Here is a 56,012-nt window from a genome sequence, read left to right as displayed (position 1 = left end):
CACCTGATGGCCGACCTGGGGGTGCGGTCCGCGGACATCGGACTGCCCGGCGCCGGCCCGCGCGCGGTGGCGCAGGTCCGGGCGCTCGCAAAGGAAATCGTCGAGCAGAGGCTCCCGATCGACATGAACTGCGCCGCCCGCACCGTCATCGCCGACGTGGAACCGATCGTCCGGGTGTCGGAAGAAGTCGGTGTGCCCATCGAGGCCGCCACCTTCATCGGGAGCTCGAGCATCCGGCAGTATACCGAGGACTGGACGCTCGACAAGATGCTGCGGGTCTCGGAGGAGGCGGTGACCTACGCCGTCACCAACGGCCTGCCCGTCATGTACGTCACTGAGGACACCACGCGGGCCAGGCCGGAAACGCTGAAGGCGCTCTATGGCGCCGCCATCGCGTGCGGCGCCCGTCGCATCTGCCTGGCCGACACGGTCGGATTCGCGACACCCGCCGGCGTCCGCGCGCTGGTCAAGTTCGTGCAGGACGAGATCGTGACCCCCTCAGGCGAAGATGTCCTGATTGACTGGCACGGGCATCGCGACCGCGGCCTCGGCATCGCCAATTGCCTCGCGGCAATCGAGGCCGGCGTCGACCGGGTGCACGGGACCGCGCTCGGCATCGGGGAGCGGGTGGGCAATGCGGAGATGGACCTCCTGATCGTGAACCTCTACCTCCTCGGGCTCCATACCGGCGACCTCTCCAAGCTCAGCGAGTACTGTCAGCTCGCCTCCGAATCGACCGGCATCCCCGTGCCGGCGCAGTATCCGGTGGTCGGCACCGACGCCTTCCGCACCGCCACGGGGGTGCACGCGGCCGCCATCCTCAAGGCGCGCAAGAAGGGCGATGAGTGGCTCGCGGACCGGGTGTATTCCTCCGTGCCGGCCGGCATCTTCGGCTTCCGGCAGCGGATCGAGATTTCGCCGGTGTCGGGGCTCTCCAACGTGAAGTGCTGGCTGGAAGAACACGGCTACGATCCGGAGGACACGCTGCTCTCCGAGGCGCTCTTCAACGCAGCCAAGAAGGCGGACCGCGTGCTGGACACGCCGGAATGCGAACGGCTCATTGCGGCAGCCCGTGGACAGAGCGTGGCCGATGCCGTCAGCCACTGACGCCCTCGCCCGTTCCTATCTCGACCTCCGGTGGAACTTCGATCCGGCGGCCGGAACGGCGGCCGGTGACGCCGCCTCGGATGCCCGGCTCGGCACCTTCGACGATGTCAGCGTCCGGCGGCAGCTCGCCGCCTACCGCGCGATGGCGGGAGCGGTCGAGGAACTGGAAATCGCCGGGCTGCAGGATGAGATCGACCGAACGGCGCTCCTCGACGATATTCGTGTTTCCACCTTTCGGTTCCAGCACGAACGTCCCCACGTGCACGACCCCGCCTTCTGGCTCTCCCACCTCTTCGGTGCCTACTACGGCCTGATTGAACGCGCCGCCGACGAGACGGAGCGGCGGGCGGAAGCGGCCCTCGCCAGGCTGCAGGCCACGCCGGAGTTTCTGGCCAGTGCCGGCGCCACTCTGCGGAGCCAGCCGCCCGTCATGCTGGGCACCGGCCTGACCATGCTGGAGGGTGGCGCCGAGCTGCCGGGGTTGCTGGCCGCCGAATTCGGGCGCCGTGTTCCCTCGATGCTCGACACGCTCGCGGCGGCCGCCTACGAAGCGGCGGCGGCGCTGGCCCACTTCAAGACCACGCTCCGCACCGAACTTCAGACCAATCCCGCGGAACTCGCCTTTGCCGTGGGAGAGGACGAATTCAACCGTCGCCTCCACCACGAACACGCGCTGCGCGCCACGGCACCCGAACTGTGGCGCTACGGCCTCCGGCTGGTGGAGGAGACCGGCGCCGAGATGCAGGCGGCGGCATTGGCTCTCAGCCCGGAGGCCCCGTGGGCGGAAACCGTGCGGCGCCTGCGTGCGGAGGGGCTGGGCGCGTCGGTGCTCGAGGCCTACGCGGACGAGGTCGGACGGGCGCGGGGCTTCGTGGCCGAGTCGGGGATCGTCGCGCTGCCTTCCGCGGAACTCCGGGTCGAGGCGACCCCCGCCTATCTGCAGCACTTCCTGCCTGCCGTCTGGTGCGAGCCGCCGAGCCCCGGTGAGCGGGCGCGGGGTGGCCGTCTGCTCATCACCGATGCGAATGGCGGCGCGGTTCACTCGCGGCATGAGACATGGGCCTGGGCCGCGGCGGAAGCGTGGCCTGGCCACTTCCTCCAGCGGGAAACGGCCGCCGCGCAGCCGTCGCTCGTCCGGCAGTATCTCTGGACTCCGCTCACCGTGCGGGGCTGGGCGCTCTATTCGGAGGAACTGCTGGCGGCTGCCGGGTTTGCCGGTGGCCCCGAGGAGCGGCTGATGGGAATTGCGCGCCGGCTCCGCGCCGCGGTGCGGGTCATTCTCGACGTCGGGTTGCATACCCGGGGCATGACCCCGACCGAGGGGGTGTCGTACGCGGTGGAGCATCTGGCGGTCGACCGCGAGGAGGCGATGGAGATGGTGCGGCGGGCCAGTGCCCGGCCGACATACGCCCTGGCCGACGCCGTGGGGCGGCGGGAGATCCACCGGCTGCGCGACACCTGGCGCGAGCGGGTCGGGCCGGACGTCCCCATCCGCGTGTTCCACGACGCCATGCTCTCGTACGGAGGGCTGCCGGTTTCACTGATTCGGTGGGGTATGGGACTCGACGACTGACCCGAGCGAGGAGCGCGCGTGAGAATCACCGTCCTGACGTACGTCGAGGCCAGCGAACGCTCCACCGAGTACGACGTGGTGGTCAACCAGGTGGCGCGGGCACTTCGGCGGCAGGGGCACCAGGTGGCCATCCTCGGAGTCCACGCCGACGTCAAGCGGGTGATTGCCGGACTCCAGCGCCGCCGCCCCGACCTCGTCTTCAACATGGTGGAGATGTTCGCCGAAAATATCTTCGGTGATATTGCCATGGAGGGATTGCTCGACCTCCTCGGCCTCGAGTACACCGGCTGCGGCCCCGGCGAGTCCTACCTGACGCAGGACAAGGCCCTCTCCAAGAAACTGCTCGCCTTTCACGGCATCCTGTATCCCCGGTTCGCCGTCTTTGCCCGTGATGCCGACTTCGAGACCGGCGGCAACCTCCGCATGCCGCTCTTCGTCAAGCCGCTCCGCACCGACGCCTCCATCGGCATTCATCGCAATTCCCTCGTGACCGACATGAAGACGCTGATGCGCCGCGTGGCCACCATCCACGAGGACCTCAACGATTCCGCCCTCGCCGAGGAGTACATCGAGGGACGGGAGTTTTACGTCGGTGTGCTGGGGAATCACGACCCGATCGCGCTCCCCCCGATTGAACTGGACTTCTCGGGGCTTCCCGACGGGGTGCCGCATGTGCTCGACAGCAAGGCGAAGTGGGACGAGAACAGCGCGGCGTACAAGGGGACCAAGTCGGTCCTCGCCGACCTGCCCGACGAACTCCGCGCCAAGCTCCAGAAGGTGTCGGTCGACGCCTACCGGGCGCTCCGGGTCCGCGACTACGGCCGCGTGGACCTTCGGCTCACCGATACCGGCGACATCTATGTGCTGGAAGTGAACGCGAGCTGCTACCTGGCGCGCGACAGCGAGTTTGCGATGGCGGCGACGGCGGCTGGCATCCCCTATCCCGCGCTGATTCAGCGCATCGTGGACCTGGCCACTGACCGATACCGGCGCGGCGCGGGACTCCGGACCCGGATCGAGCCATTGAAGGTGCCGCAGCCGAACGGGAAGAAGAGCGGAGATACGGCAAAAAAGCAGCCGTCTGAAGAGACCAAGAAGGGCGAGGAAACCGCGAAGAAGACCGCCGAGGGCTAGCGGAGGTAGCCGCCGGAGTGGACGTAATTCATGGCGAGCGACGTGACGAGGGTGGTCAGCGCCACGGTGATGGCGGGTTCCTGCGATTCATGGTAGGACAGGTTCAGGCTCTGCGCTCTCGCGGCCAGGTGATCGACCAGGACGCGGGTGCGGTCGGGAAAATGCCCGGTCCACCGAAAGACGTTGTCCAGGAGATCGGGTTCCAGGCGACGAAGCAGCTGTGAGGCCGCCCTCGGCTGGAGCATGGCCCCGCGGTCGGGAAAGATGCTCTTCAGCATCATGTCCAGGTTGAGGCCGAGGCGCGATTCACGGGGCAGCAGGTCGCGATAGAACTTGGCGAGGGAGTACTCGATTTCACCGACATCCTCGTCCAGTTCATCGTCGACCACGACCGGTTCGCGGTCGAGAAGCGAGGCGAGCGTACGCTGGCAGTACTCGAGCTTGGCCAGCGCCACGGGCCGTCCCGCGTACTCGGCACGCCAGTCCGATCCCGGCGTGATGAAGACGGCAAACGTCTCTGCCCAGTCCTCGTCCGGGTGCTTCTGCGCGTACCAGCCCGGCAAGTGCCTGACGTGCTTCTTGCTGAAGGGAATCGGGCGGTAGTCGTCCTCGTACGGTTCGCTCATCGAACCGAACAGCTTCTCCCACTCCGGCCGGTCATAGAGGCGGTAGGCGTAGTTCACCACGTGACCCATTTCGTGACGCAGGTAGCGGAGGATCTCCTCCCGGTCCTGTCCCTCGACATGGCCGGCCCGTTCGGCATGCATCTCCTCAAGCTCTTCGTGGGCCAGGTAGAACGGGATGGCGATGGCCACCGTCTCGAACGGCACCCCCCACTCCGTGGAGAGGTAGAAGCGGGGCGAGACCCGTCGCAGCCCAAGGACCTCAAGCTCCCTGCGGAACTCGTCCACCACCGGCTCCAGCCTGGTCCCCTCGATCGTGAGGCCCAGATCGCGAATCGGCATCGACCAGAGGGTCGATTCGCGGAAGGTGGTCGGGGGTGAGTGCGGGGCGGTCATGAGAAAAAGGTAGTCGCCTCCGGCCGGATGGGGAGGAGGATGAAACCGAATTACGTACGTTTTTCCGTACAGTAAAGAGATAAAGCGCTATATGGCAAAGACTTACAGCAGCGCTGAGGACGGCCAGTCACCGGCCCCGCTGCCCCCCGGCCCCGCTGCCCTCCCCGCGACGGTCAAGGGCCTCTCCCTCGTCTCGCTCTTCAACGACTTCGCGAGCGAGATGGTCTACCCCCTCCTGCCCGCCTTCATCACCTCGCTCGGTGGTGGGCCGGCCCTCCTCGGGGCGCTGGATGGCGCTTCGGATCTCACCTCGGCCCTCCTCAAATGGCTCAGCGGACGCTGGGCGGACAGGCCCGGGTGGCGGAAGCCCCTGATCCTGGTTGGATACGGCACGGCCCTGTTCATCCGGCCGTTCATTGCCCTGGCCGGGGCGGCCAGCACCGTGCTCGGGTTCCGGGTCGTCGACCGCGTGGGGAAGGGGCTCCGGACGCCGGCCCGCGATGCGATGATCGCGGACGCCACCCCCGCGCCACTCCTCGGCCGTGCCTTTGGATTTCACCGTGGCGCCGATCATTTCGGCGCGGTGCTCGGGTCGGTTGCCGCCTGGTTCCTGCTCAGCAGAGGGGTCGCGGTGCGGGACGTGATTGCCTGGACCTGGCTGCCCGGTTTGGTCGTGATGCTGATTCTCTTTCGGGTGTTGCGACGCGCCCCGTCCGTCAAGCCGCGTGATCCGGTCGCGCCGGCACAAGTCGACGCCACGGGCCGGGTCTTCTGGGGACCGATGCTGATGCTGGCTGCGCTCACCCTCTTTCGAATGCCGGAGGCGCTGCTCCTCCTCCGCCTCCAGGGGCTCGGCGTTCCGGTGGCGACCGTCCCCCTGGTCTGGGCTGGACTCCATGTGGTGCGCAGCGGTGCCGCCTATCCCGGCGGATGGCTGAGCGACACGCTGGGTACGCGCGGGACGGTGGCCGTTGGTGGATTGCTGTTTGCGGGGGTGATGTATCTGCTGGGCGGGGCGCTCACCGAGTCGGCAGGCGTGGCGACCTTCCTGGCGCTCGGACTGGCGGGCGGACTGCTGGAACCGGCGGAGCGCTCACTCGTGGCGCGACTGGCGCCGGTGCGAACGGGGCGCGGCTTCGGGGCCTACCACGGTGTGACCGGGCTGGCCGCGCTGCCGGCCGGGCTGCTGTTCGGGTTGGTCTACCAGAACGCCGGAGCGGGGGTCGCGCTCCGGGCATCGGCGGCGCTGATGGCCGTCACGGCGCTGGCGTGGCTGATGATTCGCTCCCCCTGGACCCTTCCACCACCCCTCCCGACACGATGAACGCCATCACGTCGCTGCTGCCGGCGGCGATGGGGACCACGTGGTCGCGCGGAAAGAGCAGGACCTGTCCGGCAAAGTTGTAGGACTGGGGCAGGTACACTGCGACCAGGTCAGTCAGGCCCAGGGAGTCGAGCGACTCCCGGGTGAGAAAGCCGAGGGCGTGGGCACTGCCGCCTGGGATGAGCTGCACCACCACCGGGCGGTCGAAGCGCTTCTTCTCCCCGACAAACGCCCCGAGGACTTCCTTCAGCGAGTTGTAGAGGAAGCGCACGAGCGGGACCCGCTCCATCGCGTGCTCCACGAGCCCGAACAGCGAACTCCACAGGTAGGTGGTGGCCAGCCATCCGACCAGGGTGATGAGTGCGATGGTCGCGATGAACCCCGCACCATGCCAGGGAAGCCCGAGCCAGCCGTCCACCGCCCGGAAGATGCGCCAGCAGACGTAGAGTGTCAGGGCAATCGGCGTGGAGAGCAGGAGCCCGTTCACGAAGTATCGGACCATGCGGTTCATCAGCAGCACCTCGTCGGGGAATCGCCGTAGCGCGCGGTGACGTACTCGGCATAGTACTCTCGTTCGCTGGGCACCGCCTCGTCGGGATGGTGACGGCGTCGGTGCTCAACGTAGAGGGTGTAGTCCGGCATGCCGGCCATACGTCGCACCCCCCGCAGCGCCCGCCGGAGCCATCCGCCGACGTCAACTCGCATAGCTGGTTGCCACATACGGCGCCTCCCGGGTGGTGGCGGGCGTCGTCCCCCGCAGGATGCCCAGCCAGACCCGCGCCGACGAAATCACCACGAGCAGCACGACCGCCATGAACAGCGCTGCCATCGCGACGTTCAGCCGGTCGTTGAAAATCAGGCGCGCGCCCGGGGCCGCATCTATCCCTCCGCTCGCGACTTGGGCGCTCGTGGCCGCCGCGTGGGCCAGGAAGCCGAGCCGCGGGTCGGCGGCGAAGATCTTCTGCCATCCCGCCGTCAGCGTGACCACCAGGAGCCAAGCCAGCGGCAGGAGGGTGACCCAGGCGTACCGGGCCTTGCCTGAACGCATGAGCACGGTAGTCCCGACCGCGAGCGCGATGGCCGCGAGGAGCTGGTTGCTGATCCCGAAGAGCGGCCAGAGGGTGTTGATCCCGCCGAGTGGGTCGTGGACGCCCTGCAGGAGGAACCACCCCCACCCCGCCACGACCGCCAGGGACGCGAGGACGGTGCTCGGATACCACGACGTCCGTCCCATCGGTTCCCAGAGATGACCCGCCAGTTCCTGGAACATGAACCGACCGACGCGGGTGCCGGTATCCACCGTGGTCAGGATGAACAGCGCCTCGAACATTATGGCGAAGTGGTACCAGAGTGCGGTCAGGTGGGCACCGAACACTCCGGCAAAGATCTGCGCCATGCCGACGGCCAGCGAGGGGGCCCCGCCGGTGCGCGCCAGCAGCGTGGACTCGCCGACCGAGGCGGCCAGTGTTTGCATCTGCCCCGGGGTGACGACGAATCCCCAGCTCCGAATCGTCTCGGCTGCGGCGTCGAGTGACCCGCCGAGCGTGGCAAGCGGAGCGTTGATGGCGAAGTAGACGCCGGGGTCCAGCACCGCCGCGGCGCAGAGCGCCATGACCGCGACGAACGACTCCATCAGCATCCCGCCGTAGCCGATGAGCGGCGCGTCGCCTTCACGGCGCAGCATCTTCGGCGTGGTGCCGCTCGCCACCAGCGCGTGAAATCCGCTGATGGCGCCACAGGCGATGGTGATGAAGGCGAACGGAAAGAGCTTCCCGGCGAAAATCGGCCCGGTGCCGTCGATGAACTGCGTCACCGCGGGGAGCTTGATGGGCGGAAGGACCACCAGAATGCCGACCGCGAGGAGGGTGATGGTGCCGACCTTCATGAAGGTGGAGAGATAGTCCCGCGGGCAGAGCAGCATCCAGACCGGCAGTACGCTCGCCACGAATCCGTAGCCGATGATCAGCCACGCGATCGTCCCCGCGTCCATCGTGAAATAGGGAGCGAGGACGGCGCTCTCGGCCACCAGCCGGCCGCCGACCAGCGACGCCATCAGCAGGACGATGCCGACGCTGGTGGCCTCGAGCGTCCGTCCAGGCCGCCACACCTTCATCCAGAACCCCATCAGGAGCGCGATCGGCACCGTGCAGGCGATGGTGAAGAGTCCCCACGGGCTGTCGCGCAGGGCGTTGACCACCACCAGGGCGAGCACCGCCAGCAGGATGATCATGATGGCCAGGATGGCGACCATCGCGGCCACGCCGGTCACCGGCCCGATTTCCTCCTTGGCCATCTGCCCGAGCGACTTCCCGTCGCGGCGCATCGAGGCGAAGAGGATGACGAAATCCTGCACGGCGCCCCCCAGCACGACGCCGAACACGATCCAGAGCATGCCGGGGAGGTAGCCGAACTGGGCGGCCAGCACCGGCCCGACCAGCGGGCCTGCCCCCGCGATGGCCGCGAAGTGATGCCCAAAGAGCACGCCGCGCGTGGTCGGCACGAAGTCCCGGCCGTTGCTCAGCCGTTCGGCGGGGGTGGCCCGGGTCGGGTCGATGTCGAGCACCCGGGTGGCCAGGAAGCGGGCGTAGAACCGGTAGGCGACGAGGTAAGTGCCGACCGCCGCGAGGACCAGCCAGGCGGCGTTGATGGTTTCCCCCCGGTGCAGGGCGAGGACCCCCCACGACACCGCGCCGACCACGGACACGAGAATCCAGCCGGTGGTTTGCATTCAGATAAGATGCGTCCAACTCGAGGTTGCCGGAAGCACCCTGCGAGGCCACTCGATTCCCGCTTGGGTGGGAATGACGGCGCCCACGTGAGTGCCACCCTGCCTCCCTGCCCCGCCGCCCCGCCTTCTTGCCCTCTTCCCGGCCGCGCCGTACCTTCGACGGTCTATGCCGACTCCTCCATCCGAGTACAAAGGCAGCCACTGGCAGGCGGCCAGCGGACGCCGCAGCAGCGGCGCCGTCATGGAACAGCCTGCGCCCCAGCGGATCGCCGACACGGGGTTCCGGGGCAAGGTCGCCGTTGTCACCGGGGGCGCCACCGGCCTCGGCCGGGCCATCGCCCTCGAGTTCGGGCGGCAGGGGTGTCACGTTGCCTTTTGCTTCGTGGACCTCCCCGGCCGGGACGTTACCGAGCAGGCGCTGCTGACGGAGACGTCACTCCGGGCCATGGGGGTGGAGGTCTACGCCGCCAAGTGCGATGTGCGCGACGCCAAGGCGGTCGACCGGTTCATGGGCGAGGTCCGCAGTGAACTCGGCGGACTGCACATCCTCGTCAACAACGCCGGCATCGCCATGGACGGCGCGCTCTGGCGCATGACGGACAAGGCGTGGAAGGACGTGCTGGAGACCAACATCACGGGCACCTTCCAGTGCATCCGTGCCGTTTCGCACGGGTTCCGGGAACAGCGGTATGGAAAGATCGTGAACGTGAGCGCCCACCAGGCCGAGCGCCCCGGGTTTGGCGTAGCGAATTACGCCGCGAGCAAGGCGGGGGTCATCGGCCTGACGCGGGCCGCCGCGGTGGAGCTCGGTCCCTCGAATGTGAATGTCAACGCCGTCGCCCCGGGCTTCATCCGGACCGAGCGCATGGGGATGCTGCCCGACGACGTGATCGACCGGGCCCGGAAGCACTCGGTGCTGGGTCGGGTCGCGGAGCCGGCCGACGTCGCCAAGGTGATCGCCTTCCTCTGCTCTGATGATGCCCGCCACGTGACCGGCCAGGTGCTGGTCGTGGACGGGGGCCTTTCGCTCGAATAGGCCGCCCTCGCCCCACCCCTCCCATCCCATTAGATTTCCACGGCTTATGGCCCTTCGACCGGAGGAACGGCGAAGAGCGTATCCCGTTGTTCAACAGTGACTTACCAGAGGGTGTCCGCCCCCCGATGTTGGGCAGGATGCCCGGACAAGGGAGTCCACGTGTACCGCATATCCCGCTTGCTGGTGCTTGTCGGCCTGGCCGCCTGTGCCGGTGGCAGCCAGGCCTCGGTCGGTCCCGACCCCGTCGAGGCGCAGGACGCCGCGCCGCCCAAGTCCAAAAGCCAGGTGAAGATGCCTCCCGCGATCCCGATGAACACCCTCGGCATCGCGGGGCAGGTCGTCGGCGTCTTTCCCATTACCCTCGTCGTGGCGCGCGATTCCCTCGCCGGGAAGCCGCCGTTCGCCAACCGCGCGAGCAGCATCGCGTGGGCGGACTCGATCATGGGCGAGATGCTGATGATGCGGGCGCCCGACGTGAAGTGGAAACTCCCCGACCAGATGCGGGCGCTCGCCCGGAGCGCGCCCGGCATTGCCGCTGACCCCGATTACCTCGGCCAGGCGGCCCTGCGCGACCCGCAGATCACCAAGGTGCCCAACCCGCTGATTTCCAACCTGCGCAACCTCATGGCCATCGCCGGGGGCCGCTACGCCTTCGTCCCGGCGTCGCTCTCCTTTCAGCACGACAGCAGCGGGGCGGTCGAGGCGCGCGGCAATTTCGTGGGCATCGACACCCGGATGGGCGACGTCGTGTTCCGGAGCTACATCGTCGCCGCCGGGGCCACGCCGGCCGCGGCGATGGACTCTGTGATGACCATCCTCTTTCCCGCGATCACCGTCGAACCATGAGCCATCCTGTCACGTTGATTCCGGGTGACGGCATCGGCCCCGAGATTACCGCCGCTACCCGCAAGGTGCTCGAGGCGACCGGTGTGCAGTTCGACTGGGACGAGCAGATTGCCGGCATGGCGGCGGTGGACCGGTCCGGCGACCCGCTCCCCGACGGGACGGTCGAGAGCATCCGCCGTACCACGCTCGCCCTGAAGGGACCCCTCACAACGCCCGTCGGGACCGGTTTCCGCTCCGTGAATGTGGCGCTGCGGAAGGAGTTCGAGCTCTACGCCAATGTGCGGCCGACCAAGAGCCTCGCCGGGGCGGGGAAGTTTCCGAATGTGGACCTGGTGCTGGTGCGCGAGAACGTGGAGGGGCTCTACGTCGGGGTGGAGCACTTCGTCCCGGTGGGCGGCGATCCGCGGGCGGTCGCGGAGTCGGTGGCCATCGTGACGCGCGGGGGGTGCGAGCGGATCATCCGCTACGCCTTCGAATATGCGCTCCGCAAGGGTCGCAAGAAGGTGACCGTCGTCCACAAGGCCAACATCCTGAAGATGGTGAGCGGCCTCTTCCTCGAAGTCGGCCGGAAGGTGGCGGCGGAGTACGAGGGACGGATTGCATTCAACGATCTCATCATCGACAACGCCGCCATGCAGATGGTGCTCCGTCCCGAGCAGTTCGACGTGATGGTCACCACCAATATGTTCGGCGACATCCTGAGCGACCTGGCAGCCGGACTGATCGGCGGGCTGGGCCTGGCGCCGGGCGGGAATATCGGCGCCCGCGCCGCCGTCTTTGAGGCGGTGCACGGCAGTGCCCCCGACATCGCGGGCAAGAACATCGCCAACCCCTCCGCGCTCATTCTCGCCGGCGCGATGATGCTCGACCATCTCGGCGAGGTCGAGGCAGGGGACAGGGTCCGGGCTGCGGTGGCCCAGGTCATCGAGCACGACACGGTGCGCACCCGCGATCTCGGCGGGACCGCCACGACCACGGAGTTCGGCGATGCGGTTGTCCGGCGGATCGCCTGAGGTTCCCTGCCTCACCTGCGGCAAGCGGGTGTTCGGCCTCAAGTGGGGCACCGACTGCCCCGACTGCCACGCCGTCCGGCAGGGTCGGGCCAACCGCCTCGCCGGCCGCGTGGCCCTCGCGGGCACGGCGCTCATGGGGCTCTATGTCTGGTTCCGGGTGCCGGCCGAGCCGGTGCTGGGCCGCATCTATGGCGCCATCGCGGTCGCCGCCACCTACATCCTCCTGCGCCGCATCGTGAGTCGCATTGCCATGGAGTACCTCCCCCGATGACCACTATCCGCAGCATCTCGGCGGCGACGGCACTGCTCGTCGCCACGGCGCTCCCGCTCTCAGCCCAGACCGGCCTGACCATCTACAACTCCGGCCGAGTGATGGTACGGCGCACCCTGCCGATCGCCATTCCGAAGGGGGCGTCGGAACAGCGGGTGACCCTCGGAACCCTCGACCCGTCCACGATGTTCCCGCTCGATCCGGCGGTGAGCCTGCTCGGTGCCACCTACGATGGCGGCACCGACGGGGCGAGCATCCTGCGGCGCGCCGTCGGCCGGGAGATCCTCTTTATGCGGGGAACCGGGACGGGGGACACCGTCCGTACCACGCTCCTGGCAGTGGACCCGGATCGGTATCGCTACGCGGACGGCACCATCGGATTCCAGATGCCTGGCGTGCCGCGGTTTCCGGCCGACGTCGTGATCGTGGAGCCGACGCTGAAGCTCTCCCTCACCAGTGCGAAGGCGCTTCCGTCGCTCGGACTGGCGTACTTCACGAGTGGCGCCGGCTGGCAGGCGAGCTACCAGGTGATTCTGGGCGGCAAGGATGCGCGCGTGGCGGGCAATGCGGTCATCGAGTCGAGCACGATCAACGTGGCTGATGCGGAATTGCAGCTGATGGCGGGCGACGTCGGCTCGGCGCCGCAGGCCAGGCGCGCTCCTGCAATGGCGGCCATGTCCTACGAAGGTGCCGCAGCCAAGGACGAACAGGTCGGCGAAGCCCACCTCTACACCGTTCCGGGACGCGTCACGATTCGCCCGGGTGAGACCTCGCTCGTGGCGTTGTTCGATCCGACCACCGCACCGGTCGTGAAGCGGCTTGTCGTCCAGTCCGGTCTCCCGTACTGGGGCGGCCTCCCGCAGTACGGCGACGAGCAGCAGGTGCCGGTCGCGGTGACGTACGTGGTAACCCGGGCGCTCAAGACCCCGTTCGGCGACACGCCGGTGCCGGGTGGCGTTGCGCGGATCTACCAGAAGGACAACGGCGGGCGGCTGCAACTCATCGGGGAGTCCTCCCTCGGCCACACCGCTGCCGGTCAGCCGCTGGAACTCGACGCCGGTACCGCCTTCGACTTCACCGCCAAGCGCACCCAGACCACCTACGCGATCACCCGAGACAAGAACGGCAAGTCCACCGCCACGGCCGACTACCGCGTCACCGTGGCGAACGCGACCGATTCGTCGGCCACGGTCGACGTGTACGAGGAGCGCGGCGGCGACTGGGCCGTGGTGACGAGCTCGGTGCCGGCCGACCGGGTGTCGAGTACGCGGGTGCGGTTCAAGGTCGCGGTTCCCGCCAAGGGCGAAACGACCATCACCTACCAGATCCGGGCCTCCTGGTGACCAACGTCACCCTTGTCCACCTTTCCGACCTGCACTTTGGTCGGCCGGTTGAGCTGGCGCAGATCCGTGCGGTGGAAAAGCTGGTGCCGCAGCTCGCGCCGGATGCCGTCCTTGTTTCCGGCGACATCAGCCAGCGGGGGCGGCACGGGGAGTACCAGCGCGGGCTCGCCTTCCTGGAAGCGATGCAGAAGACGGCGCCGACGCTCCTGGTGCCTGGCAACCACGACGTCGAGTGGTGGAAGAGCCCTTTTGGGATCTTCGGGCGGCGGGTGCTGTACGAGAAGTATCGGACGTACCTCGGCGAAGAGCTGACGCCGGTACTCCGGCTGCCGGGGCTCGTCGTGGCCGGCGCCCTGTCGGCGCACGGACTGGCCGCCGGTTCCCTGACCTGGAACCAGCGGGACCTGACAGTGAAGGGTCACATACCGAAGTCGGAGACCGATCGGCTCACCGAGCTCTTCGCCGCCGAACCGGCGGACGCGGCCAAGGTCGTGGTGATGCACCACAACGTCCTGCGGGGCGAGATCAGCCAGCGGATGGGCCTGGCGCACTGGGCCAGCGCCCAGCGGCGACTCGACGCCACTGGAGCCGACGTGGTGCTCTGCGGGCACGACCACCAGGAGGGGGCAGGGCAGCTGCCGAGGGGCACCGTCATCAGCACGGCGAGCACGCTCAGCGATCGGACCCGCGGCAAGCGTCCCTCGGTGTTCAATGTCCTGCGCATCGATCCGGATGCCGTGCAGGTGGAACACTGGCGCTGGGATCGCGAAGGGGACGAATTCCGCGCGTCGGACCGTCACACGTTTGCTCGGGCAGGGGAGCGCCATGGGGTTGTGGGGGCAGGCCGCGTCGCCTGAGACCGCCGAGGCGGTACTCCGCCGTCGGCTGGATGCGCTGGGGATGCCGCCGTTCCGGGGATTCGCGACGCACACCAACCGGACGGTGCTGCTCAGCGTGACGGCGCAGGGGGTGCTCCGGGTGCACCGCGGTTACGCCTGGGCGCCAGACCGCGTCCTGTCCGCCATCGTGAAGTACGTGCGGCCGGGCACGCGCCGCGCCACCCGCCGCAGCGCCGAGCGCGAGTTCCTGACCTTCCCGGTCGAGGTCCACGCCCCGCCGGCCCGGCCAAGCAGGCGAGGAGTGGAGCGCCCCCGGGCCGGCGACGACGCCGTCCTGGCGCGGCTGGCGGCCATGCACCGGCGGCTGAATGACGAGCACTTCGGCGGGGAACTGCCGGTCATCCATTTCCGGCTCTCGAGCCGCATGCGCACCCGGCTCGGCGAACTGGCGGTGGATGCCAGGAGCGGCAAGTCGCTGGAAATTGCGGTGAGCCGGGCGCACCTGAAGCATGGATGGGCGGAGGTGGAACAGACCGTGTTGCATGAGATGGTGCATCAGTGGCAGGCGGAGTCGGCCCTGCCAGTCGATCATGGAACAGTTTTCCGCCGGAAGGCGCGCGCGGTGGGCATCGAACCCAGCGCGCGGCGATCCCTGGGCCACGGGGGCCCGCGGCGCACGATAGACTGACATTCAACAGGATTCCCAGAGGCACGTACCAATGGCGAACGCATTTGCGGGAGTGGATTTCTACGACGTCGACAGCCTGCTTTCCGAGGAGGAGCGCGCGGTGCGGGACACCGTGCGCGCCTGGGTCGAGGAGCACCTGATGCCGGTCATCGGGGACGCCTACGTCGAGGGCGAGTTTCCGAAGCAGCTGATTCCCGGCATGGCGGAGCTGGGCGTCCTCGGCGCCAACCTCCCCGAGGAGTATGGCTGCGCCGGGCTCAACAACGTGTCGTACGGCCTCATCATGCAGGAGCTGGAGCGGGGAGACAGCGGGATTCGTTCCTTTGCCTCGGTGCAGGGGGCGCTGGTGATGTACCCCATCTTCACCTTCGGCTCCGAGGAGCAGAAGAAGTATTGGCTGCCCCGGCTCGCCTCCGGCGAAGACATCGGCTGTTTCGGCCTGACCGAGCCCGACTACGGTTCCAATCCCGGCGGGATGATCACCACCGCCAGGGAGACGAAGGACGGGTGGCTGCTGAACGGCGCCAAGATGTGGATCACCAACGGCTCCCAGGCCACGGTCTCGATCATCTGGGCCAAGACGGGCGGGATCGATGACGTGAAGTCGATCCGCGGCTTCATCGTGCCGGCCAGCACCAAGGGCTACACCGCCAAGGACCAGAAGGGGAAGCTCTCCCTCCGCGCGAGCGACACCAGCGAAATCGTGCTGCAGGACTGCCTCGTCCCCAAGGACGCCATCCTGCCCAAGTCGGGCGGGATCAAGAGCCCGCTCATGTGCCTCACGCAGGCGCGCTACGGCATCGCGTGGGGCGGCATCGGCGCGGCGATGGCCTGTTACGACGAGGCGCTGAGCTACTCCAAGGAACGCATCATGTTCGGGAAGCCGATCGGGCAGACGCAGTTGCAGCAGTCCCGCCTGGCGGAGATGCTCACCGAGATTACCAAGGCGCAGCTGCTCACGCTGCAGCTCGGCCGCCTCAAGGACCGCGGCACCATGACGCCGGACCAGGTCTCGCTCGCCAAGCGCAACAACATCAACATGGCCTGTGAGGCGGCGCGCGAGGCGCGTCGCCTGCTCGGCGCCAACGGCATCCTGGTGGAGTACCACTCGATGCGGCACATGGCCAACCTCGAGTCGGTCTATACCTACGAGGGGACGCACGACATGCACACCCTCATCCTCGGACAGGCCGTCACCGGCCTGCCAGCGTTCTAGCAACGAATTCGCACGCAGGGAGTTGACGTGAAAATCGCCGTGTGCATCAAGCGGGTGCCGGACATGGACCTGCGCTTCGCCATCGGGGCCGATGGCAAGGCGCTGGATCCCGCCGGCCTCAAGTTCGACATCGCCGACTTCGACGGGTACGCCGTGGAGGCGGGGCTGCGACTGGTGGAGAGTCAGGGTGCGGGCGAGGTGGTGGTGGTCTCGGTTGGCCCCGCCGCCGTGCAGGAGACCCTCCGCAAGGCGCTGGGCATGGGCGCCCACCGCGCCATCCAGCTCGACGCCGCGGAAGTGCCCTTCGACGGGATGGCGATTGCCGCCGCCCTGGCCGCCGAGCTCAAGGAGGGCGGCTACGACCTGATCCTCTTTGGCCGGATGGCCACCGACAGTGCCAACCAGACCGTCGGGCCGATGACGGCTCACCTCATGGGCCTGCCGTGCGTCACCGCCATCTCGAAGCTCGACGTCGCGGATGGGCGCGGCACCGCCGAGCGCCAGCTCGAAGGCGCCAGCGAGACGGTGGAGTTTCCGCTGCCGGCCATCATCACCATCGACGAAGGGCTCGGCCGGCCTCGGCTTCCCTCGCTCAAGGGGATCATGGCCGCCAAGAAGAAGCCGCTCGAGGTCAAGCCGGCGCAGTTGGGTGCGGCCAACCTGACCGTGGACGTCATCGCCCTGCCACCGGACCGCCCGCCCGGTCGGATCATCGGCGAGGGCGCGGACGCGGTGCCGGAACTCATCCGGCTTCTCCAGACCGAAGCGAAGGTGCTCTGATGGCCAACATGTTTGCATTCGCCGAGTCGCGGGGCGGCGCGCTTCGCAAGGTTGCACTCGAAACCGTCAGCGCCGCGCGGCAGGCGGCGGACGCCACCGGCGGCGGCGAGGTGCACGCCCTGCTGATTGGCGCGCCGGGGATCGGCGCCAAGGCCGAGGCCCTGGGCCGTGCCGGCGCGGATGTCGTGGTGGTCGTGGAGCACGCCGACCTCGCGCGGTACAGCCCCGAGGTGTTCGCGGCCACGGCGGCCGCGCAGGTGAAGAGCGGTGGGTACCGCGGCGCCTTCTTCGCCGCCTCCGCCGAGGGGCGCGACCTCGCCCCGCGGGTCGCCGCCACGCTTGGCGTCAGCATGGCATCGGACCTGACCAGCTTTGCCTTCGAGGGCGATGTGCTGATTGGCCAGCACCCGACGCATATCGGCAAGATCGTCACCACGGTGCGATTGGCCGGTACGCCGGCCGTCGTCACCTTGCGGCCCGGAGCGGTGCTCGCAACCGACGCCGACCGGACCGCGCGTGTGCAGCAGGCCGAGCCGGCGCTCGATCCGGCGTCGGCGCGGGTGGTGGTCACGAAGGTGGGTGGGAGCGGTGACGCGCAGCTGGACCTGGCCGACGCGCCGGTGGTCGTGGCCGGCGGCCGGGGGCTGCGCGAGGCCGCCAACTTCGCGTTGATGGAGGAGCTGGCCGCCGCGTTCGGCAACGCCGCCGTCGGTGCCACACGGGCCGTCACCGACGACGGATGGCGGGATCCCTCCACCCAGATCGGTCAGACCGGGCGCATCGTGAGCCCGGACCTGTATGTCGCGGTGGGCATTTCCGGCGCCATCCAGCATCTGGCCGGCATGCGAACCTCCAAGACGATCGTGGCGATCAACAAGGACAAGGACGCCCCGATCTTCAAGCTGGCCGACTACGGCATCGTGGGCGACTTGTTTGAAGTGGTGCCCAAGCTCACCGAGGAAGTGAAGAAGGCGCGAGCGGGCAGCTAGCGAGGTGCGAAAGGACACACGGACGGGCCGCCTGAAATCTCCAGCGCGGCCCGTTTGTGTGACCGGTCAGTGCCAGCCACCCGGAATGAGGCGGGGGACCCGGGCCGCGTACTCCTGATACCCCTGGACGCGGGTGCGCAGCCAGGCTTCTTCCACACGCGCCTTCTGCTCGAAGTACGCAAGGGCGACGACGAGCACCGTCGCACCGGCCCACCCGCCGGCGCGAATCGTGGCGTAGCCGGCGAGCGCCAGGGAGACGCTGAGATAGATGGGGTGGCGCACGAGCCGGTAGATCCCGCGGGTCACCAGTCGCGCGCCGGGAAGGGGCTCGGTGGCCGGGGTGAGGTTCGGGCCGAGGGTCAGCGCCCCGAAGGCCATCCCGAGGACTGCGGCGGCGGTCATGAGGCCGCCCAGCAGGCGCCAGGCGGTGCCGGGAGCCGGCAGCCCGAGCAGACCCGCGGCCCAGGGCACTCCGAAGATCACCAGGATCCCGAGGAGCGCCTGACCCCACACCCACGGGTCGCGCGCCGCCGTCCGTCGAGCCATGGTACGCCTCCCCGTCAGGATGATGTGGTCGCCCCGCAGGTTATATTCTCTCTGCCATTGCCGTCGACCGCAATCCAAGGAGCTTCCGCCGTGTCCTCCATCCTGCCCAGTCGCCATCAGCAAGCGCTGCCGTTCGGGAAGCTCCTTCTCGATGAAGCGCCGGGTGCGGAAGCCATCGAGATGGATGTGCTGTTTGTCGGCGCCGGGCCCGCCGGGCTGGCCGGCGCCATCGAACTCGCCCGCCTGGCCAAGGCCGATCAGGAGGCCGGAGGCGGGCTCGGCGAGTTGAACATCGGTGTCCTGGAAAAGGCCGCGGGCCTCGGCGAGCACAACCTCTCGGGTGCCGTCGTGAATCCCCGGGCATTCCGGGAGCTCTTCCCCGACCTGACCGATGCCGACTTTCCCTTCCGCCAGCGGGTGGACGCGGAGGCGGTCTATTTCCTCACCGAAGGCGCGTCCCGCCGCATTCCGACGCCGCCGACCATGCACAACACCGGCAACTATTCCGCCTCCATTTCTGAAATGGTGCGCTGGCTCGGTCAGAAGGCGGAGGAACTGGGCGTCAACGTCTTTACCGGGTTCCCGGTGGACGCGCTGCTCGTCAAGGAGAAGGCGGTCTGCGGCGTCCGCACCACGCCGAGCGGTCTCAACCGGGATGGCACGCCGGGGAGCGACTACGCGGAGCCGACGGACCTGACGGCGCGGGTGACGGTGCTCTCCGAGGGCACGCGCGGCGCCCTCTCGCAGGCGTGGTGCACCTGGCAGGGCGTGACCTCGCCCAATCCGCAGATCTTCGCCCTCGGGGTGAAGGAAGTGTGGAAGGTGGCGCGGCCGCTCGATCGGGTCATCCACACCATGGGGTGGCCGCTCCCCAGCGATGTGTTCGGCGGCAGCTGGTGCTATCCCCAGGGCCCCGACCAGGTGTCGATCGGCCTCGTGGCGGGGCTTGACTACGGCAACGCGAAGCTTGATGTCCACACCCTGCTGCAGCGCATGAAACTCCATCCCCTTTTCCGCGAAATTCTTGACGGCGGCGAGCTGGTCGAATGGGGTGCCAAGACGATTCCCGAGGGTGGCTTCCACGCCCTGCCGAGTCGGCGCACCGGCGATGGGCTGGTGATTGTCGGCGATGCCGCGGGATACGTCGACGTGCCCTCGCTCAAGGGCGTGCACTACGCCATGCAGTCGGGGATCTATGCGGCCCGCGCCATCTTTGCCGCGTTGAAGCAGGGCGATACCTCAGCGGCGGCGCTTGCCGAGTCCGACCGGATGGTCGACGCGAGCTATATCCGCGACGATCTCTACAAGACGCGCAACATGCGTCTTGCCTTCAAGGATGGATTCCTGATGGGGGCGGCAAAGGCGGGATTGATGACACTGACCCGGGGACGGTTTCCCGGAGGCAGGATCTCCATGCACGCCGACGCCGATGCGCCGAGAGCCGACGGGGGCGAGACGACGCTGGTGCCGGATGGGGTGCTGACATTCAGCAAGCTTGATGCGGTCTTCAAGTCCGGCAACGCGACCCGCGATACCATTCCCAGCCACCTGCTGGTCGGGCCGGACATCAGTGCCGAGGTGGCGGACTTCTATGTCCATCTCTGTCCGGCGGGGGTGTACGAACGCGACGGCGACGAGCTGCGCGTGAACCCGCCCAACTGCATCGATTGCAAGGCAACGGACATCCTCGGTCCGCGCTGGACGCCGCGCGAAGGCGGCAGCGGCCCCCGCTACCGGGTGATGTAGCTGATGTCGAACCGCAAGCGGGATTTCATGGGGCTGGCGGCGAACGATTTCGCCCAGGAGACAGCCCGTGACCGGCTCTGGGCCGCGCCCGATCCGATGCTCATCGATGCCGGGGCCCACGGCGAGCTCCTAGTGGCGAAGGTGCGCATTGCGCTGGTGTCGCTGGTCCTGCTCATCCCGATCTACAACGTCATCGCCACGCCCTATCTCATCGAGGCGTGGGTCGGCCTGGTGGCAACGCTGGCGGCGCTGGTCTTCGCGGTGGTGATCTGGGGAGTGGTGCGCCGGGGGTTTTATCGGCCATGGCTGGGCTTCATGACCAGCGCGGTGGATGTCACCTTCGTCACCGCCACCCTGGTGGCCTTCCTGGCCATGGGCACCCCGCACGTGGCGGTGAACAGCCGCATCATGTACAGCGTCTACTTCTTCTCGATCGGCGCCTCCAGCCTCCGGTATGACACGCGCATCTGCATCGTGACCGGTGCGTTGGCGGTGGTGCAGTACGCGGCGGTCGTTGTGGCGGCGGGGCTGCTCTGGGACCTGAACGACCTCCGGTACGCCCCGTTCACCTACGGGATGGTGAGCTGGGGCGACCAGATCGGCCGCCTCATTCTCCTCGCCACGTCTGGTGTCCTCGCCACGGCCATCGTGGACCGCTCCCGCCAGCTCCGCCACCTCTCGGCGCTCGATCGCCTGACCGGCCTCCTGAATCGCGGGTACTTCGAGACCCGCTACCAGGCGGAAGTGGCACGCGCCCGCCGGCATGGCCACCCGCTGGCGGTGGCCCTGCTCGACCTGGATCGTTACAAGAACTTCAACGATCGCTACGGCCACGCGAGCGGCGACGTGGCACTCCGGGTCCTCGCCGACACGCTGTTGAAGGGGCTGCGCGCCACGGATATCGTGGCGCGGTACGGCGGGGATGAGTTCGTGGTCCTGCTGCCCGAGACCAGCCCGGGGGCGGCGTTCGAGAAGATGGAACAGCTGCGGTTGGCGGTGGCCCGGGCCGAGTTCGCGATTCCGCGCCACGACCTGACCGCGCAGATCACCCTGAGCGCGGGCATCGCATCCTTGCCGGACGACGGCACCGACCCGGTCGAGCTGCTCGAGGTGGCGGACCAGCGGTTGTTTGCTGCCAAGGACGGCGGCCGCAACCGGGTAGTCGGTCCGCAGGACTAGGCGACCGCCGCCTCCTCGTCCCGGGCAATCCGCTGGCCCTCGCCGACGTCCACCTTTGCCAGCAGGGCGCCGCCCACCAGGAAGAACACCACCACCGAGAGCAGGGCCGCCCGGCTTGAGCCGGTCGCCAGGATCGCCACCGAGAACATGGCCGGCCCGAGTATCCCTGCAAACTTCTCGAACACGGCAAAGAACCCGAAGAACTCTCCCGAGAGATGGCGCGGCACCATGCTCGCGAAGAGCGAGCGACTGAGCGCCTGGACCCCTCCCTGCACCATCCCCACCAGCACAGCCAGCAGGATGAAGTCCCGGTCACTGCGCATGAAATACCCCAGCACGCTGATCCCCAGGTACGTGGCCAGGCCGACGAAGATGGCCGGGCGGGTGCCGACCCGCTTTGCCAGCGCGCCGAACAGGTACGCGAAGGGGACACCGACGAACTGCACGAGGGCGATGGCCGCGATCATGGTGGTGCGGGTAATGCCGATCTCTGCCCCGTAGATGGCGGCCATCCGGATGATGGTGCCGACGCCGTCGTTGTAGATCAGGAACGCCAGCAGCAGCAGGAAGGCCTGCCGATAGCCCCGCAGCTTTCGAAACGTGGCTCCGAGGCGCCGGAAGGACGCGCGTATCGCGCCCAGTCGGGCCTCCTCGGCGTCCAGGGCGCGACCGGGCGGCTCGGGCACGTGCCGGAACAGAGGAATGCTGAAGCCTGCCCACCAGAGCGCCGTGAGGACAAAGGTCAGGCGCGTGGGCAGCGTCGCCTGGCTGGGGGTAAGCCCGTCGCCGGCGGGGAGGCCAAAGGCCGCCGGGGCCATCACAATGGCCAGGCAGGCCAGGAGAAAGAGCCCGCCCCCCAGGTAGCCGAGGGCGTATCCCGCGGTCGAGACCCGGTCCATCTCCTCGGGCGCGGCCACGTGCGGGAGGAGGGAGTCGTAGAACACGAAGCTCCCGTTGACGCCGATGTTGGCCAAGATGAACAACCCCGCCGCGAACAGCCACTCCCCGCGCTGAATGAAGAACATGGCCGCCACGGCGCTTGCGCCGAAGACCAGGAACGCCGCGAGCAGTTTCTTCTTCGTGGCCGAGTGGTCGGCGATGGCTCCCAGAATTGGTGACAGCACCGCGATGATGGTCAGGCCGATTGTCGTGGCAATGCTGAACCTGGAGGTCGCCTCCGACGGGGGCATCCCGCTGGCGGCGACCGCGGTGAAGAAGATCGGGAAGATGGCGGTGACGATGACGACGTACATCGCCGAGTTGGCCCAGTCGTAGAGCATCCACGCCCGGACTTCGCGGCGATCCAGGGAGAGCCCGCTGGCCAGCCGTCCGATCCAGCTGCTCATGGTGTCTTCCTCGGCCTGGAGAAGCCGCTGGCGACCGCGGCGTTGATTCGCCGTGGGGTCAGGCGGGTGAGCCAGGCGAGGACTCTTGGCACCGACCCGGACATGCTGTGGCTGGCGTTCCTTTTGTAGGCGCGGAGCCCGGCGCGCGCCACCGCCACGGGTGACCGCATCGAAAAGATGGCCGGGGGCTTTCGCATCCCCGCCGCGTCAAAGAAGCGCGAGTCGACCGGCCCGGGGCAGAGGCAGGCGCATCGGACCCCCGTGCCACGCAATTCGAAGTTGAGTGCCTCGCTCCATGCGAGCACGTACGCCTTGGTCGCCGCGTAGACTGCGAGCCCGGGCATCCCCTGGAAGGCGGCAATGCTGGCAATGTTCAGCACGCCTCCCCGTCGCCGCTCCACCATCCCCGGCAGCAGCCGCAGGGCGAGCTCCGTGGCGGCGTGCACGTTCAGGTCGATCACCTTCAGCTGGGCTTCCACTGGCGTCCGGACGGCGCGCCCCACGACGCCCGCCCCGGCGTTGTTGATCAGGTGGTCCACCGTGACGCCATCGACGTCGAGTCGTTGCAGCAGCGCCGAGATCCCTCCGGGTGCCGCCAAGTCCAGCCCAATGGTCACCACGGGAGCGCCGTGCTGTCGTGCCCTGGTGGCCACGGCCTCAAGTCGCACCTGGTCGCGGCCCGCGAGGACGAGCCGTGCGCCGGTCGGGGCCAGTTCGTTGGCAAAGGCCGCGCCGATGCCGCTCGAGGCGCCGGTGATCAGGACGGTGGTGTCTTCGAAGAGCATGGCGGTCATCCCCGCTCCGCGGCGGCGATCCGGGTCTTACGCATCGAGATGACGACAGAAACGACAAGAATCGCCAGGATAACGCCGAGCGAAAGCCCAATCGGCACGGGAAGGACTCCGTTGATGAGCATCTTGACCCCGACGAACACGAGGATGGCGGCGACGCCCGGCTTGAGGTACTCAAACCGGTCCATCATGCCGGCCAGCACGAAGTACAGGGCGCGCAGTCCGAGCACCGCGAAGACGTTGGAGCTGTATACGATGAAGGGATCACGGGTCACGGCAAAGATGGCGGGGATGCTGTCGATGGCGAAGACGAGATCCGACCACTCCACCATGAGCAGCACCAGCAGCAGTGGCGTGGCCATCCAGCCGGCGCGGGTGCGGGTCAGGAACTGCTGGCCGTCATAGTCGTCGGTCATCGGGATGATGCGTCGGGCCATCCGGACCAGCGGATTGCGCCCCGGCTCGATCCGGGCCTCCGAGCCCCGAAACATCCGCACACCGGTCAGGACCAGGATGCCGCCGAAGACGTAGATGATCCAGTGAAACTCGACCAGGAGGAGCGCGCCGAGGCCGATCATCATGCCGCGCAGCACCAGGGCACCGAGGATGCCCCACTTGAGGATCCGCGGTTGCAGCTCGGCGGGCACGGCGAAGTACTGAAAGATCAGGAGAAAGACGAAGAGATTGTCGACACTCAGCGAGAGCTCGATCACGTACCCGGCATAGTATTCCAGTGCCGGCTTGGTGCCTTCCTGGAGCCAGAGGAAGGCGCCGAAGAGCAACGCGATCGTGATCAGTCCGCCGCTCCAGCCGATCGCCTCCTTGAAGGTGAGGACGTGGGAGCGCCGGTTGAGGACGCCGAGATCGAGGATCAGCAGCGCGGCAATCAGGGCGGTGAAGCTGAACCACACCTCCGGAGTGTGGACGCCCATTCAGAAGCCCGGTTCGGCCCGGTGCACCGGATCCTGCAGGACCAGCGCCGGGACGAGTTCACCGACCTTGGTCTCATGGCGTCCCTCGGCCACCACCAGCAGCGCGTTGGCACGCACCATCGAGGTGAGAATACCGGAGCCCTGCGGGCCAGTCAGCTTCGCTTCCGGCCCCGTGGGAGTTTCGGTGACGACCGCCCGCAGGAAGTGCTGCAGTGTCGGGCGCAAAGTGATCGCCTCGGCCATCCGTACCGGGATGGTGCGCCGGAAGGGCAGGCCATGCCCTGCCATCGCACGGATAGCGGGACGGACGAAGAGTTCGAAGGTCACCATCGCGCTCACCGGATTGCCCGGGAGCCCGATCCACGGGATGCCGAGCACCCGCCCGAAGCCGACCGGGGCCCCCGGCCGCATCCGGAGCTTCCAGAAATCAATAGCACCACCCAGCCCAGCCACCGCATCGCGAAGGTGGTCGTGCTCGCCGACGCTGATACCGGCGGTGGTGACCAGGAGGTCGCATTCAGGCGCCCGGGCCAGGTGCGTCCGCACGCTTTCCAGTGTGTCGCGCGCAATTCCGAGTGGCAGGGGCACCCCGCCGGCCAGTCGGATGAGGGCATGGAGGGAGTGACTGTTGGAGCTCGCGATCTTCCGGCCGCTCAGGATCTCGTCCGGTTGATCGACATCCACGATCTCGTCGCCACCACCGAGAATGCCGACGATCGGGCGCCGGAAGACCAGCGGATGCGCCACTGCCATCGACGCCAGCACGCCCAACTCCGCCGCTCCGAGCTCGGCGCCGGCGTCGAGGACCGTGGCACCCTTGCGGATGTCCTCGCCGGCGCGCCTGATGTTGACACCGACATCGCGGTCGCTCCGGATGGCCACCCGTTCACGGCCGAGGTCGGTGTCTTCCTGGCGGATGACGCTGTCGGCGCCGGCCGGCAGCGGGGCGCCGGTGAAGATCCGGGCGCACTCGCCCGGTGCGAGGGTGTGGGTGGGGAATCGACCGGCCGGGATCTGCTCCACGACGCGCAGGTGGACCGGTTGCGCTTCCGTGGCGCCGCGGACATCCGCGCCGCGGGCCGCGTAGCCATCCATGGCTGAATTGGTCCACGCGGGCAGGTCGAGCGGGCTAACGAGGTCGTGCGCGAGCACCGCGCCGAGCGCGTCGTCGAGCGGGAGGCGCAGCGTCGGTTGCCGGGGAACCGCCGCCACGATGCGGAGAGCGGCCTCCCGCGCGGCGAGCGCGGTCACGGCCCGATGATCCGGGCCCCGTCCCATCCGATGTTGGCCAGGAATTGGAGCCACATCGTGTCGCGGAAGCGGAGCACCCGGCAATCGGCCTCAAGGTCCTCATCGGTCACGATGGCCAGCCACTGCTCGGCCGCGGCCGACGTCGCGTCGAAAATCGGCTGCTTGGCGGCCACGCCACGGAAGACCTCAATTTTCGGCAGGGGGTACGCCGTGAAGCCCTCCACGAGCACGATGTCGGCGCCGTCGAGGTAGCGCCGTGCAAGGGCGATGGGGTCCTGGTCGTCGGGAGCGCGCTCGAAGAGCACCCGAAGGTCGGGCGAGGCGACCAGCACCCGTTCGGCCCGTCCTTCGTGGAAATGCCGGTAACTGTCTGTACCCGGGGTATCCACCGTCGCCGGGTGACTGGCGTGCTTGATGGTCATGACCCGCTTGCCGCGCCGGACATACTCGGCCGACAGCGCCACGGCCAGGGTGGTCTTGCCGGAGTTCTTGCGGCCTACGATTGAGAGGATGCGAGTCGCCGCCACAGCGCGTCCGCCTGGGTGAGGTCGTCCTGGGAATTCACGTTGAAAAAGAGGGTGGAGGGGTCGCCGAATCCGGCGACCGTCTCTGCAGGGAGGATACAGGTTCTGACGGCGGAGTGGAAGGCGATGGCCCGGAGGTCGCCCGCCGCAATGGCCGATTGGATGGGGGCTTCGCAGGCAGGGCCGTACCCGGCACACATCGGTTCGACGCCGCGGCGCCCCCCGCTGGCTGGGAGCACGGCGTCCGCGTCCTCCAGCTCCGCGGCCAGCCGCCGCAGGAGGGAAGCTGGCACGAAGGGCATGTCCCAGGCAACGCAGACAACCGGCGCGGGGTCTGCGCTGACGGCGGTGAGGATTCCCCCCAGGGCGCCCGCACCCGGGTGGACGTCGGGAACGACGTCCAGCCCGGGGCGCCACGCCGAGGCGTCGGGGTCGTTCGCGATCAGGAGGGGGAGGGTGCCGAGCGCCTCACGAAAGCGCTCGACGAGCAGATCGAGGATGCGGACGCCGCCCACCCGCTCTAGCCCTTTCGGGCGGCCCCCAAACCGGGTGGCTCCGCCGCCCGCGAGAATCGCGCCCCGCACTTGGCGGCGGCCGGGGTCAGTACCGACGGCCGCGCTTCTTTTCAAGCATGATGTCCGCGGCGAGCACTACACTCCAGAGATTCTTCCACTGGTTCACGATCACCGGATCGGCGATGCCGGGGTTGGTCGGTCCTGCCACCGTGGCGATCTGCACCAGGTTGTCGCGCACCTCGGCGCGCAGTTGCCAGCCCTTGCCGAGGGCGGTCGTGAGGCCGGCGCCGAACACGAAACCCAGGGTGACGCGGGTGTTGGAAGGATCGTCGTACACGACGAATTGCAGGCTCTCGGATCCACCAGTGGCCGAGTCGCTGACCACGATCGTCCCCTCGGTCGCGACCGGGCTGAGGTTGCTGAAGAGGAGGCCGACCTGGCCTCGAACGTATGGGGAAATGGGCTGGTCGGCGCCGGCGCGCAGGACCGGCCCGAGACTCACCAGCACCGCGGAACTGGACTTTGACGAACCGTTGATGCTGTTGCAGAGTTCCTGGGTCCGCGGATTGGGTGTGGCGGTAACGACGCTGCACCCGTCCGTCGTGCCGGTCCCCGTGAAAAAGACCTCACCGACGAACCCAAGCGCCGGCTTGGGGAAGTACATGCCTGAGAAGAGGACCCCGATTCCGCCGGAGATATTGCGGTCGAGATCGATCAGGTCGAATCCGGTCCCTGGCACCAGGATCGGCTGGTCCTGGACGGACCAGAGGTCGGTGCCGCCCGTCCAGGTCAGGCCCATGGTGAAGACGAGGCGAGCCTCGTCCTCGGTCTTCTGGGCATCTGCTGGTTGGGCAATGGCAAAGGTCCCAAACACAAACAGAATGAGCGATGCGCGCATCACGCCCCCAGCGAATGGTGGTCAACGGCCAGGCAGCGGTCCATCACGACGGTGATGCCGGCTTCCCGCAGTTTCCGGGCGGTCGGTTCGTCCTCGACCCCGAGTTGCATCCAGACCAGCCGGGGTCGCACCTCGAGGATCTCGTCGAGGAGCGCGGGGACGAATTCCGACCGGCGGAAGATATTGACGATATCGATCGGGCCGGTCGTGGCCGCCGACCGGAGGTCGCGATGTACCGGTTCACCCAAGGTGACGCCGCCGGCGGGGTGGATTGGCACAATCTCGTAGCCCTGCCCCTGCATGTACGCCGACACGCTATGGCTTGCCCGGTGTGGCTTTCGGCTCAAGCCGACCACGGCGATGCGCCGGGACGCCCCCAGGATCGCCCGCAGTTCCTCGTCGCTGGGCGCTGTCACGGCGCGTCACTCCCCGGTCGATGCAACTGCGGCGTGCCGCTCACGGCACGCCCCACGAGCACCATCCCCGAGCGGCGCGCCACCTCGACCGCCAGCGTGGACGGCACCGACGGGGTGGCGACCCAGGCGAGTTCGGCGCGGGCCGCCTTGAACGCCAGTTCCGCCGAGATACGGCCGGTGACGAGGAGGCCCAGCCCGGCCACGGATTGCCTCGCCAGCAGCGCCGCCCCCAGCACCTTGTCCACGGCGTTGTGCCGCCCGATGTCTTCCGCATGATGAAAAAGGACCAAACCATCGGTCAGGGCGGCCGCGTGCACCCCGCCGGTGTCTTCGTACCGCGCTCCACGCGCAAACAGCTCCTTGAACCGTTCCCGCATCACGGCGGCCTCGGGCGGGTCGCCTCTGGGCGGCTGCGTCGGCACGGAGGTGGGATCGGCAAGGAAGGTGGATACGGCGCCGCACCCGGACGCCAGCACCGGGCGGCGTCGCTCGGCGGCCACCGCCGCCAGCCGCTCCTCGGAAATGTCTGCCCAGAACCCGAGGTCCGTGGCGCACGGTCGGAGGTGCACCTGGTCGACCGCCGTGATGTAGCCCTCGCCGTGGAGCCACCCGAGGACCAGCTCCTCGAGCAGTTCCGGCGTGCACATCCACGTGACGGTCGGGACCCGGTTGATCTCGAGCCAGACGGGGACCTCCTCGACGGCGACGGGCACGGGTCCCCGACCTCGCCGGCGTGTCGGGGGTGTCGCGTCAGTCAAGGCCGGTGCAGTCCGCATGCAGCGTGTCGTCCTCTGCCACGCGCACTCGCGCCAGCGTGAGGCCTGGCGGGAGCCGCGTGGCGATGCGGGCAAAGAGCCAGCGGGCCAGCGCCTCGCAGGTGGGGAGGGTCACTCCCGGGGCGAAATCGGGCAGGTCCCTGTCAATATGGGTGTCGTGCAGCGGTTTGACGACCTCCTCCTGGAGCAGGAGGTCGAGGACGGGGAGGTCGACGATCGATCCCGACTCCGGATCGAAGGGTCCGGTGACGGTGACGGCGCAGCGATAGTGATGGTCGTGACCGGGTGGGTCGGCCAGCGCCCCGAAGGCGGCGTGGTTCTGCGCGGGGGTCCAGTCAGGTCGCCAGTAGCGGTGCCAGGCGTGAAAGCCGACCGCGCGTGTGAGCGAAACCGCCATCGGGGGCCCCCCTGGGTCAGAACGAGTAGCCGAAGCCGACCTGGTACCAGACGTTCGAGAGGTAGTTGTTGACCGCGTACGATTGGATGAGGCCGGTGATGTCGTCGTAGTACGGGGGAGGATAGGCCAGGCGCCAGAAGGCCCCGCGAATCTCGGCGCGGATGAACGACCGCGGGTTCACGAAGAACCGGGTGCCGGCAAAGGGAGCCCAATAGAACCGCCCGCCGAAGTCAAAGGCTTCCGGGCTCTCGGTAGAGCTGGTCCGCCAGGCGTAGCCGAGGCCGCCACCGATGTACGGTGCGAGCCCGTGCCAGGTCTTTCCCCCCGTGAGCGTGTATTGGACGTCCGTCTCGAACATCCACACCGGGGAGGGGAGGCTTCCGCTGATGGCAAGATTGCCGTCGAGATTTCGATAGACGCGGGCGCCGGTCAGGTCGGCGTACTGGACCGCGAAGGAGAGTTCCAGCGGCCCGCTGACGCTGAGGCCAAACCGTCCGCCGTAGGCGGGGCCATCGTGGGGGCCGAGACCGAGCTTGCCGCCGCTGCCGCCGATGTACCCGAAGAGTGCCGTCAGGGATGTCCGCTTCGTGATGTCCCGGTACGGCGACCGGCTGGGCGGGTACCCGACCTGTGCGTGAACCGGCTGGACCGCCACGAGCAGGGCGAAGATGGCAAGAACGTAGCGCATGCGGTCAGGGCTCCCGGAGGTCGCGGCCCGTCATCTCGGGCGGCGGCGTGATGCCGAGCAGGCGCAGCACTGTCGGACCGACGTCGCGGAGCGCTCCGCCACTGCGGAGTGTGCCCGCGCCGGCACGGACTGCCACCAACGGCACAGGGTTCGTCGTGTGGGCGGTATGTGGGCCGCCGGTCTCAGGGTCCACCATCATTTCACAATTTCCATGGTCCGCCGTCACCAGCACGGTGGCGCCCGTTGCTTCCGCCGCATGGAGCACCCGGCCCAGGCATCGGTCGACCGTCTCCACCGCCTCCACCACTGCCGGCATGACGCCGGTGTGTCCAACCATGTCGGCATTGGCGTAGTTGCACAGCACGAAATCGTGCTCCGGCGCGCGGATGGCACCGCACAGCACGTCCGTGATGCCCTCGGCGCTCATTGCCGGCGCGAGATCGTACGTCGCCACCTTCTGCGACGGCACCAGGATCCGTTCCTCCCCGCGGTACGGCGTTTCGACTCCACCGTTGAAGAAATAGGTCACGTGCGGATACTTCTCCGTCTCCGCCGTCCGCAACTGGGTCCGGCCGGCGTCGGCCAACACCTCCGCCACGATTCGCGCCATCGAGAAGGGCGGAAACGCCGGTGGGAAGGCAAAGGTCTGGTCGTATTGCGTCATGGTGACCAGGCCGGACAGCGCCGGACGCACGCCGGTATCGAAGCCGTCGAACCCGTCGACCGCCAGGGCCCGGCAGATCTGCCGCATCCGGTCGCTGCGGTAGTTGAAACAGAAGATTCCGTCGCCGTCCCGAATCGGGGCCACCGCGGCACCGTCGCGCTCCAGGACAATGGGCTTCACGAACTCGTCGGTTTCGTCGCGCCCGTACGCGTCGCGGACGGCCTGCACCGGGTCGGTCGCCGGTCGCCCGACGCCGCGAACCATGGCCTCGTAGGCAAGTTGGGTACGATCCCAGCGCCGGTCCCGGTCCATGGCGAAGTATCGCCCGGTGAGCGAGGCGATGATCGCCCGCGACCCGGCAATCCGCTCGAGGTCCGACTTGAGGCGCTGTACCACGTCGGCGGCGGACTTCGGTGGGGAGTCGCGCCCATCGAGGAAGCCATGCACCGCAATCCGGGGAACGTCCAGCCGGACGCCCAGTTCGACTGCGGCCAGGAGGTGGGTGTCGATGGCGTGCACCCCGCCGGCACCGAGCAGTCCGAGCAGGTGGAGGGTCCCGCCGTGCTCCCGCAGCCGCTGGCAGAGGTCGACGAGCGGCTGGAGCCGGAAGAACTCCCCGGATTGGATGCTGGCGGAGATCCGGACCAGGTCCTGCGGGACGACCCGTCCCGCGCCGAGATTCAGGTGGCCCACCTCGCTGTTGCCCATCTGCCCTGCCGGGAGGCCCACGGCGAGGCCGCTGGCATCGAGGAGGGTGCGCGGTTCGCCTTCCCAGAGGCGGTGCCAGACGGGGGTCCGGGCGAGCTCAATGGCGTTCCCCTCGCGCTCCGGACGGTAGCCCCACCCGTCCAGCACGATGAGAATCACCTGACGCGCCGGGACGCTGGCGTTTGACATGCCTCTCCGCTGTTTCTACAATGCTGGACAGTGACTTACACCGCGCCGCAATCTAGTCCCGCCCTTCGCCGCCTACCAGTCTGGGCGGCGTTCACGACGCTCTGCCTCGCCGTTGTTCCGACATTGCTTCCCGCCCAGTCACGGGTGACCCAGGCCACCTCCTTCCGGAAGGACCCGGCCGGTACCGTGCTGGCCACCCTCCAGGCGGGGGAATCCGTCAAGACCGGCAAGGCGCAGGGTGACTGGACTGCCGTGACGCTCGAGGGGTGGGTGTTCACCAAGTCCACCAGCGCTACCTCACGTGACGGCTTTGATATCGTGATCACACCGGCGAACGGTGAGAACCTCCGGGCCGCTCCCAATGGAAAGATCCTTGCCCGTCTCGAGGAGGGGGCCCTCCTCAACAAGGTCGGCACCAGGGGGGGATGGACCCAGGTGACCCGGGCGGGCTGGGTGAGCACCAAGGCGCTGAGTGGCACCGCCGTCCCGGCGCAGACGCGCACCACCGCGGCGTCGCCGGACACTGCGGCACCCTCCGCCCCACCCACGGGCGATGCGGCAGACCGGGTCGCGGCGTTGCGACCGACACCCCTCATGCTCACACCCGACGGGCCAGCCGTGGCATCCCTCGATTCGGGGGCATCAGGACAGGTGATCGGCAAGAGCGGGGAGTGGGTCCAGATCCAGCTCCAGGGGTGGGTCCGGGAGACGGATCTCTCCGAGCCGGCCAGCGCGGCGATCCCCGGAGTGACGGTCGCCCAGATCCGTGCCAATCCCTCTCGATACGTCGGCCAGCTGCTGGAGTGGCGGGTCCAGTTCATCAGCATCCAGACCGCCGACGAACTGCGGCCCGAAATCCCGAACGGTGCCCGGTATCTCCTGACCCGGGGACCATTGCCTGAGCCGGGGTTTGTGTACGTCATTGTGACGGCCGCCCAGCTCCCCACCTTTCAGGCCGCCGCGCCGCTCCAGGAGTTCACCATTCGCGGGCGCCTCCGCGCCGCGCAGACACGGTACCTGCCTACGCCCGTGCTGGAACTGGTCCAGGTCGTCGATGCCCAGGGAGGGACGCCGTGAACGATGCGCTGAAGCAGCGGATCCTGCGAAAGCTGGAGAGCCTGAGCGACGAGCGGGGGTACCAGATCCTCGACTACGTCGAGTTTCTTGAGAGCAAGTTCGCGGAACGGGCCGCCCCGACCGGCATTTTTGCGAAGATCACCGAGACGGTCGAAGACACCATGCGCGCGGGCAAGCTCCCGATCCAGGCGATCAGCGGGACCATGGGTGTCATGGACAGCGCGGCCAAGGTGATGAAGGGGTTTGCCGCCGCCGGCAAGACCGTGGTCGATGAGGCGATGCGGGCCTCGGAAGGCCAGCCGCCCCTCGAGGGACCGGCCAAGCCGGCTGCCGCAAAGGCGCCGGCCGCCAAGCCCCCTGCGGCCAAGGCACCGGCCGCCAAGCCCCCCGCGGCCAAGGCGCCGCCCGCGACTCCCAAGTCCGACAACTGATCTCGACCCCGCCCCACCTCCTTCCACTGGATGACACCCATGGCGACTGACGCGGCCGCGCCCGCCAGCGAGGAATTCGTTCGGGGCATCGGCCCCATCCAGGCACTCTCCCTCGTTGTCGGCACAATGATCGGGTCCGGCATCTTCATCGTCTCGGCCGACATCGGCCGGTTGATGGGTGCGTGGGGGCCTGCGGGGTTGATGCTGGTCTGGGTCGTGACGGGTGTCATGACGATGGCCGGCGCCCTGAGCTATGTGGAACTGGCCGCCATGATGCCCAAGGCGGGCGGGCAGTATGTCTTTCTTCGCGAAGGACTCAATCCCCTCGCCGGTTTCCTGTACGGGTGGACGCTCTTCACCGTCATCCAGGCAGGGACCATCGCGGCCGTCGCCGTGGCGTTCGCGAAGTTCCTCGCGGTCCTCCTGCCCGGCATCAGCGATGTCGTGACCCTGTCCCTCGGGAGTATCCGCCTCCCCGGCGCGGCGGACGCGATCGCCATCGGCGTCTCCCCGCAACGGCTCGTCGCGATCGCCAGCATTCTCGGCCTGACGTGGATCAACTATCGCGGCGTGTCGCTCGGCGCCCGATTCCAGACGACACTGACCTTCGCGAAGGTCGGCGCGCTGGCGGGGCTCATCCTGCTCGGCCTGCTGGTGTACCGCCAGCCGGAGACGGTCGCGCTCAACTTCGGCGATTTCTGGGGCTCCGCCCCGTGGACCCTCGCGCTGGTGCCGCTGGTCGGCGCGGCGATGGTCGGCTCGCTGTTCAGCAGTGACGCCTGGAACAACGTGACGTTCGCGGCGGCCGAGGTGCGGAATCCGACGCGCAATCTCCCGCTGGCGCTCGCGGCGGGCACCGCACTCGTGACCCTCTTCTACCTCCTCGCCAACCTCGCCTACCTCAGCGTGCTGCCCCTCATCGGCGATCCGAACGGGGCGACCGCCGTCGCGCGCGGCATCCAGTACGCCTCCGCCGATCGCGTGGGTACGGCCGCGGTCGAGGTGATGCTCGGCTCCGCCGGCGGTGCGGTGATGGCCATTGCCATCATCATCTCCACTTTGGGTTGCAACGCCGGGCTCATCCTCGCGGGGCCGCGCGTCTATTACGCCATGGCGCGGGACCGGCTCTTCTTCGAGCGGGCAGGGCACCTCCACTCGGGCTACCACACACCCGGCTGGGGGCTCTGGATCCAGGCCCTGTGGGCCTCGCTGCTTTGCCTGAGCGGCACCTACAACCAGCTGCTCGACTACGTCATCTTTGCGGCCCTCGTCTTCTACCTGTTGACGACGGTGGCGCTCTTCCGCCTCCGGCGGTTGCAGCCCGACCTGCCCCGGCCGGTCAAGGCGGTGGGGTACCCGGTGGTGCCGGCGCTGTATATCGTCGGCATCGCCGTGCTGCTCGTGGTGCTGCTTGTCGAAAAGCCGCTCTTCACCTGGCCCGGGCTCCTCATCGTGGCCCTCGGGATTCCGGTCTATTTCGTGTGGCGGCGGTCGCGGGCCTGACGGGAACCCGTCTGTGGACTCGCCTTGATTTCGCGGGGGCCGCCCCGTATCCTTCGAGATGGTACCCCCCACGATTCAATCCGGCCCCCCGGGCGCGTCGCGCCAACGGTGGGCCGCGACGCATATGGAGTTCCCGACCTGATGGCTACCATTCGCCCCTCCGTCGGACTGACCTTCGACGACGTGCTACTCGTCCCGCGGCATTCGACCGTCCACCCGCGCGACGTCCGGACCACCTCCCGCTTCACCCGTTCAATCCCCCTCAATGTCCCCCTCGTTTCCGCCGCCATGGATACCGTTACGGAGTCCGAGATGGCCATTGCCATGGCACGGGCCGGCGGCATCGGGGTGCTGCACAAGAACATGTCCATCGAGCGGCAGGCCGCCGAGGTGGACCGGGTCAAGCGCAGTGAGAGCGGGATGATCCTCAACCCGATCACCCTGGGGCCCGACCGGCCACTGCGCGAGGCGTCGGCCCTGATGAGCCGGTTCCGGATCTCCGGGGTGCCGATCGTGGACGCCGCGGGCCGCCTGATCGGCATCGTGACCAACCGGGATCTCCAGTTCGAGCGCAACCTCGATCAGCCGATCCACGAGGCGATGACGAAGGAGAACCTCGTCACGGCGCCCGTCGGCACCACGCTCGAAGCGGCGGAGCGCATCCTGGCCAGGCACCGGATCGAGAAGCTTCCGGTGGTGGACGCCGAGGGCGTGCTCCGCGGGCTCATCACCGTCAAGGACATCTTCAAGCGGGCCCAGCACCCCGACGCCAACAAGGATCAGCATGGCCGACTTCGGGTCGCCGCGGCGGTGGGTGGGACGCCCGATGCGAAGATCCGGGCCAAGGCGCTGGTCGACGCCGGCGCCGACGTGCTGGTCATCGACTCGGCACACGGCCACAGCGAAGGGGTGCTCCAGACCCTGGCCATCCTCCGCGAGGCCTTCCCCGACGTCCAGCTGGTGGCGGGCAACGTCGCCACCGAGGCCGGTGCCCGTGAAATCGTGCGGCGGGGTGCCGACGCGGTGAAGGTCGGGGTGGGGCCGGGAAGCATCTGCACCACCCGCGTCGTCACCGGCGTTGGGATGCCGCAGGTCACGGCCATCATGGACGCGGTGCGCGGGGCGGGGGAGATTCCCGTCATCGCCGACGGCGGCATCAAGTATTCGGGCGACGTGGTCAAGGCGCTGGCATCGGGGGCGGCGTGCTGCATGATGGGGGCGATGCTCGCGGGCACCGAAGAGAGCCCAGGCGAGTCGGTGCTTGCCGAAGGGCGGCGGTTCAAGGTCATCCGCGGAATGGGCAGCCTCGCCGCCATGCAGGATGGATCGGCCGACCGGTACTTTCAGCAGGGCGAAATGGCGCCGTCGAAGATGGTGCCCGAAGGCATCGAGGGCCGCGTCCCCTATCGGGGGCCGGTGGGAGATGTCATCTTTCAGATGGCTGGCGGCCTGCGGAGCGGCATGGGCTACTGCGGGGTGCCGGACATCGCCGCACTGCAGCGCGACGTGGAAATGGTTCAAATCACCAGCGCCGGACTTCGTGAGTCCCACCCCCATGACGTGAAGATCACCCGCGAGGCGCCGAACTACAGCGCCTGATCACCAGCACGTTACCTGCATGCCGGGGCGCCCCGCGCCCTGGCCGTTCCTTCCCTCTTTTCGGAGCACTCGTGAGCGACTCCGCACCAGCCCGCGAAGCCTGGGGTTCCCGCATCGGCCTGATCCTGGCCATGGCGGGCAACGCCGTCGGTCTTGGCAACTTCCTGCGGTTCCCGAAGCAGGCCGTCGAGAACGGCGGCGGCACCTTCATGATCCCCTATTTCATTGCCTTCCTGCTGGTCGGGATCCCGTTGATGTGGATTGAGTGGGGCGTCGGTCGTCACGGCGGGCAGCGCGGCCACGGCTCGGTGCCGGGGATGTTCCAGACCCTCTGGAAGAACCCCATCGCCAAGTACCTGGGCGTGCTGGGCCTCTTCATGCCGATGGTGGTGCTGATCTACTACTGCTACATCGAGTCGTGGACCCTCGCCTGGACCTGGGCGTCGCTGCGAGGCGCCACACAGGGCCTCGACCAGGCCGGGATGCAGGCCTTTTTCAAGTCGTATGTGGACCTGGACAACGGGACCGTCCACGGGTTTTGGACGCCCTTCGCCTTCTTCTTCGCCACCATTGCCGTCAATTTCTACGTGGTGAGCAAGGGGATCTCGGCGGGCATCGAGCGGCTGGCCAAGATCGGCATGCCGATCCTCTTCGTCTTCGCCGCCATCCTCGTCGTCCGCGTGCTCACGCTCGGGGCCCACGACGTCATGATCGACGGAGTCCTCACGCAGTCGAGCCCGCTCGACGGCCTGAACTTCATGTACACACCAAACTGGAGCCTGCTGGCCAGCCCGAAGGTGTGGCTGGCGGCGACCGGGCAGATCTTCTTCACGCTCTCGGTCGGCATGGGCTCCCTGCAGGCGTACGCCAGCTACCTGACCAAGAAGGACGACATCGCGCTCTCGGGCATCGCCACCGCCGCCACCAACGAGACGGCGGAAGTGGTGCTGGGCGGCTCGCTCGCCATTCCGGCGATCGTCGCCTTCTTCGGCGTGGCGGGAGCCACCGCGATCGCCAAGGGTGGCAGCTTTGACCTCGGCTTCATCGCCATGCCGCTGGTGTTCAACCAGCTCCCGGGCGGGGCCGTGATGACCACGGTGGCCGGCGTCATGTGGTTCGGCCTCCTGTTCTTCGCCGGCATCACCTCCTCCGTGGCCATGGCCACGCCGGCGCTCTCGTTCGTCGAGGAGAACTTCGGCTGGACGCGCAAGCGGACCGCCATCGGGCTCGGCGCCATCGCCCTGCTGATCGGCATCCTGCACCTGGTGTACTACACGCAGGGCTTCCTGGAAGAGTGGGACTACTGGGCGGGCACCTTCGGCCTCGTGATCCTGGCGCTGGTCGAGACGATCCTCTTTGTGTGGGTCTTCGGGCCGGACAACATGTGGCGGGAGATTCACGAGGGCGCCAGCATCCGGATTCCGCGCTTCTTCAAGTTCGTGATGACCTTCATCACCCCGGTCTTCCTCCTCGTGATGATGGTCTGGTGGACCGTCCAGGAAGCGGTGCCGACGCTGCTGATGGAGAACATTCCCGAGGCCGATCACAAGGTGCGCTGGGCGTCCCGCGGCCTGATGCTGGCGATCCTGCTCATCCAACTCTGGCTCATCAAGGCGGCCTGGCGCCGCCGCGTCCTCGACGGCAAGGAGGTGGACTGATGAACACCACCGCACTGATCTTCATGGCCGGCGCCTGGACCTTCGTGCTGGGCCTGGTCATCTGGTCGTACCGCAAGCTGTTGTCCACCCCGCAGGAGGAGAAGCTGCCTCCACCGGGATCCATCCCCTGAACTAGCCCATCCGGCCACCGACCCGGCGGAAACCCGACGGGTCGGCGCGGCCGCAGTACGACACATTCCCATTGTCGTCGCCGTTCTCGCCCAACACTGTCCCCTCCGAGGTGGAGCGCCCGATGAGCCTATTCCGCCGTAAGGATGTCGCCGCCCTCCAGGCCGAGCTGGCGACTGATCACAGCCTCAAGCGCACCCTGGGTGCCGGGGGCCTCGTCATGCTGGGCATCGGTGCCATCATCGGCGCCGGCATCTTCGTCCTGACGGGGCAGGCCGCCGCGGCCTATGCCGGCCCGGCCATCGTCTATTCGTTCCTCCTGGCCGGGTTGGCCTGTGCGTTCGCCGGGCTCTGCTACGCCGAGTTCGCCGCGATGATCCCCATTGCGGGGTCGGCATACACCTATGGGTACGCCACGATGGGCGAGTTCGTCGCCTGGATCATCGGGTGGGACCTGATCCTCGAATACCTCTTCGCCGCCTCGACGGTGGCCGTGGGCTGGTCGGGGTACTTCACCTCGCTGCTCCGTGACATGGGGATCAACATTCCCGCGGCCTATACTTCGGCGCCGTACGATCACCATGCGGTCCCCGATGCGGGGCTCAACGTCTGGCGCCTGTTCACGGAAGGGTGGGTCCGCAATCCCGACGCGGTGCTGAACATCCCGGCCATGGTCATCGTGGGCCTGATTTCGGTCCTCCTGATCATCGGCATCAAGGAGTCGTCGCGGTTCAACAACATCATCGTCGTGGTCAAGCTCGCGGTGGTGCTGGCGTTCATCGGCTTCGGCGCGGCCTACATCAACCGCGAAAACTGGGAGCCGTTCATCCCGACCATGACCGAGCCCGGGCACTTTGGCTGGAGCGGCATCGTGCGTGCCGCCGGGGTCATCTTCTTCGCCTACATCGGGTTTGACGCGGTCTCCACGGCGGCCCAGGAGACCAAGAACCCGAAACGCGACATGCCGATCGGCATCCTCGGCTCGCTGATCATCTGTACCGTGCTGTACATCGCCGTGTCGATGGTGCTGACCGGCATCGTGAGCTACAAGGAACTCAACGTGCCCGACCCGATTGCGGTCGGCATCAACGCGGCCGGCCCGGGCCTGGCGTGGCTGCGGCCCTTCATCAAGATCGGCGCCATTGCCGGGCTCTCCTCGGTCATCCTCGTCATGCTGATGGGTCAGCCGCGGATCTTCTATACGATGGCCAAGGACGGGCTGCTGCCGCCCGTGTTCAGCGCCGTCCACCCGAAATTCAAGACGCCCTGGCTCGCGACCATCATGACCGGCGCCGTGGCCATGCTCTGTGCCGGCCTGCTGCCGATCGGCCTCCTCGGCGAGCTGGTGTCGATCGGGACCCTGTTGGCCTTTGCCATCGTCTGCGGCGGCGTCCTGGTCCTCCGCTACACTGATCCGGACATCCCGCGGCCATTCCGCACGCCGCTGGTGCCCCTGGTGCCGCTCCTCGGCGTCGGCATGTGCGTCTACCTCATGTGGGGCCTCCCCGTCGATACCTGGGCGCGGCTCGTCATCTGGATGGCCATCGGTATCGCGATTTACTTCGGCTATGGCCGCAGGCACTCGAAGCTGAACGCCTGACGCCAGGCGTGGAGGTCTGAGGAGTGCGGGGGAGCAGCAGGTGCTGCTCCCCTCTTCCGTTTGGGGGGTTATCTTTCTGCCGTCATGAAGCTGCCGCTCTCCCCCCAGAAGACCGACGCCGCCAAGGCCATCGCCGACGTGCTGATGCCGGGCCAGCGGGTCTGCCTCACCACCCACGTGAACCCCGACGGGGACGGCCTCGGCAGTGAGGTCGGGCTCCTGCACCTCCTCAAGGCGCAGGGGATTACCGCGGTCGTGACCAATCCCAGTTCGACGCCCCCCCGTTTTGATTTTCTCTTTGAACACCTGCCCGGCGCCGACAAGAGCCGCGAAGCGATCAAGGAGCTCCGCCGGGCGGATGTGATTGTCGTGCTCGACATTTCCGACCTGGGCCGCCTCGGCATGCTGGGCGACACGGTTCGCGACCGCGGCGTGCCGGTGGTGTGCATCGATCACCATGTGAGCCCGGGGGAGTTGCCGCCAGGCCCCCGCTACGTGGACCCGACGGCCGCAGCCACCGGGGAACTGGTGTTCGAAATCGGCCGGGCCAACGAGTGGCCGCTGACACGGGAGGCCGCCCGGGGGCTCTACACCGCCATCATGACCGATACCGGGAGCTTTCGCTTCAGCAATACCCACCCGCGCACGCTGCGTGTTGCCGCCGAACTGCTGGAGACCGGCCTGGATCCGGAACGGATGTATCTCGACGTGTACGCCAATGCGCCCGAGGGGCGGCCGCGGCTCTATGCCGAAGCGCTCCAGACGCTCGTGGTGGAGCAGGAGCATGGACTGGCGTGGGTGACCGTGCCGCCGGGCGCGCTCGAGCGGCTCGGGGTGAGCGCCGACGATCTCGACGGCGTGGTGGAATTTCCGCGGAGCATTGCGGGGGTGCGGATGGCGCTGCTCTTCCGCGAAATCGCCGCCGGCCGCATCAAGGTCTCCCTGCGCTCCGTCGGGGACGTGGATGTGGCCGCTTTCGCCAAGCCCTTCGGCGGCGGTGGCCACACCAAGGCGGCGGGGCTCTCGATCGAGGGATCGATGGGGGCGGTGCAGGGTACGGTACTCGAAGCTGCGCGCAAGTATCTTGGCGGCAACGGAACGCACTGAGGGACCATGGATACAACGACAGACATGCTCGCCCGCATCGAGGCGACGATCGATACGCTCCGACCATACATCGCCTCCCACAAGGGGCAGGTGGAGGTGGTGGACTTTGACGCCGCTGACGGGAAACTCTACGTGCGGCTCGGCGGCACCTGCCATGGCTGCGCCGCCTCCACGATCACCCTGAAGCAGGGCCTCGAAGTGCGGCTCCGCCAGTCGGTGCCCGAGGTCAAGACCGTGGAGGCCATCTAGTGGCGTCGACTCCGCTTTCGGACGCGAAGGCCGCACTGACCGGGATCACCAACCCCCGCACCGGCAAGGACCTGTTGGCCAGTGGAATGGTGGAGGAGCTCGTCATCGGCGACGACGGCCGCGCGACGTTCACCTTCCTTCTCCGCCGGGAGGATCCCGCCACCCTCGTGCGCCAGATTCGGCAGGCCTTTTCCACCGCCAGCCTGCCCGACCCCAAGATCCAGATCAAGGACCCTTCCGGGCCGGCCGGTGCGACGCACGGGCCGCCGGGCGACGCTACCAAGGCGGTCCCGCCGCCCCCGGCCCAGATGGCGCTGCCGAATCTCGGCAAGGTCATTGCGATCTCGTCGGGCAAGGGTGGGGTGGGGAAGTCGACCGTGGCCTCGAACCTGGCCATTGCACTCGCCAGTGCGGGCCACCGGGTCGGTTTGATGGACGGCGATATCTACGGACCGAACATCCCGCGGATGTTTGGCGTCTTCGAGCGCCCGCAGTTCGATGCGACGGACCGCAAGATGAAGCCGCTCGAAGCGCACGGCGTCAAACTCATGTCGCTCGGCTTCATCGTGGAGCGGGACGCGCCGGCCATCTGGCGCGGCCCCATCATCATGAAGATCGTTACCCAGTTCCTGCGCGACGTGGATTGGGGCGACCTCGACTACTTCCTGGTGGACCTGCCCCCCGGCACCGGCGACGCGCAGCTCTCCCTCGTCCAGGCCACCAACGTCTCCGGCGCCGTCATTGTGACGACGCCGCAGGAGATGTCGGTCGGCGACGCGCTCCGCGGCGCAAAGATGTTCGACAAGGTGAACGTGCCGGTGCTCGGCCTGGTGGAGAACATGAGCGGGTTCACCTGCCCGCACTGCGGCGAGCACACTGATCTCTTCCCCACCGGCGGCGGCGACCGGCTCAGCGCCGAACTCGGCGTGCCGGTGCTCGGACGCATCCCGATGCAGGCGCAACTGGCCGACCTGGCCGATCGCGGCAAGCCGATCGTGGTGTCGGCCCCGGAGAGCCCGGCGGCGCTGGCCCTGCAGGAGATCGCCGGGCGGGTGGTGGACGCGGCCCGGACGCGGGGCGGGGCGGAGTTGCCGATCTTGCGAGGCTAGGCAGGGGGCCGCGGGGGAGGGAGGCGGTACTGAGCATGGAGGGCTTCTCGACGGTGAGAAGCCCTTGTCGTTTGCGCCCTAGTCCTTCGGCCGAGTGAGGCGGATGAGCGTTTGCGTGTCGCCGCGCAGCGGGCCGGTGACGAGCCGGGCCGCGTCGGTCAGGATGCCTTCCTCGTCCGACTTGAAGAACACTTCGTGGTCCTCGGCGGCGCGCGCGCGAAGGAAGGGATCGTTCTGCGAACGCAGCAGGACCCAGGCGGCGTTACAGGCGTAGCCGAAAACCTGGGCCTGCGCGAGCGTGTCCAGCGGCGGACGCAGCGCCGTCAGCATCCAGCCGAGGCGCTGCGCCGGTTCGCCCCCCTCGGTAAAGACGCTCAGGAGCGGATCCGCCCGGCCGGACACCTCGCGATATGCCTGCGCGGCGATGACGGCGGTGAATTCCGAGAACTCCCGATTGTCGCTGATGATCTCGGAGAGCGCCTGCTCCACCAGGGCGGAGTCCACGTCCCAGAGGCGGCGCACCTGCGTGATGACCTCCGCGCCCGTCCCGGTCACGCTCCACGAGTGCGTGGGCAGGATGCGCAGGAGGGAATCGGCGATGAGCGTCCGGGGCGCCGTGAAGATCACGGATGGCCGGTAGACGCTCCCGCTGGTCGGCCAATTGACTTGCGTGCAGGAGGCCGGCAGGGTGCCTTGAGCGGCGGCCGTGCCGGAAAACGCCACCAGGGCCAGCGCCAGGGCTGCCGTCGAGTGCATGGGCCGGAGCTTCATGCCTGCCAAGATAGTGTCGGCGGGCAGCCACGCCAGCCCGTGGGCAGCCTCCGCGACCGCCACGGGGGACCTGTTATCCTTAGGAGGCAGGCTCAGTTGGCAATACCAGATCAGCCATTCACCCGAGGACAGGAGAACGTTCTCAAGGAGGACTTTATGGGAAGCAAGGCACGGAAGCTGACGGACAAGGGATCCCGAACAGCCCGGAAGGCGCTGAAGGACCTGGAAAAGACGGTCATGGCCATCGAAGGCCGGCGGTCGGTTCGCGCCAAGACGAAGAAGGCCAAGCGGGTGGGCAAGAAGGCGGCGACCGCCGGCCTGATTGTTGGCGCCCTCGCCGCCGTCCAGGTGATTGTCCGCGAGTTGATGAAGCACGACGAGGCCTGAGGACTCAGCGCTCCAGGTCCATCCGCGCATCCACTTGCCGGCCGATGTGACGGGCTGCCTCGAGGTGCTCGGTAAGGCCCGGGCCCGCCGCCTGGCCTGCTGATATGCGGAGCAGGTCGATTCGGAGGTTCTCGAGCGCCGAGAGGGCCGTGGCCAGCTTGGCGCTCCCGGCCTTCCGGGCCGACTCCAGTTCCCGCACCACTTCTGGGCGTCCAGCCCCCTCGGCCAACGCGCGGGTGAGCGCCTGATCCTGCCGCCTGAGCGCCTGGATGTCGCCTTCCAGCTGCCGCAGGAGCTCTGGCACCTCGGCCAATTCTTGGCGCTCGGCGGCGGGCAGGGCGGCGTACAACGCCTCTGCGGCTCGCCCGAGAGCCACTTCGGTCGGTTCGTTGGCAGCCGGTAGTGCACGGGACTCACGCCCCCCTGCCAAGCGCACCATCCACCGTCCCAATCGTCCTCCCCACCAGCGGTCCCACCAGCTCGGCCCCTTTGCGGTCGGCGCGATCAGCCGAGCGGCCGCCCAGCGCCCGGCGCTCAGCGGAATGAAGATGACGGCCAGGTCAGCGATGATCTGCAATCCGTCCCACCACTGATTGCCGGCGCTCCCGGTCCATAGCCAGGCCAGGCCTGCCGCGGTAAATGCCGCGAGCCACCCAGCTACCGCTCCGACCTTTGCCCCAACCGTTACCGGTTCCCGCTCCTCGTCGGCGCCGAGCAGGGCCGCCCGGATGTCCTCATAGCCATACCCGCGACGGACCGCATCGCGGATGGCACGAAACGCCGTGGCCTTTCGGACACCGGCGAGGCTGACCATCCCGAGTCCAACGCCGAGCCGCATAAGGCCGAGGAATGCGTCATCAAGCCCGAAGGGGCGGAAGAAGGGGCCAGCCAGGAGCGACGCCGCCACCAGGAGCAGGACGCTGCCATATCCACCCATGTCGGTGCCGAGGTCGTGCAGCTCGCGCGCGGCCCGCGCCACCGGTGCCGGCGTGGTGGCCAGCACCGGGAGGTTGCTGCCAAGCGCCGCAGCCAGTTCTTCGCCCGAGGCGAAACGATCCGCGGGTGACTTCGCCAGACAGCGCTCGATGGCGTGGGCCAGGGGTGCCGGGAGATCCGGTCGAAGCTCGAGGACCGGCGGCACGGGCTGCGTCAGGTGCTGGGCCAGCACCGCCGCGGCGGACTCGCCTTCGAACGGCCATTCGCCGGTCGCCGCCAGGAAGGCGGTCACGCCGAGCGAGTACAGGTCGCTCCGGCCGTCCACCGGCTCCCCCGCTGCCTGCTCAGGGCTCACCGACCGGGCCGTCCCCACGACCTGTCCGTCAGGCGTGTCGACGGCGTCGCCGCTGACCTGCGCAATGCCGAAGTCGGTCACCATGGCCCGGCCCCCGTCGCGCTCCAGCAGGATGTTCTCGGGCTTTACGTCGCGGTGGACCACGCCCTGCCGGTGGGCGTAGGCGAGCGCCCACGCGACTTCGCGCACCACCGCCGACACTTCGGCGGGTGGCAACCGTCCCAGGCGACGAATGCGCGCGCCGAGTGTCTCGCCCGCCACGTATCCCATGACGAAGAACACCAGGCCGTCCGACTCCTCGACGGCGTGAATAGGCACGATGTTCGGGTGGGAAAGCCGCGCCGCGGTTCGGGCCTCGCGCAGGAAGCGGGCGCGCCGGTCAGCGGACGCCGCCAGCGCCGGGGGGAGGAGCTTGATGGCCACCAGCCGGTCGAGGGCCAGGTCCCTGGCGAGGAACACGATCCCCATCCCGCCTCGCCCGAGCTCTCTCTCGATCGCATAGCGCCCGGCGACGGCCTCCTGCAGCGCGAGCAGCTCCGCTCCAGGGGGTGGCGGCATCAATACCGCTCCGGCACCGGTGTGGCCATCAGCTCCCGCGGACGGGCCTTGCGCGGCGGCCGGCGTCGCGGCAGGACGAACGTTTCCTGCTTCACCTTCTTGTAGGGGATTTGCGCCAGCAGGTGGCTGATGATGTTCAGGCGGGCTCGGTGCTTGTCGTCGGATTGCGCGATGTGCCACGGGGCCCACGCCGTGTGCGAGGCGGCGAACATGTCATCGCGGGCCTCGGTGTAGTCGTCCCAACGGGTATAGGAGGCGAGGTCGATCGGCGAAAGCTTCCAGGTCTTGCGCCCATCGGTGATCCGGTCGTTCAGGCGCCGCGACTGCTCCTCCTGGCTCACCTCGAGCCAGTACTTGATGAGGATGATGCCAGACTCCACCATGAGCTTCTCCACCCCGGGCACGGCGTCGAGAAACCGGCGGGTCTCTCCTCGCGTGCAGAACCCCATCACCCGCTCGACGCCCGCCCGGTTGTACCAGCTCCGGTCGAAGATCACGACCTCCCCCGCCGACGGGAAGTGCGCGATGTAGCGCTGCAGGTACATCTGGGACTGCTCCTGCGCTGTCGGTGCCGGAAGCGCGACGACCCGAAAGGTGCGGGGACTCACCCGCTCGGTGATCGCCTTGATGACGCCCCCCTTGCCGGCGCCGTCACGGCCCTCGAAGACGACACACACCTTGAGGCCCTTCGTCCGGACCCAGTTCTGCAGGTGCACAAGCTCGACGTGCAGGCGCTTCAGTTCCTTCTCGTACGGCTTCCGGCGCAGTTCAGGCTTGGTCGAGCTCCTCTGCCGCTTCTTCTGGCCCATCGTTCCCCCGCGTGTCACGAAATCGTGAATTCAACTTCCCCGCTTCCCCGCTTCCCCGCCATATTGCCGCCATGGCATTGATCACCCTGCTGACCGACTTCGGCACCGCCGACCCCTATGTGGCCGAGATGCGCGGGGTCCTGTATTCCCGCGCGCCAGGCGTCACGCTCGCCGACATGAGCCACGGGATTCCTCCCGGTGATGTGCATGCGGCGGCCTATCTGTTCGACCGCACCTGGCATCGATTCCCCCGGGGGACCGTGCACCTGGTGGTCGTCGATCCCGGCGTCGGTACCGGGAGGGCTGCCTTGGCATTTGCCGCCGCGGGCCACCTCTTCGTCGGCCCCGACAACGGTATCTTCACCTCCGTCTTCGGGCAGGCGGAGGGGCCGCTCACCGCCATCCGGACGCCGCCCGATGCCGCCCCCACCTTTCACGGGCGCGATCTCTTTTCGCCCGCCGCCGCCGGGCTTGCCCTTGGCGCCCCGCTGACGACGCTGGGGGAACCGCTCCCCACGGCACCGGTGCTGCTCGTGCTCCCGGTGCCGTTCTACGAGGGCAAGTCGGTGGTCGGCGAAGTCATTTCCGTTGATCGCTTCGGCAATCTTGTCACCAATCTGACCCTCACGGAAGTCCCTCCCTACGCGGTGCTCGAGGTGGAGGATGCCGACGTGGGCCCCCTCCGCCGGACGTTCAGCGACGTCGAGTCGGGACAGTTGGTTGCCTACCTCGGTTCCGGCGGTCAGGTGGAGATTGCGGTGCGTGACGGCTCGGCGGCACGCCGCATCGGGCTGGGGGTCGGCGGACGGGTGCGGGCGCGACTGGGCTGAGCGCCTCAGTCCAACCAGTCGACCGTGACGCCGCCAAAGGACGTGGCGAGGGTCACGGTGAGGTGCCGACTCGCCGTGGCGTCGTTGGAGGAGACATACCGGTTGCCCTGCCGGGTGAATCCCGCCGGCTGAAACGAAGCCAGGAACTGGTCGGTGGTGATGGTCACCCCGACGGCTCGGGGGATCCGGAGAGTGAGCCCGCCGACTGCGACAGTCGCATCCAGTACCGAGTTGTTTGCCCACGCCCCGGAATAGTCCAGCGTCACGCTCCCCATACCTCCCTCAAAGGACACCCGGTCACAGCGGCTGTTGCCGAGGCCGAAGACCGTGAGCTCAGCCACCCCGGCGCGAAAGACGGCGGCCGTGCAGCGAATGGGATTTTGGGTCGAGAAGCGCACCTCGGTCTGGCTGGCCCCGGTCTCGACCTTCAGGGATGAAAGGCGGAGGCCGCCCAGGTCGATGCGGGACTTGGCCGCACCCACGGCGAGGGAGAGATCGAGATCGACTCGCGGAGAGAACTGGATGTCTGCGGTCTGGTTCTGCGTGGTGTTCCCGACGCCGATGCTGCCGTTGTCGAGGCTGGACAGCCCGAGGGTGACCGCGGTGCCGGGATCATCCCACTTGGAGACGGGCTGAAATCGTGCGGCGTCATAGGCGAGGTCCATCGCGTACAGGGACGTCGGTGCGCCGGCGCCCACGTTGAGCGTGCCGCCCGCGAATTCGATCGCGGCCCCCAGGCGCACTTCGCCGTGGAACTGTCGCGTGGTGCTGAATCGCTTCAGGGTCTGGGCACCGACCCCGCCGGGTGTCGCCGCCACGAGGCCAACAAGGAGGAGCCCGGACAGGAGCGATCGGCGCATCGCTAGCGGACGGGTGGCGGGGTTTTGTGCTGACCGGGCCGACGGGCCGCGGGGACGCCGAACTGAGGCGTGGCCCAGAGATACTCGTCCGTGAGGGTTTCCGGCGGGATGAAGCGACCCGCGAAGTGTCCGGCCAGGCCAAGGCGGCTGAGCAGCGCCGCTCCGATGCCGACTGTCAGCAGGAACCAGGTGACCACTGCCGCCGCGCTGAACGCGATCCAGCCCAGGACCGGCACCCAGCCAAACGCGGCCCATCCGCTCCACAGCACGATGATCCCGACCAATCCGGTCGCCACATGCCGGTAGCTGTTTGGGGCGCCAAAGGCGCCCTGTGCCAGCTGGCGTCGCCTGTACTTCTCGCCGAGTGCGTGTGTGACACCCAGGAACCCGGCCAGCACGGCGACCGCCACGAGGAGGGCACAGGCGATCACCGCGAAGGGGATCAGCAGGATGCCGACGACGCTCAGGATGAGCCCGAGAATCAGGACGCCGAACGTCGGCAGGACCAGCACCTGTGCCAGCACGCCGACGGCAAAGGAGCGGCCGAAGGTGTGCGTGACGGTATCAGAAATGATTTCGAGATTGGGCCTGCCGAAGAGAACGAGTCCGAAACCGATGGCGAGGAGGGTCAGGAAGATGCCGGCGAGCCCCGCGACGTTTCGCAGGGCAAGGACGAGCGGTGACGCAGGAGCGATGGCGGGCGCATCCTGGCCGACCGGAACAAGGGCGCCGAGGGTGCTGATGTCTCCGGTGACCTGTCCTCCCGCCTGATGTACTGCACCGCCGAAGGCAAGGACGCTTCCCGACACGAAGGAGCCCGGGTGCAGCGTGATATCGCCATCGACCGCCACCAGGTTGCCCGAGAGCCTGCCGTACAGGTCGGCGTTGCCGTTCAGGACGAGGACATCGCCTTGGTGCGACTCACCGGAGCCAATCGAGTAGTTCCCGATCCGTGCAATGCCGTCCGTAACCGTCAGGGCAAAGCCCGGTGACCGCGAGTCGCGGAGCGCCTGAGCCAGGATTGGTTCGAGCGTCGACGTGGACGATATGTTCTGAAGTGAAACGACCAGGCCACCATCGGAGGCGGGGGGGACGTCTTGCGGTGCGGGGTGGGCGGCTTGGATCCGGCCCGGTCCGGCAACGAGCGTGGCCGGGCCGAGAAGAAGGAACAGGCCTGCCGCGACGGCTGGGAGCTTAGATCTCGGCATGAGCCACCCGCGGCGTCGGCAGGGCCATCAGGCGTCGGAGCACCAGCACGCCGCCTGCATAGGCGACGGCATTGGCACCGAACACGAGGCCGAGACGGGCGGGCGACTCGAACAGCCCGCGTACCCAGGGGTACCATGGCTGTGCGAGGAGGGTGGAACCAACGGAACGGACCGCCGTCAGCCACAATCCGCCAACGCCCTGCCCGGCGCCCTGGAGGAGCTGGGAGAGGGTATCGGGGTTGGCCAGGCTCCACGCCACGCTCGCTGCCATCGGCAGGAGCACGCCGGCGGCAAGCGCCGCGGCAACGACCACCGGACGGGCCCTGCGCCGCACCTCGACCCGCGCCATGACCCGGTCGCTGAAGCCAGCGGCAGGGGTGAACAGCGGGAGTGTGCCCAGCAGGTGCGCCAGCCTGCGGTCGGCATCGGCGAGGTGCCGGCAGTCGGCGCAGCCGTGCAAGTGGGCCTCGCGATTCCGCGCGAGGGACCCTGCGAGCCAGTCGTCGAGCTCGTCCGGCGTAAGGTGGGTGGCAATGAGATCCGTCATGACGCCCCTCCTACGGGCCTGCAGGGCCCGGGGTTTCACTGGCGCAAATGCGCCAGTGCTTGCCTGAGTTCGCCGCGTGCGCGGTGGATGTATGTCTTCACGGTGCCCAACGGGAGATCGAGCATCGTGGCGATTTCTTCATACGGGCGCCCCTCGACATGCCGGAGGAGGATGCAGGCGCGATACTCCGGCCGGAGCGCGGCAATGGCCACCTCGATCTCGCCGCCGAGCTCCTTCGCCTCGAGTTCCTCGAGCGCGGTCTCCTGGCGGTCTCCCAGTTGCAGCGCGCTGGCCTGAATCGCCTCGGGGGTCAGGGCATGCGGGGAGCCATCGAGCGACAGGGTGTCAAGTTCCCGGCGCCGCAGGTGGTCGATGGAGACGTTGTTGGCGATCTTGAAGATCCAGCTGGAGAACTTGTACTCGGGGCGATACGACTCGATCGCGTTCAGCGCCTTGACGAAGGTCTCCTGGGAGAGATCCTCCGCCTGCTCGCGATTGCGGACCATGCGGTAGATGAGGGAAAAGATCGGACGTTCATACCGGCGTACCAATTCACGGTACGCCGCCTGTCGCCCGGCGCGCGCCTCCAGCACCACGTCCTGATCGGACATGGTCGCCAGGTCGACGCCGGGCTTAGCCACGGGTTTCCCTCCGCCTTGCGGTGGGCTTTCCGTGAAGGGTAGATTGGCCGCCTATGTTAGCCACGGACAGGAAGTTACCAGTATCGGGCGGCGCAGAAAAGCGTTCCTATGTGCGCGGGATGTTTCACGCCATTGCCCCGAGTTACGATTTCCTGAACCACTTGCTGAGCCTGAACCTCGACAAGCGGTGGCGGCGGAAGGCGGTTGAGCGTCTCAATTGGGAACGCAAGCCCGATGGCCGCTATCTCGACCTCTGTGCAGGCACACTCGACCTCGCCGCCACCCTCGCGCGCCAGCCCGGATTTGGGGGCCTCGTTGTCGGGTCCGATTTTGTTCCCCGGATGCTCCAGCTGGGGCGCGGCAAGGCGGAGCGGATCGCCTGCGTCACCGCCGATGCCCTGGAACTGCCTCACGCCGACGCCGCGTTTGATGGTGCCACGGTCGGCTTCGGCGTCCGCAATCTCATGGACCTCGATGCAGGCCTTCGCGAAGCGGCGCGGGTGCTCAAGCCCGGCGCACGCTTCGTCATCCTCGAACTGAGCATGCCTTCCTGGCAGCCGCTCCGGGGACTCTACCTCTTCTATTTCCGTCATCTGCTGCCCGGTATCGGACGGCTCATATCCAGCCACTCGAACGCCTATACCTGGCTCCCGGAGTCGGTTCTCGCTTTCCCGGAGCCGCCGGCCCTGGCGGAACGGATGACCGACGCAGGGTTCCGCGACGTGTCCTGGTCAACGCTCGTTGGCGGAATTTGCGCCATTCACGTGGGTACCCGCGCGTGACCGAAGGCCAGACCTTCGCCGGGGAGTCGCTCCTCGTCCGCTACGTCAACTTCGTGAAGTTGCCGCATACCCTCTTTGCGCTTCCCTTTGCGCTCCTCGGCGTGCTTGCGGCCTCCCTCAAGGTGCCGGTGACTCTGCGCACCCTGGGGCTCGTCGTGGTGGCTTTCACCGCGGCCCGCTGGGTGGCCATGGGTTTCAACCGGATCGCCGATCGGGAGTACGACGCGCGGAACCCGCGCACCCAGAACCGGGAGCTCCCGCGCGGCGCGCTCTCCGTGCCGCAGGCGTGGGGCTCGGTGGTGGCGGCTGCGGCGCTCTTCGTGGGGGCTGCCTGGCTGCTCAATCCACTCTGTTTCATCCTGAGTCCGCTGGCGTTGCTCTGGGTGACCGGCTACAGCCTCTCGAAGCGGTTCACCTGGTGGCCCCACCTCTGGCTCGGCATGAGCCTCGCCATCGCGCCAGTCGGTGGCTGGCTCGCCGTGACGGGTGCGTGGAGCGAGCCGGCCTGGCTGCTGTTCGCCATCACGGTGGCCGTGGCGACATGGGTGGCGGGCTTCGACATCTTCTATGCCCTGCCCGATGTGGCCTTTGACCGCGAGAGCGGCCTGCACAGCGCGGTGGTGCGACTCGGCGAGCCCCGCGCAATTCTCCTGGCCAAGCTCCTCCACGGCGCGACCATTCCCGCCCTCGCCCTCTTCGGGTATGGGGCGGGATTCGGATGGTGGTACTATGCAGGCGTCGCTGCCGCCGCGATCATTCTCGCCTACGAGCACCAGCTGGTGAGACCTGGCGATCTCTCGCGGCTCGACGCGGCCTTTTTTCGGATGAACGCGGTGATGTCGGTGACCGTGTTCAGCTTCGCCCTCCTCGACCGGCTCGCGTGAGCGTCCTGTGACCACTCCCCGCTTCGACGGCTTGCTGGACTTCGTGCGGCACCTTGAGGGCCGCGGCGAGCTGTTGCGTGTCACGGCGGAGGTGGATCCGAAGTTCGAGGTGGCGGAGATCGTCCAGCGCGTCATCCGGCAGGACGGGCCGGCGCTGCTGTTCGAGCGCGTGAAGGGCGCCGATTTTCCGCTCGCCATGAACCTCTACGGGTCGGCCCGCCGAATGGAGATGGCGATCGGCCGCCCGCCGGAGCAGGTCGGCAGCGAGTTGATCGAGACCTTCCAGCGCTTGAATCCGCCGTCCCTCGGCAAGTTCTGGGAACTGCGCTCGACGCTCCTCAAGGCGCGGTTCATGCGCCCGCGCATGGTGCGGCATGGGCCCGTTCAGGAAGTGATCGAGTCGCCCCGCCTGGACCGCCTGCCGAATCTCTGGAGCTGGCCCAGGGATGGGGGGGCCTTCATCACCTTCGGGCCGACGATCACGCACAACCCGGCCAATGGGGTTCGAAACTTCGGTCTCTATCGCCTCCAGGTGTTCGACGAGAAAACGACCGGCATGCACTGGCAGAGCATGAAGGGTGGCCGGGGGCACCACCACGAGGCGGAGCGCCGTGGGGAATCGCTGGAGGCCGCGGTCGTGCTCGGCGGCGACCCGATGACGATGCTCTCGGCAATTCTCCCGTTGCCGGAGGACTTCGACGAACTGGGGCTCGCCGGATTCCTGCGGGGGCGTGCCACCGAGTTCGTCGCGGGCAAGAGCATCTCCATCCCAGTGCCGGCCAACGCCGACTTCGTGCTGGAAGGCGTGGTCCCTGCGGGCGAACGGCGGATGGAGGGCCCCTTTGGCGACCACTACGGCCACTACTCCGAAGCGTCGCCCTTTCCGGTATTTCACGTGAAGACCGTGACGCGACGGCGCGACGCGATCTATCCCGGTGCCGTGGTCGGGAAGCCGCCGCAGGAAGACAAGTGGATCGGTCTGGCCGCGGGGGAGATGATCGGGCCTCTCATTCGGGTGGTCAATCCGAACGTCGTGGATCTCTTCGCCAGCGACGATGCGGTGTTCCACAATCTGCTCACCGTGTCGGTCAAGGTGAGGCACCCGCTGGAGTCGTTCAAGACCGCGCTCAACCTGCTCGGGACGGGCCAGCTCGCGCTCACCAAGTGCGTCGTGATGGTGCGGGACGACGTGCCGGTGCGGAATTTCGGCCGGACCCTGCGCGAACTCTGGCATCGATTCGACCCGCGCGACCGGATGCTGCTGCTGCCGATCGCACCGCTCGACACGCTGGACTACACCTCGTTCGAGTTGCACGTCGGCAGCAAATTGGTGCTCGATGCGACCGGCGAGGTGGTGACCACCGATGCCCCGCCGACAGCGATCGAGGACCCCTCGGCGTTCGACCGGCGGATTGGCGCCCACCGGGTGCTCGAGGGCGGGTTCGTCGTGGTGCAGGTGAAGAGCGAGCCGCGCGCGGTGCTCGAAAAGCTGCTGCGCTGGGAGGGACTGGGGCCGGTGAAGTTCGTGGCGGCCGTCAGCGACGACGTGGACCTGGACGACCAGGGGAATATTGTCTGGGGTATCTTCACCCGGTTCGATCCGGCGCGCGACCTGATGTTCGAGCGGCAGGAGTTCGTCGGTGCCAAGCCGGTGTATGGCGGACGGATTGCCATCGACGCCACTTGGAAACCGGGCTATCCGCCGCCGGTCACCATGCCGGACGACACGATCCGGCTGGTCGATCGTCGCTGGGGGGAGTACTTCGGGGATCGCCTGGAGCGGCGCGAGCGCGGGAAGTGGTAGGTACGTGATTCAAGGCAGGACCAGCAGGAACGGAGATTCGTATGCGAGAGCGTGAGAGCCTGATTCCCGCGCCAAAGCAGCCCGGGATTCCCAAGAAGGGCACGCCAGTCGGCCCGAAGCGGCAGGTGCCCCCGCCGAGACCGCCATCCCATCCGGTGCGCTCCCCGACCGCGAATCGGAGAGGCGGGTGAGCCAGTTCCCGATCGTGATGGCGATCTCGGGTGCGTCGGGTGCCCCGTATGCCGTGCGCCTCCTCGAGGTGCTGGCCACGCACAAGGTGCCGGTATGGCTCATTGTCACGAGTCACGGCCAGCGGCTGCTCGAGGCGGAATGTGGCATCACTGACCTCGAGGGCCTGCAGCGCGCGACTGGCGGAGACTGGAGCAGCATCACGGTCTATCCAGACACCGACCGGGGCGCCAAGCCGGCCTCGGGGTCTGCCAAGTGGGCGGGGATGGTGATCTGCCCCTGCTCCATGGGGACGGTATCGGCGATCGCGCAGGGGTCGAGTCGGTCGCTCGTGGAGCGTGCGGCGGATGTGGCGCTGAAGGAACGGCGCAAGCTCGTTGTCGTCCCGCGTGAAACGCCGCTGTCGCTGATCCATCTGCGGAACCTGGTCACGCTGACGAAAGCCGGTGGCGTTGTCATACCTGCGGCGCCGGGGTTCTATCACCGCCCGACCACCGTCAGCGAGCTGGTGGACTTCATCGTGCAGCGGGTGCTGGATCAGCTGGAGCTGGGCATCGACATCGCACTGCGCTGGGGTGGGGACGAGCCAGGCTAGGGAGCCGCGGCGAATTGAATCCACCAAAACACGAAAACACGAAAGAACAACTGTGCTGTTTTCGTGCTTTCGCTCTTTCGTGCTTTCGTGAATGCATCTTGAGGGGAATCCATGCGCCTTGGCATCATCTCGGACACCCACGGCCTGCTTCGCCCAGAGGTATTCGAGGTGTTCCGCGAGGTGGACCACATTCTCCACGCCGGGGACATCGGTCCGCTCGATATCCTGACCGAACTGGAGACGATCGCCCCGGTAACGGCGGTGTATGGGAATACCGATGACTGGGATGTGCGCGCCAAGGTGCCGCAGGTGGCAGAACTGGAGCTCGAGGGCATCCGGATCGTGGTCACCCACGGCAATCAGTTCGGCAGCCCAACCCCCGAGGCGATGAACGCGGCCTTTCCGGATGCCGACGTGCTGATCTTCGGGCATACCCACCGCCCGCTGCTCGCCACCGTCGACATCACCGTCACGGCCATGAACCCCGGAGGGGCCGGGGCGCGTCGATTCGACCTCCCACCGTCCGTGGGGATCATGGAACTGGAGGCGGGCCTCCCGCCGCGAGCGCGCCTGGTACCACTGCTCGCGGCTGGAGACGCTTGAACGCTACTGGTCGGGGTCGATCGGAGGAGCCTGGCTCGCCGGGTTGATCCCGATGCCCCGGATTTCCCCGTCGACAATGACCCACCGGAGCATGAACGGCTCAGGCGCCATCGAAAAATCCGCGGTGCGCCAGTACTGCGGGCTGCCCTTCCGCATTACCACCGTCTCGTCCAACAGCTTCGTTTCTTCGCCGATCCTGGCAGTGAACTGATCCCACTGCGCCGCCATGTCGTCCGGGCTGCCCATGGCCGTGCGCATCTTTTCACCCATGTGGGCGAAGAGGCTGTCGAACTGCCCTGTGTAGAGCAACGCGGTGTAACTCCGGCCCAGCTCGGTCTCGTTACCTACCCGTGGGTGCACGGTGGGGGCCGGCTCCGCGGTGGCGGTCGCACTGGCCGTGGCCGAAGCGGCCGGTGCCGGGGTTTGGGACAGGGCGATGGCGGGAAGGGCCAGCAGGGACGTCGAGAGCAGTACGTTTCGAATGGACATGGGAACCTCTGTTCGGGTTGGTTGACCAGCCCACTACGGAGGCGTTTCAGGATAGTTTCAAGATGGAACGGCTATTCTTCGGTGATCTGGAGCGGTCGGGAGGAGGAGGCGACGCGCCCCGCCCGGTCCACGACGCGAACCTCGAGGATGTAGTCGCCGGGGGTGAGGGTCTCGAGGTTGAGGGTGCGGGCGACACGGGTCGGCGTGCCGGCGCTCCGCTCCTCGAAGCCCAGCGTGATGCTCGGCCCCGTCCCCTTGTCACCCCGGCGGGCGGTGATTTCTGCCTCGTATGTCTGCCCCCCCGGGATGCCGTAGACCTCGTAGTACAACTCCACCGGTACCCTGGCGCGGTGGCTGTGACGCGGTGTCACCCAGGCGGTATCGCCGGGAGCCACGGGCCACGGTGCGGACCACCCCCGCACGCCGACCGCCAGATCGCTGACCGCCAAGGTGCTGGCAGAGTGCACAGGGATGGTGATCAGTTGCGAGGCGAGGAGCGCCCCGGTCGAGTCCCCTGTCTGTACGGCCGCCTGCCAACTCCAATTCCCTGCGGGGAGCGCCGTCGGCAGGTGGGCGAACATGGTATACGTCGAGTCCGCCCTGGCCGGAGCAAACGGTGCCGTGTACACCAGGGTGGTGTCGAATTTGGCCACCGCCCTGCCACCATGACCGTAGGCGGCGAACCGTACCCTGATGGTGTCGCGCTGGCCCGCTCGGTCAGGCGCGGGCTGTACCACCGCCACCGCGACCTGCACCCCGGATCCGCCCTGTGCGGCGCCGATGGCGAGTGGGAGCACCTGCGCCGTGACGGACGCAGGGAACCGGAGGGG

At 67.9% G+C, this 56,012-nt stretch carries 59 protein-coding genes (2 of these 59 only partly in view); 33 read left to right on the top strand and 26 right to left on the bottom strand.

All coding sequences use genetic code 11. The features are described from left to right. The 3 genes in view from R2910_01060 to R2910_01050 are tightly spaced (at most 18 nt apart) and all read left to right on the top strand, a layout consistent with a single transcriptional unit that may run on beyond the window. On the top strand, positions 1–1,107 hold the 3' portion of the coding sequence (locus tag R2910_01060) for a LeuA family protein (protein ID MEZ4411557.1). 156 nt of this gene lie to the left of the window's left edge; 1,107 of the gene's 1,263 nt are visible here — the last part of the coding sequence; its start codon lies off the left edge, out of view; the stop codon is at positions 1,105–1,107. Next, positions 1,091–2,680, top strand: a complete 1,590-nt coding sequence (locus R2910_01055; protein ID MEZ4411556.1) for a DUF885 family protein — start codon at positions 1,091–1,093, stop codon at positions 2,678–2,680. The genes R2910_01060 and R2910_01055 overlap by 17 nt, the downstream gene beginning before the upstream one ends. 18 nt (positions 2,681–2,698) lie before the next feature. Further along, entirely contained in the window at positions 2,699–3,814 is a 1,116-nt protein-coding gene (locus R2910_01050) for an ATP-grasp domain-containing protein (protein MEZ4411555.1), read from the top strand. Here R2910_01050 and R2910_01045 read toward each other — a convergent pair. Further along, positions 3,811–4,833, bottom strand: a complete 1,023-nt coding sequence (locus tag R2910_01045) for a hypothetical protein (protein MEZ4411554.1) — start codon at positions 4,831–4,833, stop codon at positions 3,811–3,813. The two genes, R2910_01050 and R2910_01045, sit on opposite strands and share 4 nt — an antisense overlap. A gap of 91 nt (positions 4,834–4,924) precedes the next feature. Between R2910_01045 and R2910_01040 the strand changes: the two genes are divergently transcribed. Further along, positions 4,925–6,157 (top strand): MFS transporter, encoded by a 1,233-nt coding sequence (locus R2910_01040; protein MEZ4411553.1) that lies wholly within the window; start codon positions 4,925–4,927, stop codon positions 6,155–6,157. Here the strand turns inward: R2910_01040 and R2910_01035 are convergent. From R2910_01035 to R2910_01025, 3 genes are read right to left on the bottom strand one after another with little or no spacing between them, the layout of a single operon-like run. After that, the gene (locus R2910_01035) at positions 6,090–6,668 is read right to left on the bottom strand and encodes a DUF502 domain-containing protein (protein MEZ4411552.1); all 579 of its coding nucleotides are present in this window, start codon (positions 6,666–6,668) and stop codon (positions 6,090–6,092) included. The genes R2910_01040 and R2910_01035 overlap by 68 nt on opposite strands. Next, the gene (locus tag R2910_01030; protein MEZ4411551.1) at positions 6,668–6,862 is read right to left on the bottom strand and encodes a YbdD/YjiX family protein; all 195 of its coding nucleotides are present in this window, start codon (positions 6,860–6,862) and stop codon (positions 6,668–6,670) included. Before R2910_01030 ends, R2910_01035 begins: the two co-directional genes overlap by 1 nt. Beyond that, positions 6,852–8,885: a carbon starvation CstA family protein gene (locus tag R2910_01025; GenBank protein MEZ4411550.1), complete on the bottom strand. Its 2,034-nt coding sequence runs from the start codon at positions 8,883–8,885 to the stop codon at positions 6,852–6,854. The genes R2910_01030 and R2910_01025 overlap by 11 nt, the downstream gene beginning before the upstream one ends. A 166-nt stretch (positions 8,886–9,051) precedes the next feature. Here R2910_01025 and R2910_01020 point away from each other — a divergent pair, with 166 nt between their 5' ends. The 10 genes from R2910_01020 (at position 9,052) to R2910_00975 (ending at position 17,906) form a co-directional block, all read left to right on the top strand. After that, positions 9,052–9,921, top strand: coding sequence for an SDR family oxidoreductase (locus tag R2910_01020; GenBank protein ID MEZ4411549.1), 870 nt, complete (start codon positions 9,052–9,054; stop codon positions 9,919–9,921). Between the two features lie 159 nt (positions 9,922–10,080). Beyond that, entirely contained in the window at positions 10,081–10,767 is a 687-nt protein-coding gene (locus R2910_01015) for a hypothetical protein (GenBank protein MEZ4411548.1), read from the top strand. Continuing rightward, positions 10,764–11,780 carry an isocitrate/isopropylmalate dehydrogenase family protein gene (locus R2910_01010; protein MEZ4411547.1) on the top strand — a complete coding sequence of 339 codons (1,017 nt, stop codon included), beginning with the start codon at positions 10,764–10,766 and terminating at the stop codon, positions 11,778–11,780. Before R2910_01015 ends, R2910_01010 begins: the two co-directional genes overlap by 4 nt. Continuing rightward, positions 11,755–12,051, top strand: a complete 297-nt coding sequence (locus tag R2910_01005; protein ID MEZ4411546.1) for a hypothetical protein — start codon at positions 11,755–11,757, stop codon at positions 12,049–12,051. Before R2910_01010 ends, R2910_01005 begins: the two co-directional genes overlap by 26 nt. Next, on the top strand, positions 12,048–13,394 hold the full coding sequence (locus tag R2910_01000; protein ID MEZ4411545.1) for a hypothetical protein: 1,347 nt from the start codon (positions 12,048–12,050) through the stop codon (positions 13,392–13,394). The genes R2910_01005 and R2910_01000 overlap by 4 nt, the downstream gene beginning before the upstream one ends. Continuing rightward, positions 13,391–14,251 (top strand): metallophosphoesterase, encoded by an 861-nt coding sequence (locus tag R2910_00995; protein ID MEZ4411544.1) that lies wholly within the window; start codon positions 13,391–13,393, stop codon positions 14,249–14,251. The genes R2910_01000 and R2910_00995 overlap by 4 nt, the downstream gene beginning before the upstream one ends. Beyond that, complete coding sequence (locus tag R2910_00990) at positions 14,220–14,921, top strand: SprT-like domain-containing protein (protein ID MEZ4411543.1); 702 nt, start codon at positions 14,220–14,222, stop codon at positions 14,919–14,921. The genes R2910_00995 and R2910_00990 overlap by 32 nt, the downstream gene beginning before the upstream one ends. A 31-nt stretch (positions 14,922–14,952) precedes the next feature. Next, entirely contained in the window at positions 14,953–16,137 is a 1,185-nt protein-coding gene (locus R2910_00985; protein MEZ4411542.1) for an acyl-CoA dehydrogenase family protein, read from the top strand. 27 nt (positions 16,138–16,164) lie between these two features. Next, entirely contained in the window at positions 16,165–16,917 is a 753-nt protein-coding gene (locus R2910_00980; protein MEZ4411541.1) for an electron transfer flavoprotein subunit beta/FixA family protein, read from the top strand. Beyond that, positions 16,917–17,906, top strand: a complete 990-nt coding sequence (locus tag R2910_00975) for an electron transfer flavoprotein subunit alpha/FixB family protein (GenBank protein MEZ4411540.1) — start codon at positions 16,917–16,919, stop codon at positions 17,904–17,906. Before R2910_00980 ends, R2910_00975 begins: the two co-directional genes overlap by 1 nt. A 66-nt stretch (positions 17,907–17,972) precedes the next feature. On the opposite strand, the gene R2910_00970 is transcribed toward R2910_00975, so the two are convergent. Next, positions 17,973–18,452, bottom strand: coding sequence for an isoprenylcysteine carboxylmethyltransferase family protein (locus R2910_00970; protein MEZ4411539.1), 480 nt, complete (start codon positions 18,450–18,452; stop codon positions 17,973–17,975). Between the two features lie 90 nt (positions 18,453–18,542). Between R2910_00970 and R2910_00965 the strand changes: the two genes are divergently transcribed. Both R2910_00965 and R2910_00960 read left to right on the top strand, forming a co-directional pair. Continuing rightward, a complete protein-coding gene (locus tag R2910_00965; protein MEZ4411538.1) occupies positions 18,543–20,198 on the top strand; it encodes an electron-transfer flavoprotein:ubiquinone oxidoreductase in 1,656 nt (551 codons plus the stop codon). Between the two features lie 3 nt (positions 20,199–20,201). Continuing rightward, positions 20,202–21,377 (top strand): GGDEF domain-containing protein, encoded by a 1,176-nt coding sequence (locus R2910_00960; protein MEZ4411537.1) that lies wholly within the window; start codon positions 20,202–20,204, stop codon positions 21,375–21,377. Here the strand turns inward: R2910_00960 and R2910_00955 are convergent. The 12 genes from R2910_00955 to gpmI are packed head-to-tail and all read right to left on the bottom strand — an operon-like array spanning position 21,374 to position 31,472. Then, complete coding sequence (locus R2910_00955) at positions 21,374–22,723, bottom strand: MFS transporter (GenBank protein ID MEZ4411536.1); 1,350 nt, start codon at positions 22,721–22,723, stop codon at positions 21,374–21,376. The two genes, R2910_00960 and R2910_00955, sit on opposite strands and share 4 nt — an antisense overlap. Next, on the bottom strand, positions 22,720–23,517 hold the full coding sequence (locus R2910_00950; GenBank protein MEZ4411535.1) for an SDR family NAD(P)-dependent oxidoreductase: 798 nt from the start codon (positions 23,515–23,517) through the stop codon (positions 22,720–22,722). The genes R2910_00955 and R2910_00950 overlap by 4 nt, the downstream gene beginning before the upstream one ends. Further along, on the bottom strand, positions 23,514–24,446 hold the full coding sequence (locus R2910_00945; protein ID MEZ4411534.1) for a TerC family protein: 933 nt from the start codon (positions 24,444–24,446) through the stop codon (positions 23,514–23,516). Before R2910_00945 ends, R2910_00950 begins: the two co-directional genes overlap by 4 nt. Beyond that, positions 24,447–25,697: a molybdopterin molybdotransferase MoeA gene (locus R2910_00940; protein MEZ4411533.1), complete on the bottom strand. Its 1,251-nt coding sequence runs from the start codon at positions 25,695–25,697 to the stop codon at positions 24,447–24,449. Further along, entirely contained in the window at positions 25,694–26,224 is a 531-nt protein-coding gene (mobB, locus tag R2910_00935; GenBank protein ID MEZ4411532.1) for a molybdopterin-guanine dinucleotide biosynthesis protein B, read from the bottom strand. The genes R2910_00940 and mobB overlap by 4 nt, the downstream gene beginning before the upstream one ends. Further along, on the bottom strand, positions 26,194–26,805 hold the full coding sequence (locus R2910_00930) for a molybdenum cofactor guanylyltransferase (GenBank protein MEZ4411531.1): 612 nt from the start codon (positions 26,803–26,805) through the stop codon (positions 26,194–26,196). The genes mobB and R2910_00930 overlap by 31 nt, the downstream gene beginning before the upstream one ends. 16 nt (positions 26,806–26,821) lie before the next feature. Continuing rightward, positions 26,822–27,634 carry a hypothetical protein gene (locus R2910_00925; protein MEZ4411530.1) on the bottom strand — a complete coding sequence of 271 codons (813 nt, stop codon included), beginning with the start codon at positions 27,632–27,634 and terminating at the stop codon, positions 26,822–26,824. Then, positions 27,634–28,050, bottom strand: coding sequence for a CoA-binding protein (locus R2910_00920; GenBank protein MEZ4411529.1), 417 nt, complete (start codon positions 28,048–28,050; stop codon positions 27,634–27,636). The genes R2910_00925 and R2910_00920 overlap by 1 nt, the downstream gene beginning before the upstream one ends. Beyond that, on the bottom strand, positions 28,047–28,763 hold the full coding sequence (locus tag R2910_00915; protein MEZ4411528.1) for a formate dehydrogenase accessory sulfurtransferase FdhD: 717 nt from the start codon (positions 28,761–28,763) through the stop codon (positions 28,047–28,049). The genes R2910_00920 and R2910_00915 overlap by 4 nt, the downstream gene beginning before the upstream one ends. A gap of 37 nt (positions 28,764–28,800) precedes the next feature. After that, complete coding sequence (locus R2910_00910; GenBank protein MEZ4411527.1) at positions 28,801–29,223, bottom strand: 6-carboxytetrahydropterin synthase; 423 nt, start codon at positions 29,221–29,223, stop codon at positions 28,801–28,803. 16 nt (positions 29,224–29,239) lie between these two features. Further along, the gene (locus R2910_00905) at positions 29,240–29,911 is read right to left on the bottom strand and encodes a hypothetical protein (protein MEZ4411526.1); all 672 of its coding nucleotides are present in this window, start codon (positions 29,909–29,911) and stop codon (positions 29,240–29,242) included. A 4-nt stretch (positions 29,912–29,915) separates the two neighbouring features. Next, positions 29,916–31,472 (bottom strand): 2,3-bisphosphoglycerate-independent phosphoglycerate mutase, encoded by a 1,557-nt coding sequence (gene gpmI / locus R2910_00900; GenBank protein ID MEZ4411525.1) that lies wholly within the window; start codon positions 31,470–31,472, stop codon positions 29,916–29,918. Between the two features lie 144 nt (positions 31,473–31,616). Between gpmI and R2910_00895 the strand changes: the two genes are divergently transcribed. The 10 genes from R2910_00895 to R2910_00850 all read left to right on the top strand — a co-directional run bounded on the left by R2910_00895 (position 31,617) and on the right by R2910_00850 (position 41,934). Then, positions 31,617–32,549 carry a hypothetical protein gene (locus tag R2910_00895; protein ID MEZ4411524.1) on the top strand — a complete coding sequence of 311 codons (933 nt, stop codon included), beginning with the start codon at positions 31,617–31,619 and terminating at the stop codon, positions 32,547–32,549. Then, on the top strand, positions 32,546–32,980 hold the full coding sequence (locus R2910_00890) for a hypothetical protein (protein MEZ4411523.1): 435 nt from the start codon (positions 32,546–32,548) through the stop codon (positions 32,978–32,980). The genes R2910_00895 and R2910_00890 overlap by 4 nt, the downstream gene beginning before the upstream one ends. Before the next feature lie 39 nt (positions 32,981–33,019). Next, positions 33,020–34,483, top strand: a complete 1,464-nt coding sequence (locus tag R2910_00885) for an amino acid permease (GenBank protein ID MEZ4411522.1) — start codon at positions 33,020–33,022, stop codon at positions 34,481–34,483. A 141-nt stretch (positions 34,484–34,624) separates the two neighbouring features. Continuing rightward, on the top strand, positions 34,625–36,082 hold the full coding sequence (gene guaB, locus R2910_00880) for an IMP dehydrogenase (GenBank protein MEZ4411521.1): 1,458 nt from the start codon (positions 34,625–34,627) through the stop codon (positions 36,080–36,082). 71 nt (positions 36,083–36,153) lie between these two features. Then, a complete protein-coding gene (locus tag R2910_00875; protein ID MEZ4411520.1) occupies positions 36,154–37,740 on the top strand; it encodes a hypothetical protein in 1,587 nt (528 codons plus the stop codon). Beyond that, the gene (locus tag R2910_00870; GenBank protein MEZ4411519.1) at positions 37,740–37,871 is read left to right on the top strand and encodes a hypothetical protein; all 132 of its coding nucleotides are present in this window, start codon (positions 37,740–37,742) and stop codon (positions 37,869–37,871) included. The genes R2910_00875 and R2910_00870 overlap by 1 nt, the downstream gene beginning before the upstream one ends. A gap of 122 nt (positions 37,872–37,993) precedes the next feature. Then, complete coding sequence (locus R2910_00865; protein ID MEZ4411518.1) at positions 37,994–39,469, top strand: amino acid permease; 1,476 nt, start codon at positions 37,994–37,996, stop codon at positions 39,467–39,469. A gap of 84 nt (positions 39,470–39,553) precedes the next feature. Further along, entirely contained in the window at positions 39,554–40,576 is a 1,023-nt protein-coding gene (locus R2910_00860) for a bifunctional oligoribonuclease/PAP phosphatase NrnA (protein MEZ4411517.1), read from the top strand. A gap of 6 nt (positions 40,577–40,582) precedes the next feature. Then, a complete protein-coding gene (locus R2910_00855) occupies positions 40,583–40,825 on the top strand; it encodes a NifU family protein (protein ID MEZ4411516.1) in 243 nt (80 codons plus the stop codon). After that, positions 40,825–41,934, top strand: coding sequence for an Mrp/NBP35 family ATP-binding protein (locus tag R2910_00850; GenBank protein MEZ4411515.1), 1,110 nt, complete (start codon positions 40,825–40,827; stop codon positions 41,932–41,934). Before R2910_00855 ends, R2910_00850 begins: the two co-directional genes overlap by 1 nt. A 78-nt stretch (positions 41,935–42,012) precedes the next feature. On the opposite strand, the gene R2910_00845 is transcribed toward R2910_00850, so the two are convergent. Next, positions 42,013–42,768, bottom strand: coding sequence for a hypothetical protein (locus tag R2910_00845; GenBank protein ID MEZ4411514.1), 756 nt, complete (start codon positions 42,766–42,768; stop codon positions 42,013–42,015). Positions 42,769–42,861: 93 nt separating this feature from the next. Here R2910_00845 and R2910_00840 point away from each other — a divergent pair, with 93 nt between their 5' ends. Beyond that, the gene (locus tag R2910_00840; protein MEZ4411513.1) at positions 42,862–43,092 is read left to right on the top strand and encodes a hypothetical protein; all 231 of its coding nucleotides are present in this window, start codon (positions 42,862–42,864) and stop codon (positions 43,090–43,092) included. 4 nt (positions 43,093–43,096) lie between these two features. Here the strand turns inward: R2910_00840 and R2910_00835 are convergent, their stop codons facing one another. Both R2910_00835 and ppk2 read right to left on the bottom strand, forming a co-directional pair. After that, complete coding sequence (locus R2910_00835; protein MEZ4411512.1) at positions 43,097–44,941, bottom strand: protein kinase; 1,845 nt, start codon at positions 44,939–44,941, stop codon at positions 43,097–43,099. After that, a complete protein-coding gene (ppk2, locus tag R2910_00830) occupies positions 44,941–45,750 on the bottom strand; it encodes a polyphosphate kinase 2 (protein MEZ4411511.1) in 810 nt (269 codons plus the stop codon). The genes R2910_00835 and ppk2 overlap by 1 nt, the downstream gene beginning before the upstream one ends. 11 nt (positions 45,751–45,761) lie before the next feature. On the opposite strand from ppk2, the gene R2910_00825 reads away from it, so the two are divergent. Then, complete coding sequence (locus R2910_00825) at positions 45,762–46,580, top strand: SAM-dependent chlorinase/fluorinase (protein MEZ4411510.1); 819 nt, start codon at positions 45,762–45,764, stop codon at positions 46,578–46,580. A gap of 5 nt (positions 46,581–46,585) precedes the next feature. Here R2910_00825 and R2910_00820 read toward each other — a convergent pair whose 3' ends face one another. Genes R2910_00820 through R2910_00805 form a run of 4 tightly spaced genes read right to left on the bottom strand, consistent with a single transcriptional unit; the run spans position 46,586 to position 49,836 of the window. After that, complete coding sequence (locus R2910_00820) at positions 46,586–47,440, bottom strand: hypothetical protein (GenBank protein MEZ4411509.1); 855 nt, start codon at positions 47,438–47,440, stop codon at positions 46,586–46,588. Between the two features lie 2 nt (positions 47,441–47,442). Next, positions 47,443–48,648: a hypothetical protein gene (locus R2910_00815; GenBank protein MEZ4411508.1), complete on the bottom strand. Its 1,206-nt coding sequence runs from the start codon at positions 48,646–48,648 to the stop codon at positions 47,443–47,445. Then, positions 48,635–49,195: a hypothetical protein gene (locus R2910_00810; protein MEZ4411507.1), complete on the bottom strand. Its 561-nt coding sequence runs from the start codon at positions 49,193–49,195 to the stop codon at positions 48,635–48,637. The genes R2910_00815 and R2910_00810 overlap by 14 nt, the downstream gene beginning before the upstream one ends. A 35-nt stretch (positions 49,196–49,230) precedes the next feature. After that, positions 49,231–49,836 (bottom strand): sigma-70 family RNA polymerase sigma factor, encoded by a 606-nt coding sequence (locus R2910_00805; protein ID MEZ4411506.1) that lies wholly within the window; start codon positions 49,834–49,836, stop codon positions 49,231–49,233. Between the two features lie 53 nt (positions 49,837–49,889). Here R2910_00805 and R2910_00800 point away from each other — a divergent pair, with 53 nt between their 5' ends. The 5 genes from R2910_00800 to R2910_00780 all read left to right on the top strand — a co-directional run bounded on the left by R2910_00800 (position 49,890) and on the right by R2910_00780 (position 54,693). Continuing rightward, entirely contained in the window at positions 49,890–50,618 is a 729-nt protein-coding gene (locus R2910_00800; GenBank protein ID MEZ4411505.1) for a ubiquinone/menaquinone biosynthesis methyltransferase, read from the top strand. Further along, entirely contained in the window at positions 50,615–51,502 is an 888-nt protein-coding gene (locus R2910_00795; GenBank protein ID MEZ4411504.1) for a UbiA-like polyprenyltransferase, read from the top strand. Before R2910_00800 ends, R2910_00795 begins: the two co-directional genes overlap by 4 nt. Positions 51,503–51,509: 7 nt before the next feature. Continuing rightward, positions 51,510–53,306 (top strand): UbiD family decarboxylase, encoded by a 1,797-nt coding sequence (locus R2910_00790; GenBank protein ID MEZ4411503.1) that lies wholly within the window; start codon positions 51,510–51,512, stop codon positions 53,304–53,306. A 187-nt stretch (positions 53,307–53,493) separates the two neighbouring features. Further along, the gene (locus R2910_00785; protein MEZ4411502.1) at positions 53,494–54,090 is read left to right on the top strand and encodes a flavin prenyltransferase UbiX; all 597 of its coding nucleotides are present in this window, start codon (positions 53,494–53,496) and stop codon (positions 54,088–54,090) included. 111 nt (positions 54,091–54,201) lie between these two features. Continuing rightward, a complete protein-coding gene (locus R2910_00780; GenBank protein MEZ4411501.1) occupies positions 54,202–54,693 on the top strand; it encodes a metallophosphoesterase family protein in 492 nt (163 codons plus the stop codon). A gap of 3 nt (positions 54,694–54,696) precedes the next feature. Here the strand turns inward: R2910_00780 and R2910_00775 are convergent, their stop codons facing one another. Together R2910_00775 and R2910_00770 are read right to left on the bottom strand one after the other, a co-directional pair. Then, positions 54,697–55,182, bottom strand: a complete 486-nt coding sequence (locus R2910_00775) for a hypothetical protein (GenBank protein MEZ4411500.1) — start codon at positions 55,180–55,182, stop codon at positions 54,697–54,699. A 71-nt stretch (positions 55,183–55,253) separates the two neighbouring features. Next, positions 55,254–56,012: the 3' end of a GWxTD domain-containing protein gene (locus tag R2910_00770; GenBank protein MEZ4411499.1), read on the bottom strand. 1,377 nt of this gene lie beyond the right edge of the window; 759 of the gene's 2,136 nt are visible here — the last part of the coding sequence; the start codon falls outside the window, past its right edge; its stop codon occupies positions 55,254–55,256.

The organism is Gemmatimonadales bacterium (genome assembly GCA_041390145.1).
In the GTDB taxonomy this organism is placed as follows: domain Bacteria; phylum Gemmatimonadota; class Gemmatimonadetes; order Gemmatimonadales; family GWC2-71-9; genus SPDF01.
Note: the sequence above shows the minus strand (reverse complement) of the source record. Positions and strands in the feature narration are given on the sequence as shown.

Coding starts and splice junctions, on each gene's coding strand:
- R2910_00860 (MEZ4411517.1), top strand. CDS start 39,554: ATGAAGCTGCCGCTCTCCCCCCAGAAGACCGACGCCGCCAAGGCCATC.
- R2910_01025 (MEZ4411550.1), bottom strand. CDS start 8,885: ATGCAAACCACCGGCTGGATTCTCGTGTCCGTGGTCGGCGCGGTGTCG.
- R2910_00925 (MEZ4411530.1), bottom strand. CDS start 27,634: ATGCGCGCATCGCTCATTCTGTTTGTGTTTGGGACCTTTGCCATTGCC.
- R2910_01000 (MEZ4411545.1), top strand. CDS start 12,048: ATGACCACTATCCGCAGCATCTCGGCGGCGACGGCACTGCTCGTCGCC.
- R2910_00835 (MEZ4411512.1), bottom strand. CDS start 44,941: ATGCCGCCACCCCCTGGAGCGGAGCTGCTCGCGCTGCAGGAGGCCGTC.
- R2910_00885 (MEZ4411522.1), top strand. CDS start 33,020: ATGGCGACTGACGCGGCCGCGCCCGCCAGCGAGGAATTCGTTCGGGGC.
- R2910_01055 (MEZ4411556.1), top strand. CDS start 1,091: ATGCCGTCAGCCACTGACGCCCTCGCCCGTTCCTATCTCGACCTCCGG.
- R2910_00910 (MEZ4411527.1), bottom strand. CDS start 29,223: ATGGCGGTTTCGCTCACACGCGCGGTCGGCTTTCACGCCTGGCACCGC.
- R2910_00955 (MEZ4411536.1), bottom strand. CDS start 22,723: ATGAGCAGCTGGATCGGACGGCTGGCCAGCGGGCTCTCCCTGGATCGC.
- R2910_00960 (MEZ4411537.1), top strand. CDS start 20,202: ATGTCGAACCGCAAGCGGGATTTCATGGGGCTGGCGGCGAACGATTTC.
- R2910_01005 (MEZ4411546.1), top strand. CDS start 11,755: ATGCGGTTGTCCGGCGGATCGCCTGAGGTTCCCTGCCTCACCTGCGGC.
- R2910_00780 (MEZ4411501.1), top strand. CDS start 54,202: ATGCGCCTTGGCATCATCTCGGACACCCACGGCCTGCTTCGCCCAGAG.
- R2910_00945 (MEZ4411534.1), bottom strand. CDS start 24,446: ATGGGCGTCCACACTCCGGAGGTGTGGTTCAGCTTCACCGCCCTGATT.
- R2910_00855 (MEZ4411516.1), top strand. CDS start 40,583: ATGGATACAACGACAGACATGCTCGCCCGCATCGAGGCGACGATCGAT.
- R2910_00905 (MEZ4411526.1), bottom strand. CDS start 29,911: ATGCGCTACGTTCTTGCCATCTTCGCCCTGCTCGTGGCGGTCCAGCCG.
- R2910_01040 (MEZ4411553.1), top strand. CDS start 4,925: ATGGCAAAGACTTACAGCAGCGCTGAGGACGGCCAGTCACCGGCCCCG.
- R2910_00950 (MEZ4411535.1), bottom strand. CDS start 23,517: ATGACCGCCATGCTCTTCGAAGACACCACCGTCCTGATCACCGGCGCC.
- R2910_00810 (MEZ4411507.1), bottom strand. CDS start 49,195: ATGACGGATCTCATTGCCACCCACCTTACGCCGGACGAGCTCGACGAC.
- R2910_01010 (MEZ4411547.1), top strand. CDS start 10,764: ATGAGCCATCCTGTCACGTTGATTCCGGGTGACGGCATCGGCCCCGAG.
- R2910_00815 (MEZ4411508.1), bottom strand. CDS start 48,648: ATGCCGAGATCTAAGCTCCCAGCCGTCGCGGCAGGCCTGTTCCTTCTT.
- gpmI (MEZ4411525.1), bottom strand. CDS start 31,472: ATGTCAAACGCCAGCGTCCCGGCGCGTCAGGTGATTCTCATCGTGCTG.
- R2910_00840 (MEZ4411513.1), top strand. CDS start 42,862: ATGGGAAGCAAGGCACGGAAGCTGACGGACAAGGGATCCCGAACAGCC.
- R2910_00820 (MEZ4411509.1), bottom strand. CDS start 47,440: ATGCGCCGATCGCTCCTGTCCGGGCTCCTCCTTGTTGGCCTCGTGGCG.
- guaB (MEZ4411521.1), top strand. CDS start 34,625: ATGGCTACCATTCGCCCCTCCGTCGGACTGACCTTCGACGACGTGCTA.
- ppk2 (MEZ4411511.1), bottom strand. CDS start 45,750: ATGGGCCAGAAGAAGCGGCAGAGGAGCTCGACCAAGCCTGAACTGCGC.
- R2910_00865 (MEZ4411518.1), top strand. CDS start 37,994: ATGAGCCTATTCCGCCGTAAGGATGTCGCCGCCCTCCAGGCCGAGCTG.
- R2910_00870 (MEZ4411519.1), top strand. CDS start 37,740: ATGAACACCACCGCACTGATCTTCATGGCCGGCGCCTGGACCTTCGTG.
- R2910_00800 (MEZ4411505.1), top strand. CDS start 49,890: ATGTTAGCCACGGACAGGAAGTTACCAGTATCGGGCGGCGCAGAAAAG.
- R2910_01035 (MEZ4411552.1), bottom strand. CDS start 6,668: ATGAACCGCATGGTCCGATACTTCGTGAACGGGCTCCTGCTCTCCACG.
- R2910_01020 (MEZ4411549.1), top strand. CDS start 9,052: ATGCCGACTCCTCCATCCGAGTACAAAGGCAGCCACTGGCAGGCGGCC.
- R2910_00990 (MEZ4411543.1), top strand. CDS start 14,220: ATGGGGTTGTGGGGGCAGGCCGCGTCGCCTGAGACCGCCGAGGCGGTA.
- R2910_00970 (MEZ4411539.1), bottom strand. CDS start 18,452: ATGGCTCGACGGACGGCGGCGCGCGACCCGTGGGTGTGGGGTCAGGCG.
- R2910_01045 (MEZ4411554.1), bottom strand. CDS start 4,833: ATGACCGCCCCGCACTCACCCCCGACCACCTTCCGCGAATCGACCCTC.
- R2910_01030 (MEZ4411551.1), bottom strand. CDS start 6,862: ATGCGAGTTGACGTCGGCGGATGGCTCCGGCGGGCGCTGCGGGGGGTG.
- R2910_00775 (MEZ4411500.1), bottom strand. CDS start 55,182: ATGTCCATTCGAAACGTACTGCTCTCGACGTCCCTGCTGGCCCTTCCC.
- R2910_00975 (MEZ4411540.1), top strand. CDS start 16,917: ATGGCCAACATGTTTGCATTCGCCGAGTCGCGGGGCGGCGCGCTTCGC.
- R2910_00985 (MEZ4411542.1), top strand. CDS start 14,953: ATGGCGAACGCATTTGCGGGAGTGGATTTCTACGACGTCGACAGCCTG.